52 protein-coding genes (2 of these 52 only partly in view) are annotated in these 57671 nt (G+C 61.9%); 44 read left to right on the top strand and 8 right to left on the bottom strand.

Features of this window, described 5'->3' with window-relative positions; translation table 11 throughout:
* Positions 1 to 222, bottom strand: partial view of a TetR/AcrR family transcriptional regulator gene (locus O3297_RS13790; RefSeq protein ID WP_070282084.1) — the 5' portion only. It extends 441 nt beyond the left edge of the window; the window shows 222 of its 663 coding nt (coding positions 1-222); the start codon lies at positions 220 to 222; its stop codon lies off the left edge, out of view.
* A gap of 459 nt (positions 223 to 681) precedes the next feature.
* Here O3297_RS13790 and O3297_RS13785 point away from each other — a divergent pair, with 459 nt between their 5' ends.
* Both O3297_RS13785 and O3297_RS13780 read left to right on the top strand, forming a co-directional pair.
* Positions 682 to 1803 carry a M14-type cytosolic carboxypeptidase gene (locus O3297_RS13785; protein ID WP_034789119.1) on the top strand — a complete coding sequence of 374 codons (1122 nt, stop codon included), beginning with the start codon at positions 682 to 684 and terminating at the stop codon, positions 1801 to 1803.
* A gap of 12 nt (positions 1804 to 1815) precedes the next feature.
* Positions 1816 to 2280, top strand: coding sequence for a CYTH domain-containing protein (locus O3297_RS13780; RefSeq protein ID WP_070282242.1), 465 nt, complete (start codon positions 1816 to 1818; stop codon positions 2278 to 2280).
* Positions 2281 to 2449: 169 nt separating this feature from the next.
* On the opposite strand, the gene O3297_RS13775 is transcribed toward O3297_RS13780, so the two are convergent.
* The 5 genes from O3297_RS13775 to O3297_RS13755 all read right to left on the bottom strand — a co-directional run bounded on the left by O3297_RS13775 (position 2450) and on the right by O3297_RS13755 (position 9399).
* Entirely contained in the window at positions 2450 to 3703 is a 1254-nt protein-coding gene (locus O3297_RS13775) for a DUF2863 family protein (protein ID WP_151096574.1), read from the bottom strand.
* Positions 3704 to 3916: 213 nt separating this feature from the next.
* Positions 3917 to 6637 carry an aconitate hydratase AcnA gene (gene acnA / locus O3297_RS13770; protein WP_070254090.1) on the bottom strand — a complete coding sequence of 907 codons (2721 nt, stop codon included), beginning with the start codon at positions 6635 to 6637 and terminating at the stop codon, positions 3917 to 3919.
* Between the two features lie 88 nt (positions 6638 to 6725).
* Positions 6726 to 7286, bottom strand: coding sequence for a hypothetical protein (locus tag O3297_RS13765; RefSeq protein ID WP_034789113.1), 561 nt, complete (start codon positions 7284 to 7286; stop codon positions 6726 to 6728).
* A gap of 13 nt (positions 7287 to 7299) precedes the next feature.
* The gene (locus O3297_RS13760) at positions 7300 to 8298 is read right to left on the bottom strand and encodes a CoA ester lyase (protein WP_034789112.1); all 999 of its coding nucleotides are present in this window, start codon (positions 8296 to 8298) and stop codon (positions 7300 to 7302) included.
* Between the two features lie 111 nt (positions 8299 to 8409).
* Positions 8410 to 9399 (bottom strand): malate dehydrogenase, encoded by a 990-nt coding sequence (locus O3297_RS13755; protein WP_034789110.1) that lies wholly within the window; start codon positions 9397 to 9399, stop codon positions 8410 to 8412.
* Positions 9400 to 9704: 305 nt separating this feature from the next.
* Between O3297_RS13755 and O3297_RS13750 the strand changes: the two genes are divergently transcribed.
* From O3297_RS13750 to O3297_RS13710, 9 genes are all read left to right on the top strand, one after another.
* Positions 9705 to 10592: a GntR family transcriptional regulator gene (locus tag O3297_RS13750; protein WP_081345455.1), complete on the top strand. Its 888-nt coding sequence runs from the start codon at positions 9705 to 9707 to the stop codon at positions 10590 to 10592.
* A gap of 306 nt (positions 10593 to 10898) precedes the next feature.
* The gene (gene sdhC / locus O3297_RS13745) at positions 10899 to 11321 is read left to right on the top strand and encodes a succinate dehydrogenase, cytochrome b556 subunit (protein WP_034789105.1); all 423 of its coding nucleotides are present in this window, start codon (positions 10899 to 10901) and stop codon (positions 11319 to 11321) included.
* The gene (sdhD, locus tag O3297_RS13740) at positions 11321 to 11686 is read left to right on the top strand and encodes a succinate dehydrogenase, hydrophobic membrane anchor protein (protein WP_034789102.1); all 366 of its coding nucleotides are present in this window, start codon (positions 11321 to 11323) and stop codon (positions 11684 to 11686) included. Before sdhC ends, sdhD begins: the two co-directional genes overlap by 1 nt.
* 2 nt (positions 11687 to 11688) lie before the next feature.
* A complete protein-coding gene (gene sdhA / locus O3297_RS13735; protein ID WP_034789101.1) occupies positions 11689 to 13470 on the top strand; it encodes a succinate dehydrogenase flavoprotein subunit in 1782 nt (593 codons plus the stop codon).
* A 10-nt stretch (positions 13471 to 13480) separates the two neighbouring features.
* Positions 13481 to 14191: a succinate dehydrogenase iron-sulfur subunit gene (locus O3297_RS13730; protein ID WP_034789099.1), complete on the top strand. Its 711-nt coding sequence runs from the start codon at positions 13481 to 13483 to the stop codon at positions 14189 to 14191.
* A 116-nt stretch (positions 14192 to 14307) separates the two neighbouring features.
* A complete protein-coding gene (locus tag O3297_RS13725) occupies positions 14308 to 14589 on the top strand; it encodes a succinate dehydrogenase assembly factor 2 (protein ID WP_034752073.1) in 282 nt (93 codons plus the stop codon).
* A gap of 122 nt (positions 14590 to 14711) precedes the next feature.
* Positions 14712 to 16013 (top strand): citrate synthase, encoded by a 1302-nt coding sequence (gene gltA / locus O3297_RS13720; protein WP_035820759.1) that lies wholly within the window; start codon positions 14712 to 14714, stop codon positions 16011 to 16013.
* A gap of 124 nt (positions 16014 to 16137) precedes the next feature.
* On the top strand, positions 16138 to 16479 hold the full coding sequence (locus O3297_RS13715; protein WP_211550906.1) for a helix-turn-helix domain-containing protein: 342 nt from the start codon (positions 16138 to 16140) through the stop codon (positions 16477 to 16479).
* A gap of 223 nt (positions 16480 to 16702) precedes the next feature.
* Entirely contained in the window at positions 16703 to 17245 is a 543-nt protein-coding gene (locus O3297_RS13710; protein ID WP_305048927.1) for an NAD(P)H-dependent oxidoreductase, read from the top strand.
* A 17-nt stretch (positions 17246 to 17262) separates the two neighbouring features.
* On the opposite strand, the gene O3297_RS13705 is transcribed toward O3297_RS13710, so the two are convergent.
* On the bottom strand, positions 17263 to 17718 hold the full coding sequence (locus O3297_RS13705; protein WP_052140697.1) for a hypothetical protein: 456 nt from the start codon (positions 17716 to 17718) through the stop codon (positions 17263 to 17265).
* Positions 17719 to 17834: 116 nt separating this feature from the next.
* On the opposite strand from O3297_RS13705, the gene O3297_RS13700 reads away from it, so the two are divergent.
* From O3297_RS13700 to O3297_RS13605, 20 genes are all read left to right on the top strand, one after another.
* A complete protein-coding gene (locus tag O3297_RS13700) occupies positions 17835 to 18809 on the top strand; it encodes a LysR family transcriptional regulator (protein ID WP_034789090.1) in 975 nt (324 codons plus the stop codon).
* 257 nt (positions 18810 to 19066) lie between these two features.
* The gene (locus tag O3297_RS13695; RefSeq protein WP_034789088.1) at positions 19067 to 21919 is read left to right on the top strand and encodes a 2-oxoglutarate dehydrogenase E1 component; all 2853 of its coding nucleotides are present in this window, start codon (positions 19067 to 19069) and stop codon (positions 21917 to 21919) included.
* Between the two features lie 117 nt (positions 21920 to 22036).
* Complete coding sequence (odhB, locus tag O3297_RS13690) at positions 22037 to 23293, top strand: 2-oxoglutarate dehydrogenase complex dihydrolipoyllysine-residue succinyltransferase (RefSeq protein WP_034789085.1); 1257 nt, start codon at positions 22037 to 22039, stop codon at positions 23291 to 23293.
* Positions 23294 to 23387: 94 nt separating this feature from the next.
* Positions 23388 to 23777, top strand: coding sequence for a PspC domain-containing protein (locus O3297_RS13685; RefSeq protein ID WP_305048926.1), 390 nt, complete (start codon positions 23388 to 23390; stop codon positions 23775 to 23777).
* Entirely contained in the window at positions 23767 to 25197 is a 1431-nt protein-coding gene (lpdA, locus tag O3297_RS13680) for a dihydrolipoyl dehydrogenase (RefSeq protein WP_070282088.1), read from the top strand. The genes O3297_RS13685 and lpdA overlap by 11 nt, the downstream gene beginning before the upstream one ends.
* Before the next feature lie 70 nt (positions 25198 to 25267).
* Positions 25268 to 26365: a cell division protein ZapE gene (gene zapE, locus O3297_RS13675; protein ID WP_034789077.1), complete on the top strand. Its 1098-nt coding sequence runs from the start codon at positions 25268 to 25270 to the stop codon at positions 26363 to 26365.
* Positions 26366 to 26384: 19 nt separating this feature from the next.
* The gene (locus O3297_RS13670) at positions 26385 to 27104 is read left to right on the top strand and encodes a hypothetical protein (RefSeq protein ID WP_305048925.1); all 720 of its coding nucleotides are present in this window, start codon (positions 26385 to 26387) and stop codon (positions 27102 to 27104) included.
* A gap of 139 nt (positions 27105 to 27243) precedes the next feature.
* Positions 27244 to 27444 carry a YdcH family protein gene (locus O3297_RS13665; RefSeq protein ID WP_034752051.1) on the top strand — a complete coding sequence of 67 codons (201 nt, stop codon included), beginning with the start codon at positions 27244 to 27246 and terminating at the stop codon, positions 27442 to 27444.
* A gap of 43 nt (positions 27445 to 27487) precedes the next feature.
* A complete protein-coding gene (locus O3297_RS13660) occupies positions 27488 to 29542 on the top strand; it encodes an ATP-dependent DNA helicase (RefSeq protein WP_370385407.1) in 2055 nt (684 codons plus the stop codon).
* A gap of 282 nt (positions 29543 to 29824) precedes the next feature.
* Positions 29825 to 30430: a toll/interleukin-1 receptor domain-containing protein gene (locus O3297_RS13655; protein ID WP_034752049.1), complete on the top strand. Its 606-nt coding sequence runs from the start codon at positions 29825 to 29827 to the stop codon at positions 30428 to 30430.
* 19 nt (positions 30431 to 30449) lie between these two features.
* Positions 30450 to 32930 carry a tetratricopeptide repeat protein gene (locus tag O3297_RS13650; RefSeq protein WP_305048924.1) on the top strand — a complete coding sequence of 827 codons (2481 nt, stop codon included), beginning with the start codon at positions 30450 to 30452 and terminating at the stop codon, positions 32928 to 32930.
* 94 nt (positions 32931 to 33024) lie between these two features.
* Complete coding sequence (gene surE / locus O3297_RS13645) at positions 33025 to 33762, top strand: 5'/3'-nucleotidase SurE (RefSeq protein ID WP_034789072.1); 738 nt, start codon at positions 33025 to 33027, stop codon at positions 33760 to 33762.
* Positions 33763 to 33771: 9 nt separating this feature from the next.
* Positions 33772 to 34662 carry a protein-L-isoaspartate(D-aspartate) O-methyltransferase gene (locus O3297_RS13640; protein WP_305048923.1) on the top strand — a complete coding sequence of 297 codons (891 nt, stop codon included), beginning with the start codon at positions 33772 to 33774 and terminating at the stop codon, positions 34660 to 34662.
* A gap of 42 nt (positions 34663 to 34704) precedes the next feature.
* Positions 34705 to 35622: a peptidoglycan DD-metalloendopeptidase family protein gene (locus tag O3297_RS13635; RefSeq protein ID WP_034789067.1), complete on the top strand. Its 918-nt coding sequence runs from the start codon at positions 34705 to 34707 to the stop codon at positions 35620 to 35622.
* An 8-nt stretch (positions 35623 to 35630) separates the two neighbouring features.
* On the top strand, positions 35631 to 36662 hold the full coding sequence (gene rpoS, locus O3297_RS13630; protein ID WP_034789065.1) for an RNA polymerase sigma factor RpoS: 1032 nt from the start codon (positions 35631 to 35633) through the stop codon (positions 36660 to 36662).
* Positions 36663 to 36901: 239 nt separating this feature from the next.
* Positions 36902 to 38245, top strand: coding sequence for a 23S rRNA (uracil(1939)-C(5))-methyltransferase RlmD (gene rlmD, locus O3297_RS13625; protein ID WP_070282092.1), 1344 nt, complete (start codon positions 36902 to 36904; stop codon positions 38243 to 38245).
* A gap of 396 nt (positions 38246 to 38641) precedes the next feature.
* Positions 38642 to 40597 carry a glycosyl hydrolase family 18 protein gene (locus O3297_RS13620; protein WP_305048922.1) on the top strand — a complete coding sequence of 652 codons (1956 nt, stop codon included), beginning with the start codon at positions 38642 to 38644 and terminating at the stop codon, positions 40595 to 40597.
* 79 nt (positions 40598 to 40676) lie between these two features.
* Positions 40677 to 41723 carry a cupin-like domain-containing protein gene (locus tag O3297_RS13615; protein WP_305048921.1) on the top strand — a complete coding sequence of 349 codons (1047 nt, stop codon included), beginning with the start codon at positions 40677 to 40679 and terminating at the stop codon, positions 41721 to 41723.
* Positions 41724 to 42009: 286 nt separating this feature from the next.
* Positions 42010 to 43155, top strand: a complete 1146-nt coding sequence (gene cfa, locus O3297_RS13610) for a cyclopropane fatty acyl phospholipid synthase (RefSeq protein WP_305049674.1) — start codon at positions 42010 to 42012, stop codon at positions 43153 to 43155.
* Between the two features lie 28 nt (positions 43156 to 43183).
* Positions 43184 to 44029 carry a LysR family transcriptional regulator gene (locus O3297_RS13605; protein WP_151096567.1) on the top strand — a complete coding sequence of 282 codons (846 nt, stop codon included), beginning with the start codon at positions 43184 to 43186 and terminating at the stop codon, positions 44027 to 44029.
* Between the two features lie 59 nt (positions 44030 to 44088).
* On the opposite strand, the gene O3297_RS13600 is transcribed toward O3297_RS13605, so the two are convergent.
* Positions 44089 to 44775 (bottom strand): Bax inhibitor-1/YccA family protein, encoded by a 687-nt coding sequence (locus tag O3297_RS13600; RefSeq protein WP_034752039.1) that lies wholly within the window; start codon positions 44773 to 44775, stop codon positions 44089 to 44091.
* Between the two features lie 221 nt (positions 44776 to 44996).
* Here O3297_RS13600 and ndk point away from each other — a divergent pair, with 221 nt between their 5' ends.
* From ndk to hflC, 13 genes are all read left to right on the top strand, one after another.
* Complete coding sequence (ndk, locus tag O3297_RS13595; protein ID WP_034752036.1) at positions 44997 to 45413, top strand: nucleoside-diphosphate kinase; 417 nt, start codon at positions 44997 to 44999, stop codon at positions 45411 to 45413.
* 125 nt (positions 45414 to 45538) lie between these two features.
* Complete coding sequence (rlmN, locus tag O3297_RS13590) at positions 45539 to 46714, top strand: 23S rRNA (adenine(2503)-C(2))-methyltransferase RlmN (RefSeq protein WP_034752035.1); 1176 nt, start codon at positions 45539 to 45541, stop codon at positions 46712 to 46714.
* Positions 46715 to 46725: 11 nt separating this feature from the next.
* Entirely contained in the window at positions 46726 to 47502 is a 777-nt protein-coding gene (gene pilW / locus O3297_RS13585) for a type IV pilus biogenesis/stability protein PilW (protein WP_225317384.1), read from the top strand.
* 82 nt (positions 47503 to 47584) lie between these two features.
* A complete protein-coding gene (locus tag O3297_RS13580) occupies positions 47585 to 48493 on the top strand; it encodes a helix-turn-helix domain-containing protein (protein WP_318526600.1) in 909 nt (302 codons plus the stop codon).
* A 38-nt stretch (positions 48494 to 48531) separates the two neighbouring features.
* The gene (gene ispG / locus O3297_RS13575) at positions 48532 to 49806 is read left to right on the top strand and encodes a flavodoxin-dependent (E)-4-hydroxy-3-methylbut-2-enyl-diphosphate synthase (protein WP_034789045.1); all 1275 of its coding nucleotides are present in this window, start codon (positions 48532 to 48534) and stop codon (positions 49804 to 49806) included.
* Between the two features lie 83 nt (positions 49807 to 49889).
* Entirely contained in the window at positions 49890 to 51251 is a 1362-nt protein-coding gene (gene hisS / locus O3297_RS13570; RefSeq protein ID WP_034789042.1) for a histidine--tRNA ligase, read from the top strand.
* Positions 51252 to 51305: 54 nt separating this feature from the next.
* On the top strand, positions 51306 to 51974 hold the full coding sequence (locus O3297_RS13565; protein ID WP_305048920.1) for a tetratricopeptide repeat protein: 669 nt from the start codon (positions 51306 to 51308) through the stop codon (positions 51972 to 51974).
* 85 nt (positions 51975 to 52059) lie between these two features.
* Positions 52060 to 53205: an outer membrane protein assembly factor BamB gene (gene bamB / locus O3297_RS13560; protein WP_070254062.1), complete on the top strand. Its 1146-nt coding sequence runs from the start codon at positions 52060 to 52062 to the stop codon at positions 53203 to 53205.
* A 4-nt stretch (positions 53206 to 53209) separates the two neighbouring features.
* Complete coding sequence (gene der / locus O3297_RS13555) at positions 53210 to 54556, top strand: ribosome biogenesis GTPase Der (protein WP_034752028.1); 1347 nt, start codon at positions 53210 to 53212, stop codon at positions 54554 to 54556.
* A 241-nt stretch (positions 54557 to 54797) separates the two neighbouring features.
* Positions 54798 to 55034: an RNA chaperone Hfq gene (hfq, locus tag O3297_RS13550; protein ID WP_008450615.1), complete on the top strand. Its 237-nt coding sequence runs from the start codon at positions 54798 to 54800 to the stop codon at positions 55032 to 55034.
* A gap of 114 nt (positions 55035 to 55148) precedes the next feature.
* Positions 55149 to 56372 (top strand): GTPase HflX, encoded by a 1224-nt coding sequence (gene hflX / locus O3297_RS13545; RefSeq protein ID WP_034752026.1) that lies wholly within the window; start codon positions 55149 to 55151, stop codon positions 56370 to 56372.
* 2 nt (positions 56373 to 56374) lie between these two features.
* Positions 56375 to 57667, top strand: coding sequence for an FtsH protease activity modulator HflK (hflK, locus tag O3297_RS13540; protein ID WP_070254060.1), 1293 nt, complete (start codon positions 56375 to 56377; stop codon positions 57665 to 57667).
* On the top strand, positions 57667 to 57671 hold the 5' end (the start) of the coding sequence (gene hflC / locus O3297_RS13535) for a protease modulator HflC (RefSeq protein WP_034789029.1). 883 nt of this gene lie beyond the right edge of the window; the window shows 5 of its 888 coding nt (coding positions 1-5); it begins with the start codon at positions 57667 to 57669; its stop codon lies beyond the right edge, outside the window. Before hflK ends, hflC begins: the two co-directional genes overlap by 1 nt.

Below are 57671 nucleotides of genomic sequence, written 5' to 3'. Positions count from 1 at the left end.
CAAGTCCTTGTCCATGGCCTGGGCGATCAGGGTGGCCTTGTCGCGGAACAGGGCGTACACGACGGTGGTGGAAAAGCCGGCCGCCTCGGCTACCTTGCGGATGGAGACGGCGCGCGCGCCTCCTTTCTTGATGAGATCTTTGACGACGTCGATGATGTGCTCGCGCCGCGCCTGAGCCTCGCGTAACTTTCTTTCCTGGATATTAGTTAACTTCTTGTCCACGACTCTTTCCTGGCGACTCTATGAAAGCAAGAATTATAGGGGGGCGATTGAGCGCCAATGTGTCAGCGGCTGTTACAAATCAGTTTTTTGTCCGGTAGATGCAACAGCTGACCGATTTTTCGCGCTTTTGCCCGGCACTTTTCCATCGATGCCCCGGATTGGTGCATAAATCGCCTGGCCAGGCTTTGCGAATGGGGCCAAAGGGCGGAAAATAGCGGGATAGCTTACACTGCGTTTTTAAGTAATCCCCGGGAAATTATTGTGAATTTATAGCGAACAGAAGCGGATGCGATGCAAGGCGCTCGCCGCGACGCAGTGCGAGCACTGCTAGGTGGGCAACACAGCAGCGCGCCGATTGTGGAGACTAGAAATCAGAAGAATTTATTGGGGGTTACTTAGCGCGCCGGCGCCAGCCCACGAGGCAACGCCGGAACACTTACATTCGGACGGGATCATTACATGACCATTAAAATCAGCCAGAACTTCGACTCGGGCGCCATCGACGTGGTGAGCGCCACCAGTGCCGGCGCCATCGACCTGAACTTGCGCAAGGATAGCCACGCCGACATCCACCAGTGGTTCCACTTCCGCCTGCAGGGCGCGCGTGGCCAGGCATGCACGATGCGTTTCCTGAACGCGGGCCAGGCCACCTATCCGGCCGGCTACGAAGACTACCAGGCCGTGGCCAGCTACGACAGCGAAAACTGGTTCCGCGTGCCGACCTCGTTCGACGGTCAGGTCATGACGATCTCGCACACGCCGGAACTCGACAGCGTGTATTACGCCTATTTCGAGCCGTATTCGTGGGAACGCCATCTGCGCCTGCTGGGCGAAGTGGCCGAGCATCCGCTGGCGCGCGTGTCCGACCTGGGCAGCACGGTTGACGGCCGCGACATGAACATGGTGACCATCGGCAACCCGCAGGCGGAAAAGAAGATCTGGGTCATCGCGCGCCAGCATCCGGGCGAATCGATGGCCGAATGGTTCGTCGAAGGCTTGATCGACTCGCTGCTGGACGATGCCAACCCGATCGCGCGCAAACTGCTGCAGCGCGCCGTGTTCCACATCGTGCCGAACATGAATCCGGACGGCTCCATCCGCGGCAATCTGCGCACGAATGCGGCAGGCGCCAACCTGAACCGCGAATGGATGACGCCTTCGCTGGAATCGAGCCCGGAAGTGCTGTGCGTGAAAAACAAGATCCATGAAACGGGCGTCGACATGTTCTTCGACATCCATGGCGATGAAGCGCTGCCGTACAACTTTGTGGCCGGCAATGAAATGCTGGAAAACTTCACGCCGGCGCAAGCGGCGCACCAGAAGGCCTTCATCGAGCGCTACAAGCAGGCCAGCCCCGATTTCCAGGACAAGTTCGGCTATGCGGCCAGCAAGTACAAATCGGACATGCTGACCCTGGCGTCGAAATACATCGGCCACCACTTCGGCTGCCTGGCGCTGACGCTGGAAATGCCGTTCAAGGAAAACGCCGACTTGCCGGATCCGGCCGTCGGCTGGAACGGCGCGCGCAGCGCGGCCCTGGGCGCGGCCATGCTGCAGCCTATCCTGCTGTCGCTGGATTGAACGGCGTTGTTCATGGGTATCGAGATCGAGCGTAAATTTTTGCTTGCCGGCGACGCCTGGCGCGGCCTGGGCCAGGCGGTCCTGCTGCGCCAGGGCTATCTGTCGTCCGCGCGCGAGCGCGTGGTGCGCGTGCGCATCGAAGGCGAGCAGGCGATGCTGACCATCAAGGGCGCGAACGTGGGCGCGACGCGCGGCGAGTGGGAGTATCCGATTCCGCTGGCCGATGCCGCCGAACTGCTCGACGGCCTGTGCGAACAGCCGCTGATCGAAAAGGTCCGCCACCGCATCGAACATGCGGGCATGGTGTGGGAAGTCGACGAGTTCCTGGGCGCGAATGCGGGCCTGGTGGTGGCCGAGATCGAACTGGCCTCGGAAGACCAGCCGTTCGAGAAGCCCGACTGGATCGGCGCGGAAGTGTCCGGCGACGCTCGCTACTACAACGCGAATCTGATCCGCCACCCGTTTTCGCAGTGGTGATGGTGGATTACTGGACGTTGTAATGAAAAAGGCGGAACCTCGGTTCCGCCTTTTTTGCATCAGGGGTGTTGTCGGATTACGCCGTACCGGCTAATCCGACCTACGGCCTATGCCAGCAGCGTAGGTCGGATTAGCGCGCAGCGCGTAATCCGACAACACCGTTACAGCATCAATGGAAGTGTTCCGTGCCTTGCGGCGTATCTTCCGGCATTTCCGCATGCGCCAGTTCGCCCACGGGATCGGCAAACAGGGGCGCGCCGCAATCGTCGCAGTATTCACCGACAAAGCGTTCCGCGTGGCGCTTGATCTGCGTCACGCCTGCGGCGTTCAGGTGCTCGATGATTTCATCGACGGGCGTCTTTTGCTTGTCCAGCGCGGCGATGCCGACCTGGATCAGGCCTTCGATCGGCGTGCCATCCTCGTCTTCCTGGCCATATAAAGGCCAGACGATGCCGTAGATCACGTCCGGCGCCTGGCGCAGGGTGAAGGCGATGCGGTACTCGTCCACCTGGCCATCGGCCGCTTCCTCGCCGAAACCGGCGATGACGGCGCGCAGTTCCGACGGCTCGATGGCCAGCGTGTGCGTCAGGTAGTGCACGGCGGCGCGCACGGAGACGGGGCGTATCAGCTTGTCCGCTTCGCGGCAGGCCACGTAATACGCTTCCGGCAGCAGCAATTCCAGGCCGCAGCCGGGCAGCAGGCGGGCAATCGTCGGCGTGGCCTGCGTGCGCCATTGTTCCAGGGCGGCGCTGCGCTCGGCGATGAAGTCGAGCTGGCTGGCCGGCGTCTGCCAGCGGAACAGCGGTGCGCCAGCAGGGGCCACCACGGCCACCAGCAGATAGCGCGTGTCGGCCAGGAAGGGCGCCGTTTCCGCCTCTTTGGCCGACGGCTTGACGGCCGTGCCCTTCAGGGCGGCCAGTGCCAGCTTCTGCGTCTTGGCATAGGTCTCGACGTGGCTGCGCGGCAGCTGGTCGATCGAATACAGGGTGGGCGCCATGGCCATCTTCGTACCGTCGGCCAGCAGGTGGGCGGCGAAATGCGCCGACAGCACGCCGTGCGCGTCGCCGGCCATGGGGCCGGAGGCGATGGAAAAGCGCGTCCACGCGAGGATGGGTACGGCGACCAGCAGGGCGTCGTAGCGCACGTCTTCATGCGTAATGACGGTCGATTCGCTGACGGCTTCAACGCAGTCCATCAGCACGTCGTAGGCGTTCAAGTCTTCCTTGAACAGGCTGCCCAGGGTGTTGTCGATGGTGTCCTGGTGGCCGGTTTTGAGTAATTTCTGGAGCTGCGTATCCAGGCTGTGTTCCCAGGACCGCTCTTCGAGACGGCTGGCTGCCTGTACGATCGCCTGGGCAAAGGTGACCAGGCGCTGGCTGTCGGCAGTCAGTTTATGGGATGAATCTTTGGAAGGACGACGCATGGCGGGATAAGAGTCTCGGAAAGTGAAAAAAATGGATCAGTCAAACAATGATAAACCCTTATAACCGTATTGTAGAGGATTCAGCCGCACGCAATACGTAAGCTATCCTCAGATCATGCCAATAGTCGGAATTTCAAGTCGGAACGGGGCGCAGGGACGAAAAAAAGCGCCGGTCGGAACCGGCGCTTTTATCTTGCCTCACAGCTGGGCTGATTACTCGGCCAGCAGTTGACGCAACACGAATGGCAGGATACCGCCATGCTTGTAGTAATCGACTTCGATCGGCGTATCGATGCGCAGCAGCACTTTTACGTCGACGCTGGTGCCGTCGGCGCGGTGGATCACCAGGGTGGCCAGTTGCTGTGGCTTGATTTCGCCTTCGAGGCCTTTCAGGTCGAAGGTTTCATTGCCGGTGATGCCCAGGGTTTGCACGCTGTCGTCGCCGATGAATTGCAGCGGCAACACGCCCATGCCCACCAGGTTCGAGCGGTGAATACGCTCGAACGAACGGGTGATCACGGCTTTCACGCCCAGCAGTTGCGTACCTTTTGCCGCCCAGTCGCGCGACGAGCCCGTCCCATACTCTTCGCCGCCGAAGACCATGGTTGGCGTGCCTTCAGCAACATATTTCATCGCTGCGTCATAGATCGACATCTGTTCGCCGGAAGGCTGGTGAATCGTGATGCCGCCTTCGACCGCCGAACCGTCCGCCTTGGCAGGGATCATGCGGTTTTTGATACGCACGTTGGCGAACGTGCCGCGCATCATGATTTCATGGTTGCCGCGACGCGAGCCGTAGGAGTTGAAGTCCGCTTTCAGGACGCCGTTTTCCTTCAGCCACTTGCCTGCAGGACCGTTTTCCTGGATCGAGCCGGCTGGCGAGATGTGGTCGGTGGTGATGGAATCGCCGAACACGCCCAGTGCGCGCGCGCCTTCGATGCCGGTGGCCACTGCCGCTGGCGTCATCGAGAAGTTGTCGAAGAACGGTGGTTCCGCGATGTAGGTCGATTTCGGCCAGTTGTAGACTTGACCGGACACGGTCGTGACTTTTTCCCACAGCTTGCCTGGTGCGCCCTTGACGTCGGCGTAGTTGTCCTTGAACACCTTGGCATTCATGGCGAACTTCATCATGGCCGAGACTTCAGCCGAGGTCGGCCAGATGTCGCCCAGGTAGATATCCTTGCCGCCCTTGCCCTTGCCGACAGGTTCCGTCATCAGGTCGCGCGTCATGTTGCCGGCGATGGCGTAAGCGACGACCAGCGGTGGCGAAGCCAGGAAGTTCGAGCGGATGTTCGGGTGAATACGCGCTTCGAAGTTGCGGTTGCCCGACAGTACGGCCGACGCGACGATGTCGTGCGTGGCAATGGCTGCGTTCAGCTCAGGCGTCAGGTCGCCCGCATTGCCGATACAGGTGGTGCAGCCGTAGGCGGTCACGCCGAAGCCCAGTTTTTCCAGGTATGGCAGCAGGCCGGCAGCCGTCAGGTACTCGGTCACGACGCGCGAGCCGGGGGCCAGCGAGGTCTTGATGTGCGGAGCGACTTTCAGGCCGGCTTCCACGGCTTTCTTGGCCAGCAGGCCGGCAGCCAGCATCACGCTCGGGTTCGAGGTGTTGGTGCACGAGGTGATCGCGGCGATCAGCACGTCGCCGTTCGACACTTTCACGCCGTTCGTCGTTTCGTACACGGCAGCCAGGTCGGCCGGGTTCTTGTTGAAGCCGTTTTCCGTGGTTGGCTTGGCGAACAGTTCGGCGAAGTTCGCTTTCACGTTGCCGATTTCGATACGGTCTTGCGGGCGCTTCGGGCCGGCCAGCGACGGAGCGACCGTGGCCAGGTTCAGTTCCACCACGCGGGTGTAGTCGATCTCGCCGGCTTTTGGCACGCCGAACAGGTTTTGCGCCTTGAAGTAGCCTTCGAACGCGGCGATTTCAGCCTTGCTGCGGCCGGTGCCCTTGAAGTAATCGATGGTGGCTTCGTCGACCGGGAAGAAGCCCATGGTGGCGCCGTATTCCGGTGCCATGTTGGCGATTGTCGCGCGGTCGGTCAGGGTCAGCGACTCGGTGCCTTCGCCGAAGAATTCGACGAACTTGCCGACGACTTTTTCTTTGCGCAGCAATTCGGTGATGGTCAGTACCAGGTCGGTGGCGGTGCAGCCTTCGCGCAGCGCGCCCGACAGGTTCACGCCGATGACGTCAGGCGTCAGGAAGTAGACCGGTTGGCCCAGCATGCCGGCTTCCGCCTCGATGCCGCCCACGCCCCAGCCGACCACGCCGATGCCGTTGATCATGGTGGTGTGCGAGTCGGTGCCGACCAGGGTGTCAGGGTAGTACACGTCGCCGGCTTTCTTGCCTGCGTGGTGCACGCCGCGCGCCAGGTATTCCAGGTTGACCTGGTGGACGATGCCGAAGCCTGGTGGCACGACGCCGAAGGTGTCGAATGCCTGCATGCCCCATTTCATGAACTGGTAACGCTCGTTGTTACGCGAGAATTCCAGTTTCATGTTCAGGTCCAGCGCTTTCTTTTCGCGGTAGTGATCGATGGTCACCGAGTGGTCGACCACCAGGTCGACTGGTACCAGCGGTTCGATCTTCTTGGCGTTGATGCCCATCTTGGCGGCCACGTTGCGCATGGCTGCCAGGTCGGCCAGCAGCGGTACGCCGGTGAAGTCTTGCAGCACGACGCGCGCCACTACGAACGGAATCTCGTCGGTGCGCTCGGCGGTCGGGCCCCAGCTCGCCAATTGCTTGACGTGTTCTTCGGTGACTTTTTTGCCGTCGCAGTTGCGCAATACCGATTCGAGTACGATGCGAATCGACACTGGCAGGCGGGAGACATTGATGCCCAGGCTTTTTTCCAGTGCAGGCAGGGAGTACAGCTTGCCCTTCTTGCTATCCGAAATATTAAAGTCCTTGAGCGTGTTCAGAGTGTTGCGGGACATGACCTCTCCTTGTTGGGTATCGTCTATTTATTGATTATTCAAATTACAAAACATGACTGAGCCCCCGAAGAGGCCCTTGCTACGCACATCAGCCGCCGGTGGCCGGCAGCACGCCCAGCGATGGCGCGGCTTCCACCACTGCCGCCGGCTTGGCTTGCTCCGCATCCTTGCATTCATTGGCCAGCTGGCGGCCCTGCTTGGAATCGAGCAGCATGCCTTTGGCCGGGATGCCGATCCAGACGAGACCATATAAACGGTTCTCGAAGCGGTTGGCGCCGGTGGTGGTGCCAACGCGGCTCAGGCGGTGCAGGCGCTTCTTCCAGCGCAGGGCGATGTGTTTGTCGTCAGTAGCATTGGTGTAGATGGTAATTTTATTACCAAGTTCACAATTGAAATCGGTGGAGGCCGAACCTGCGGTGTCCGGCTCGTCGGACTCTTCCTTGTCGACCATGGACATGGCCAGCGGATGCGCTTCCTTGGCGGCAGCCTTTGCCTTGGTGGCCTTGGCTTTCGGCTTGGCCTTGGCTTTGACCGCCTTGGCGTTTGCCGCTTCCTTGGTATCCGTGGCGGCGAAGCTGGCTGGCGCCAGCGTGAGGGTCATGGCGCCCAGCGCGACGCTGCAGGCAATTGCTAATTTGGAGAGGGACATCGTGTAATTCCTGTCAGTTTTCAGTGGTGCTGGAAGAGGGGGCGTTGAGTAATGCAGCGGCCGCCTCGGGCAGGCCGAGGCCTGCCAGTTTGGCGCGTTGCAAAACGGTCCAATAATATCGGTAGCTGGCGCGGTCGTGCAAGCGGCCATTTTGCGCAATCGGTCCCCAGTTGGCGCGCAGCGCTTCATTCAGGATGTTGCTGGCCTCGTTGACTTCGGACAGGCGCGGCGTGAAGGCCTTGATGATGGGCTTGATCTGGTCCGGGTGGATGCTCCACATGCGCGTGTAGCCGAACTCGGCTGTTGCGCGCTGGGCATCGTTGGCCACCACGGCCGAATCGCGCACGTCCGTCGTCACGTTGTGCGACGGTACCTTGCCGTGCGCATGGCAGGCGGCCGCCACTTCCAGCTTGGCGCGCACCACCAGCGGGTGCGTGAACTGGCCCGGCGTGCGCATGGCGGCGGCGGGAATGGCGCCGTAATGGGCCGAAACGAAATCCATGATGCCGAAGGACAGGCATTCGACCTGGGGCAGGGCGGCGATCGCATAGGCGTCGCGCAGCGCGCCATGCGTCTCGATCAGGATGTGCACGGGCAGGTTGTCGCGGCCGGCGCGGCGCGCGTGCAGGTTGATCAGGTCGATGGCCAGCATGGCATCCTGCACGCCGCCCACCTTGGGCACGGCGATGTAGGCCAGACGCGAGGCGGCGGTGCAGATGATTTCCACGTCGCGCGCGAAAAACGGGCTGTCGACGTCGTGCACGCGCACGCCGATGCGGTTGAACTGGTTCTCGTCGCTGGCCAGCAGGCCCGCGATCATCAGAGCGTGGGATTCTTCATTGCCGGCGCTGGCGCCGTCTTCGCAGTCGAACGTGATGTCGAACAGGGGGCCAAGCTCTTGTTGCAAAGCAATCGATTTACGCATCAGCTTTTCAGAGCCGGCGTAGTGGTCGCAAGCGGCGAGCAACAGCGGCTGGCGTTTGCCTTGGAATAAAACCTCGGAAGGGTGCATGCTTAAGGCATTTCTGCAGGTAAAAACTACTTGATAAAACAGCCGCGCCGCGAATCTCGCAGGGCGGCCTTCTTTGGCGGGCGGCGCATTGCCGCGCCGCCAAAACTGGACTTAGGCCAGCAGGTGTTTCACGCCTTCGCGTTCTTCCGTCAGTTCTTTCAGGGTCAGGTTGATGCGCTCTTGCGAGAATGCATCGATTTCCAGGCCTTGAACGATGGTGTACTCACCGTTGTCGGTGGTGACCGGGAAGCCGAATACGGTGCCTTCAGGGATGCCATACGAGCCATCCGAAGGAACGCCCATGGTGGTCCACTTGCCGGCGGTGCCCAGCATCCAGTCATGGATGTGGTCGATGGCGGCGTTCGCTGCCGACGCTGCCGACGACAGGCCGCGCGCTTCGATGATGGCGGCGCCGCGCTTGCCGACGGTTGGCAGGAAGGTGTTGGCGTTCCATTCCTGGTCGTTGATCAGGTCTTTCACAGCCTTGCCGTTCACGGTGGCGAAGCGGTAGTCGGCGTACATCGTTGGCGAGTGGTTGCCCCAGACGGTCAGCTTCTCGATGTCTTTCACGGCGGTGCCGGTCTTGGCAGCAACTTGCGACAGCGCGCGGTTGTGGTCCAGGCGGAGCATGGCGGTGAAGTTTTTCGCTGGCAGCGATGGCGCCGATTTCATGGCGATGTAGGCGTTGGTATTGGCAGGGTTGCCGACCACCAGCACTTTGACATTGCGCGAAGCGACGGCGTCGAGCGCCTTGCCTTGTACCGTGAAGATCTGGGCGTTCGCTTCCAGCAGGTCCTTGCGTTCCATGCCTGGGCCGCGCGGACGCGCGCCAACCAATACGGCCACGTCGACATCCTTGAATGCGGTCAGCGGATCGGAGTGGGCGGTCATTTCCGTCAGCAGCGGGAATGCGCAGTCGTCGATTTCCATCATCACGCCCTTGAGCGCCTTCTGGGCTTTTTCGTCCGGGATTTCAAGCAGTTGCAAGATGACAGGCTGGTCTTTGCCGAGCATGTCGCCATTGGCGATGCGGAACAACAGGGCGTAGCCGATCTGGCCGGCGGCGCCGGTCACTGCAACACGCATTGGGGTTTTAGCCATGATGAATCTCCAAAAATGGGAAAGAAAACGGGCTTGAAGCTGGGCTTACGCTTATCCGGAAAAACTATAATGATACCAAAACCGGCCCGCGCCACCGAATTGCTGGTGTACGCTGCCGTCACGCTTGTGCTGCACGAGGCCAGAGTGGCTGGCCGACAACATAAAACGCTGGCTCACAAGTTTTATCGAGGGCAGTTTAGGCCCCTGATCTGCATCTGTCAATCATATCTTATGTCTTATATAAGACAGATAACTACGAGTCTTTTACTGGACGCGGGCAGTGATTTGTGTTGAAATGTCGGACTATGAATTCCGCCTCGTCCAATCTGACCAACAATGCCACTGCTGCAAGCGGGGCGGTCAGTCCGACCGCGGGCACCCCGGCCACGCCCGTTGCTGCAGCGGCCGGCACTGCCGCCACCCCTGTTGCCAGCGTGAATACCACTGCTGCCGTGGCCGCGCCTGCCGCGACTGCATCGCCCACCTTCAGCCCCCTGTACCAGCAGATCAAGGCGCTCATCACGCAAAGCCTGCAATCGGGCGAATGGAAGCCGGGCGAACTGATTCCCAGCGAAGTCGAGCTGGCAGGGCGCTTCAAGGTCAGCCAGGGCACGGTGCGCAAGGCCATCGATGAACTGGCCGCCGAAAACCTCGTCATGCGGCGCCAGGGCAAGGGCACCTTCGTTTCCACCCATCATGAGGCGCGCGCGCATTTCCGCTTCCTGCGCCTGGTGCCGGACGAAGGAGTACCGCATTATCCTGAAAGCAAGTTTATCGAAGTCAAGCGCGTGCGCGCGCCAGCCGACGTGGCGCGCCTGATGGATCTGAAGTCCGGCGACGCCGTCATCTTCATCAAGCGCGTGCAGTATTTCGACGGCGTGCCGACCATCGTCGAAGAGCTGTGGCTGCCCGGCCTGATCTTCAAGGGTCTGACGGCCGAACGCCTGGTGGAATACAAGGGTCCCATGTACGGCCTGTTTGAGACGGAATTTGGCACGCGCATGATACGCGCGTCCGAACAGATCCGCGCCGTGTGCGCCGACGCGGGCGCCGCGCAATTGTTAAATATCGACCTCGGCACGCCCCTGCTCAGTTCCGAGCGCGTGTCGTTTACCTACGGCGACAAGCCGGTGGAACTGCGCCGGGGCCTGTACCTGACCAGTCGCCATCATTATCAGAATGAACTCAGCTGAAGCGGCGGGGCGCCCGCGGGCGTCCGAACAAGCAGCAAGGCTGAAGTGCATCGCTTGCAAGATGCCTGCCGCAAGGCGGGCAGCGGAGACAACGGAAAGCGCAGCGACAGCATGGCCCGCCCCGGCGGGCCGTGTTTTGCCGGCGATTCTGTAATTAAATTACGTGAACTACGGAAAGTAGCGCGGTATTTTGTAGTAAAAAACCATTTTGGTTATATGTAACAATAGATATTGGTATCGGTTGCGAAAATCGGCGAAAATCGCGGCTTCAATATTTAGTTGAAATTCAAAGGGGAGGTTTTTGTTATGTCTGAAGCCGTAAGAGAAGTACCAAAAAAAGAACGGCCGCAATTCCGTAACATCCATGTTACCGAATTGTCGAACTACCGCATGGCGATCGGCGCCATCGTCTCGATCCTGCATCGTATCAGCGGCATCATCATTTTCGCCCTGCTGCCGTGCATCCTGTACATGCTGGAACTGAGCCTGCGTTCCGAAATGTCCTACGCCTACTTCCAGGGCATCGCCTCGCACTGGTTCGTCAAGCTGATCACGCTGGGTCTGGTCTGGGCCTTCCTGCATCACTTCTGCGCTGGCATCCGCCACTTGCTCATGGACGTGCACGTCGCCGCCGAGAAAGAGCCAGCGCGCAATACCGCCAAGTTCGTTCTGGTGATCAGCCTGGTACTGACCGCTCTGGTCGCTTTGAAACTGTTTGGAGTATTTTAATGGCAAACAATAACATCGGACCGAAACGCCTCGTCGTCGGCGCCCATTACGGCTTGCGCGACTGGCTGGCGCAACGCGTCACCGCCCTCGTCATGGTGGCCTACGTCGCCATCCTGCTGATCGCCTTCCTGACCGGTAGCAACTTCAGCTATGAAGGCTGGGCAGGATTGTTTGCACAGCAATGGTTCAAATTATTCAGCCTGGTGACGTTTGTCGCCCTGTTCTACCACGCATGGGTCGGCGTACGCAATATCTGGATGGACTACGTGAAAAGCGTTGGCCTCCGCATGACCCTGCAAATTGCCACCATGCTGTGGTTGATCGCTTGTGCCGGCTGGACGGTACAGATACTCTGGAGTGTGTAATCGTGGCAGCATATAAATCTGCAATCCCTACCCGCCGCTTTGATGCGGTAATCGTTGGCGCCGGCGGTTCCGGCATGCGCGCGTCGTTGCAGCTGGCTGAAGCCGGTCTGAACGTCGCTGTCCTGTCGAAAGTTTTCCCGACCCGCTCGCACACCGTTGCGGCGCAGGGCGGTATCGGCGCGTCGCTCGGCAACATGGCCGAAGACAACTGGTTCTGGCATATGTTCGACACCGTCAAGGGTGGCGACTATCTGGGCGACCAGGATGCCATCGAATTCATGTGCCGCGAAGCACCGAAGGTCGTGTACGAGCTGGAACACTTCGGCATGCCATTCGACCGCAACCCTGACGGTACCATCTATCAGCGTCCTTTCGGCGGCCACACGGCCCACTTCGGCGAAAAGCCGGTGCAGCGCGCTTGCGCGGCAGCCGACCGTACCGGTCACGCCCTGTTGCACACCCTGTACCAGCGCAACGTGCGCGCCCGTACGCACTTCTTCGTCGAATGGATGGCACTCGACCTGATCCGTGACGCCGACGGCGACGTGATCGGTGTTGTTGCGCTGGAAATGGAAACCGGCGAATGCATGATCCTGGAAGCAAAAACGACGGTCATGGCAACGGGCGGCGCAGGCCGTATCTTTGCCGCGTCGACCAATGCCTTCATCAACACCGGCGACGGCATGGGCATGGCGGCACGCGCCGGCCTGCCGCTGCAGGACATGGAATTCTGGCAGTTCCACCCGACCGGCGTGGCCGGCGCGGGCGTATTGATCACCGAAGGCGTGCGCGGCGAAGGCGGCATCCTGATCAATAGCGAAGGCGAACGCTTCATGGAGCGCTATGCGCCGACGCTGAAGGATCTGGCGCCGCGCGACTTCGTTTCGCGTTCGATGGACCAGGAAATCAAGGAAGGCCGCGGCTGCGGTCCGAACAAGGACCACGTGATGCTGGACCTGCGCCATATCGGCGCCGACACCATCGCCAAGCGCCTGCCGTCGATTCTGGAAATCGGCCACAAGTTCGCCAACGTCGACGCCACCAAGGAACCGATTCCTGTCGTGCCGACGATTCACTACCAGATGGGCGGCATTCCGACGAACATCCACGGCCAGGTCGTCACCCCGACCGGTCCGGACAATTCGGCCAAGGTTGTCAACGGCCTGTACGCGATCGGCGAATGCGCCTGCGTCTCCGTGCACGGCGCCAACCGCCTGGGCACGAACTCGCTGCTCGACCTGGTGGTCTTCGGCCGCGCGGCCGGTAACCACATCGTCAACAGCGGCCTGAAAGCCAAGGAAAACAAGCCTTTGCCAGCCGACGCTGCCGATTTCGCCATGGGCCGCCTGGCGCGCCTGGAAAACTCGACCGGCACGGAAACCGTGCAGGGCGTGGCGAACGAGATTCGCGCCACCATGCAGAAGTACTGTGGCGTGTTCCGTACCGACGCGATGCTGGACCAGGGCGTGATCGAAATCATGAAGCTTGACGAGCGCCGCAAGCACGTCTCGTTCAAGGACAAATCGATGGTGTTCAACACGGCCCGCGTGGAAGCGCTGGAGCTGGACAACCTGATCGAAACGGCGAAAGCGACCATCGTCTCGGCAGCGGCCCGCAAGGAATCGCGCGGCGCCCACGCCCAGGATGATCACCCGACCCGCGACGACGACAACTGGATGAAGCACACGCTGTGGTACTCGGAAGGCAACCGCCTGGAATACAAGCCAGTCGTGACCAAACCCCTGACGGTCGATACCTTCAAGCCAAAACCACGTACTTTCTAAAGGTCAGAACATGGCACGCACTCTCAAATTCAAAATCTACCGCTACGATCCTGACCAGGATGCCAAGCCTTACATGCAAGACCTGACGGTCGAACTGAAAGACACCGACAAGATGCTGCTCGACGCACTGCAGCGCATCAAGTCGGACGTCGATGACTCGCTGGCCCTGCGCCGCTCGTGCCGCGAAGGCGTGTGCGGTTCGGACGCGATGAACATCAACGGCAAGAACGGCCTGGCATGCACCACCAACCTGAACGAACTGTCGGAGCCTATCGTGCTGCGTCCGTTGCCAGGTTTGCCAGTCATCCGCGACCTGATCGTCGACATGACGCAATTTTTCAAGCAGTACGATTCGATTAAGCCTTTCCTGATCAACGACTCGATCCCGCCTGAAAAAGAACGCCTGCAGTCGCCGGAACAGCGCGAAGAACTCGATGGCCTGTACGAGTGCATCCTGTGCGCATGCTGCTCCACGTCGTGCCCGTCGTTCTGGTGGAATCCGGACAAGTTCGTCGGCCCGGCCGGCCTGCTGCAAGCCTACCGCTTCATCGCCGATTCGCGCGACGAAGCCACCGGTGCGCGTCTGGACAACCTGGAAGACCCGTACCGCCTGTTCCGCTGCCATTCGATCATGAACTGCGTCGACGTCTGCCCGAAAGGGTTGAACCCGAACAAGGCGATTGGCAAGATCAAGGAATTGATGGTCCGCCGCGCGATCTGATCCCCTGATCGCGTCCGCCGGGCGCCGTTTGCGGGAAGAGGGTATCCTCTCTTGCCTGCAGGCGGCGCCTGCAAAGCAGCACCGTGCCGCAAGGCACACGTAAAGTGGTAAACCAAATGACAGAATCAATTTTGTCCTCGCATCAGGCCGACCCGGCCAACCGCGCCCGCCTGCGCTGGCGTTCACGCCGTGGCCTGCTGGAAAACGACATTATCCTGACCCGTTTTCTCGATGCGTATGAAACCGAATTGACCGATGAAGAAGTTGACGCGCTGACGCGTTTGCTGGATTTATCGGACAATGCGTTAATGGATCTGGTACTGGCCCGTAAAGAGCCGGAAGGCGAAGTCGATCTGCCGCATGTGCGCGCACTGCTGCAACGACTGCGCATTGCCTAGACGCCTGGGCGATATATTGCAAACGGTGCGAGTGGCGCGCTGTAGCACTGCCGAATTGCGGTGCGAATTGCAGCCAGAATTTTTGATTTTAATTTCGACTCACTCCCGAGAAGGAAGAGCCCATGAATATCTCTGACACAAAAGCTACCCTGTCGTTCTCCGATGGCAGCCCATCGCTTGAATTTCCAATCTACAAAGGCACGGTTGGCCCGGACGTCATCGACATCCGCAAACTGTACGCCGGTAGCGGCAAGTTCACCTACGACCCAGGCTTTATGTCGACGGCCGCCTGCAACTCGTCGATCACCTACATCGACGGCGACAAGGGCGAGCTGCTGTACCGCGGTTACCCGATCGAACAGTTGGCCGTCAACGCCGACTTCATGGAATCGTGCTACCTGCTGCTGAACGGCGAATTGCCGAACGCGGCGCAAAAAGCCAAGTTCGTCGACACCGTCACCAAGCACACGATGGTGCACGAACAGATGCAATTCTTCTTCCGTGGCTTCCGCCGCGACGCGCATCCGATGTCGGTCCTGGTGGGCACCGTCGGCGCGCTGGCATCGTTCTACCATGACTCGCTGGACATCAACGACCCGCGTCACCGCGAAGTGTCGGCCATCCGCCTGATCGCCAAGATGCCAACCCTGGTCGCCATGACCTACAAGTACTCGGTCGGCCAGCCGTTCGTGTACCCACGCAACGACCTGTCGTACAGCGCCAACTTCATGCACATGATGTTCGCCAACCCGTGCGAAGAGTACAAGGTCAACGACGTGCTGGTGCGCGCCCTGGACCGCATCCTGATCCTGCACGCGGACCACGAGCAAAACGCATCGACATCGACCGTCCGTCTGGCCGGTTCGTCGGGCGCCAATCCGTTCGCCTGTATCGCTGCCGGTATCGCCTGCCTGTGGGGCCCTGCCCACGGCGGCGCCAACGAAGCGGCACTGAACATGCTGAAGGAAATCGGCACCGTCGAGAACATCCCTGCCTTCATCGAGCAAGTCAAGGACAAGAACTCCGGCGTCAAGCTGATGGGCTTTGGCCACCGCGTGTACAAGAACTTCGATCCACGCGCCAAGCTGATGCGTGAAACCTGCTACGAAGTGCTGCAAGAACTGGGTCTGCAAGACGATCCGCTGTTCAAGCTGGCGATGGAACTGGAAAAGATTGCACTGAACGACGAATACTTCGTGTCGCGCAAACTGTACCCGAACGTCGACTTCTACTCGGGCATCGTGCAATCGGCGCTGGGCATCCCTGTGTCGCTGTTCACCGGTATCTTCGCTATGGCCCGTACGATCGGCTGGATCGCCCAGTGGAACGAAATGATCGCCGACCCAGAGCAAAAAATCGGCCGTCCGCGCCAGCTGTTCGTCGGTTCGACCACGCGCGAAGTACTGCCACTGGACAAGCGTTAATCCAGAGCGGTATCAAGCAAACAAAAAACGGGCTTCGGCCCGTTTTTTTATGTGCGTGTTCGATGCAAGCCAGGGCCGCCGGGCTGTTATGCTCGGTTCCTGGTTCAACAGGAAGTGCAACGCGATGAATGAAGAAATATGCGCCCCCAGCGGCGTGGCTCTCGGCGATACGGCATTTGGTTATACCTTGTCGCTGATCGGCGGCAAATACAAGATGCTGATCCTGTATGCGCTGGCGGAAAACACCGTGCTGCGGCATAACGAACTCAAGCGCCATCTCGGCGGCATCGCCTTCAAGACCCTCAGCGTCGTGTTGAAGGAGCTGGAAGCCGATGGGCTGATCGTCCGCAAGGAATATCCGCAAGTGCCGCCCAAGGTGGAGTATTCGCTTTCCAGCAAGGGCGCCTCGCTGATCCCCGTGCTGCATACCTTGTGCGAGTGGGGCGAACGGCACCAGCCAGCCTGAGGCGGATGCGCATGGCCAAACGTCTTTCCACGGCCTTGCGGCTTACTTTTCTTACTGTATGAGTGGTAAATGTGCGTACTTGTGAAAAGTACTCGGCATGGTTATGCTGTTTTTGCCCCTGCAGGCGCGCGGCCACATGCCGCGTGCCACGGGGCAGGGTACCGGCTTGCCTGCTTTTCTGTGCAGGCGGGCCGGTGCGTCCATCCATTTTCAGGAAAGCAGCATGATGAAAACCCTCGTTATCGTCTTCCATCCCTCCATCGACACGTCGGTCGCCAACAAGCGCTGGTTGCAGGAGCTGGCGCAGTATCCCGACCGTTACACCATCCACGACGTACAGCAGGCTTATCCGGATGGAAACATCGATGTGGCGCGCGAGCAGGCGCTGGTGGAGGCGCACGCCAATGTCGTCCTGCAATTCCCCATGTACTGGTTCAACTGCCCGCCCTTGCTGAAGCGGTGGCTCGACGAGGTGCTGGCATATGGCTGGGCTTACGGCACGGGCGGCGATGCCTTCCGGGGGAGAAAGGTGGCGCTGGCCGTCACGGCAGGCATCCGCGAGGAGGATTTCACGCCGGAAGGCAGGTGGAACGTCACCCTGGCGCAGCTGCTGGCGCCGTTCGATGTCACCCTGGCGTACATCGGCGCCGACAACCGCCGCTTCTTTGCCTTCTATGGCGCGGAAGACGGGCCGAAGGAAGCGGGCTATGCCGATCGGCTGGCGCGCAGCGCGCAAGAATACGAGCGCTTCCTGGGTGCGTTGTAGGGCAGGCCTGCATCGTGTCAGTTGAAGGCCGCTTCCAGCTGGCGCAGGGCGACGTGCCGGCCTTCCAGTTGCAGGCTGTCGCCCTCATAGGGCTGGGGCATGACGATGCGGTGCGGCGCATTGTGCTTGAGGATGCCGCCCCAGTGGGCGACCCTGGCGCCGGCCTGGCGGCGGATCGCCTCGACCGTGGCGCCGCTGGCGAGGATGCGGGCTTGCGGAAAGGCTTGCTGCAGCACGCCCAGGCCGAAATAGGCTTGCGGTTCGGCCGCGCTGATATAGATGGTGGTCAGGCGCTTGCCGCTGGCGGCGATGGTGTGCGCTAACTGCGCCGCATCGCCGCGCAGGAACTGGGTATTGACGAGGATGGCGTCCGCCATGCCGCTCAGCAGCAGCGAAGTGGACGGTGCGCGGCCCAGCACATCCAGGCGGAAGGTCTCCAGCGTGCGGGAGGGGCGGGCGGCGCGTGCAAACATATTATTCTTTCTGCATTGGATGCTCTTGTCGCATATTATCCTTTCGACCAGGCGCGAGAAATAGGGTAGATTGCAATACTTAGTTGCATGGATCGGACGAATCAAGGGAGCACCGCATGGACCGCATCACCGCCGCACAAGTATTCGTCGCCATCGCCGAGCGTGGCAGCATGGTGGCCGCCAGCGAAGCGCTCGACATGTCGCGCGCCATGGTGACGCGCTACCTGGCCGAAATGGAACAGTGGGCGGGCGCGCGGCTGTTGCATCGCACCACGCGCCGGCTGAGCTTGACGGATGCGGGCGATGCCACCCTGGCGCGCTGCCGGCAGATGCTGGAAGTGGCTGGCGCCATGGCCGTCACTTCGCCCGAGGGCCTCGATACGCCGCACGGCTTGTTGCGCATCACCTGTTCGCAATCCCTTGCGCAGACGGCGCTGGCTGGCGCAGTAACCGCTTACCTGCGGCGCTACCCGCGCGCCGCCGTCGACCTGCAGATGGAGAACCGCGCCGTCAACCTGGTGGAGCAGCGCATCGACCTGGCGATCCGCATCACCAACGCGCTCGAGCCGAACCTGATCGCGCGCCAGCTGGCCAGCTGCGCCTCGGTGGTGTGCGCCGCACCATCGTACCTGGCGGCGCACGGCACGCCGCGCCGGGCGCAAGACCTGGCCCTGCACAACTGCCTGACGTACACGTATTTCGGCAAGAGCCTGTGGCAGTTTACGCATGACGGGGAAGCGCTCACTGTCCCCGTCAGCGGCCGCCTGTCGGCGAATGAATCGCTGGTCCTGCTGGTGGCCACGGTGGCGGGGGCGGGCATCGCCATGCAGCCGCGCTTTTCGGCCACGCCGCTGATCGCCAGCGGGCAGCTGGTGGAGCTCTTGCCCGCGTACCAGCCGCAGGACATGGGCATCTACGGCGTCTACACCTCGCGCCAGCACATGTCGCCCCTGCTGCGCACCATGCTCGACTTCCTGGTGGAGTGGTTTGCCGGCGATCCCGATTGGCTGGCGGCCATCGCGGCGGCGCCGTTGCCGGGCAGACCAGTTGGACGCAAGCGGCACGCCGGCAGGGCCGCCGATGTGTTGTAAGCATAACAGTGACAGGCTTGCAAGCCCGGGAAAATCAACAACACAGCTTACATTTGCTTGCCAAATAAAATTCAACTAGGCGTTGTTGCGTTACAATACCGCGTGCTATTCTAAATGACGGTATGCAGAATGCTGGTGCAATAAAAAAGCCCTTCCCCACAACTTGATGTGCAATCCGCTAACCGGTCAGGCCGTGTCGCGGAAGGTTAGATTAACCCGCTAATTCCTCGCGAAGCGCGAAGAAAGGTGAGCAATATATGCAGCAATTAACGACCAACTCCTACCTGTTCGGTGGGAATGCTCCGTACGTGGAAGACCTGTACGAGGCGTATCTGAACAATCCAGGCTCGGTACCCGATAACTGGCGTTCCTACTTCGACGCAATGCAGCACGTGCCTGCCGTCGATGGCACCAACAAGCCTGACGTGGCGCATGCCTCCGTCGTCGCCTCGTTCGCCGAGCGCGCAAAAGCAGGTCCGATCCGCACAGTGACCGCTTCCTTCGATGCTGAAATGGGCCGCAAGCGCGTCGCCGCCACGCAGCTGATCGCCGCTTACCGCTACCTCGGTTCGCACTGGGCCAACCTGGATCCGCTGCAACGCCAGGAACGTCCGATGATCCCGGAACTGGAGCCGAGCTTCTACGGCTTCACCGACGCGGACATGGACACCGTGTTCAACATCAGCAATACCTACTTTGGCCCCGAGACCGCCACCCTGCGCGATCTGCTGAACTATCTGCGCGATACCTACACGCGTTCGATCGGCGCCGAATTCATGTACATCTCCGACCCGGCCGAAAAGCGCTGGCTGCAAGAGAAACTGGAAGCGATCCGCTCCACCCCGAATTTCACCCCAGAGAAAAAAATCCACATCCTCGACCGCCTGACCGCGGCTGAAGGCCTGGAACGCTATCTGCACACCCGTTACGTGGGCCAGAAGCGCTTCTCCCTGGAAGGCGGCGAAACCTTCATCGCCTCGATGGATGAAACCATCCAGCGCGCCGGCGAAAAAGGCGTGCAGGAAATCGTTATCGGCATGGCCCACCGCGGCCGCCTGAACGTGCTGGTGAACACCCTGGGCAAGGCGCCGCAGGAACTGTTCGAAGAATTCGAAGGCAAGCATGGCGACGACCTGCCTGCCGGCGACGTGAAGTACCATCAAGGCTTCTCGTCGGACATCTCCACCGCGGGCGGCCCGGTCCACCTGTCGCTGGCGTTCAACCCGTCGCACCTGGAAATCGTCAACCCTGTGGTCGAAGGTTCCGTCAAGGCCCGCATGGATCGCCGCGGCGACGCGCAGGGCGCGCAAGTGCTGCCTATCCTGGTGCACGGCGATGCCGCTTTCGCCGGCCAGGGCGTGGTCATGGAAACGCTGAATCTGGCGCAAACCCGTGGCTACCATACGGGCGGCACGGTGCATATCGTGATCAACAACCAGATCGGTTTCACCACCTCGGATCCGCGCGATGCCCGCTCGACCCTGTACTGCTCGGACGTCGTCAAGATGATCGAAGCACCGGTCCTGCACATCAACGCCGATGATCCGGAAGCCGTGGTGCTGGCGACGCAGATCGCGCTCGACTACCGCATGGAATTCAAGAAGGACATCGTCCTCGACATCATCTGCTACCGCAAGCTTGGCCACAATGAGCAAGATACGCCGGCACTGACGCAGCCACTGATGTACAAGAAGATCGGCCAGCATCCAGGCACCCGCAAGCTGTACGCGGACAAGCTGGTAGCGCAAGGCGTGATCCCTGCCGATGGCGGCGACAAGATGGTGGCCGCATTCCGCGACGCCATGGACGCCGGCAAGCATACCGTCGATCCGGTCATCTCGAACTTCAAGAACAAGTACGCCGTCGACTGGCTGCCGTTCCTGAACAAGAAATGGACCGATTCGGCCGATACCGCCGTGCCGATGACGGAACTGAAACGCCTGGCCACCCGCATCACCACCGTGCCGGAAGACTTCAAGGTCCACTCGCTGGTGGAAAAAGTACTGGGCGACCGTGGCACCATGGGCCGTGGCGAAATGAACCTGGACTGGGGCATGGGCGAACACCTGGCCTACGCATCGCTGGTATCGTCCGGCTACGCCATCCGCCTGACAGGCCAGGATGCCGGCCGCGGCACCTTCGTGCACCGCCACGCCGTCTTGCATGACCAGAACCGCGAGCGTTGGGATGCAGGTACCTACATTCCGCTGCAAAACGTGTCGGACAATCAGGCGCCGTTCACCGTCATCGACTCGGTGCTGTCCGAAGAAGCCGTACTGGCCTTCGAATACGGCTACTCGACCGCTGAACCGAACACCCTGACGATCTGGGAAGCCCAGTTCGGCGACTTCGCCAACGGCGCGCAAGTGGTGATCGACCAATTCATCAGCTCCGGCGAAGTGAAGTGGGGCCGCGCTTCGGGCCTGGTCATGATGCTGCCGCACGGTTACGAAGGCCAGGGTCCTGAGCACTCGTCCGCGCGTCCGGAACGCTTCCTGCAGCTGTGCGCAGATAACAACATGCAAGTGGTGCAGCCGACGACGGCTTCGCAGATCTTCCATTTGCTGCGCCGCCAGATGGTGCGCCAGTTCCGCAAGCCGCTGGTCATCCTGACGCCGAAGTCGCTGTTGCGCAACAAGGATGCCGGTTCGCCGCTGACCGACCTGGCCAAGGGTGGTTTCCAGACCGTCATCGGCGAAGTCGACGACAAAATCGACGCCAAGAAAGTCAAGCGCGTGGTCGCCTGCTCGGGCAAGGTCTACTACGACCTGGTCAACGCACGCAAGACCCGTGGCCAGACCGACACGGCCATCGTGCGCCTGGAACAGCTGTATCCGTTCCCGCACAAGTCGTTCGCTGCTGAACTGAAGAAGTTCCCGAACCTGGTCGAAGTCGTCTGGGCGCAGGACGAGCCGCAAAACCAGGGCGCCTGGTTCCAGATCCAGCACAACATCTTCGAAGGCCTGGAATCGGGTCAGCGTCTGGCCTACGCCGGCCGTCCTGCTTCGGCGTCGCCTGCTGTCGGTTACTATGACAAGCACTACGCCCAGCAAAAAGATCTGCTGGAAACGGCATTCTCGAAGCTGAAGGGTTTTATCCTGACCAAGTAAGTGGCAGGATAGCGGGTGCCATGCGCATGCATGGCGCCTGTTCGCATACATCGTGACGGAGCGCCGCCCTTGCTACGCAGGGGCGGCGCCGCAATAACAAAATAAACGGAGTTTTACATGGCACAAATCGAAGTCAAAGTTCCCCAGTTGTCGGAATCGGTTGCAGAAGCGACCCTGCTGGCATGGCACAAGAAAGTCGGCGAACCAGTTGCGCGCGACGAAAACATGATCGATATCGAAACCGATAAAGTGGTGCTGGAACTGCCGGCGCCTGCCGCTGGCGTGATCGTGCAGATCATCAAGGATAACGGCGCCACCGTCGTCGCCGGCGAAGTCATCGCCATCATCGACACCGACGGCTCGGCCAAGGTCAGCCCGATGGAAGTGTCGGCCGTTGCCGCGCCAGCCCTGGCTGCTGCCGCGCAAGACACCGCTAACGCTACGGCGCCAGCCGCTGCGACCAAAGGCGATGTCGCCATGCCTGCCGCTGCCAAGATCCTGTCCGAAAAAGGTCTGTCCGCTGGCGACGTCGCCGGTTCCGGCAAAGACGGCCGCGTGACCAAGGGCGACGCCCTGGCCGCTTCCGCCAAGCCAGCTGTCGCGCCACTGGCGCCAGCCGCTGCCAAGCCAGCGCTGCAACAAGTTGCCACGCCGTCGGCCGCCAGCCTGGGCGACCGCCCTGAAGAGCGCGTGCCGATGAGCCGCCTGCGCGCACGTATCGCCGAGCGCCTGCTGCAATCGCAATCGACGAACGCCATCCTGACCACGTTCAATGAAGTGAACATGCAGCCGGTCATCGACCTGCGCAACAAGTACAAGGACAAGTTCGAGAAAGAGCACGGCGTCAAGCTGGGCTTCATGTCCTTCTTCGTCAAGGCCGCCGTCGCCGCCCTGAAAAAGTACCCGATCATCAATGCCTCCGTTGACGGCAACGACATCGTCTACCACGGCTACTTCGACATCGGTATCGCTGTCGGTTCGCCACGCGGCCTGGTCGTGCCTATCATCCGCAACGCGGACCAGCTGTCGATCGCCGACATCGAGAAAAAAATCGGTGAATTCGGCGCGAAAGCCAAGGAAGGCAAGCTGACCCTGGACGACCTGACGGGCGGCACGTTCTCGATCTCGAACGGCGGTACCTTCGGCTCCATGCTGTCGACCCCGATCATCAACCCGCCACAATCGGCCATCCTGGGCGTGCATGCGACCAAGGACCGCGCTGTCGTGGAAAACGGCCAGATCGTGGTACGTCCGATGAACTACCTGGCCATGTCCTACGACCACCGCATCATCGACGGCCGCGAAGCCGTCCTGGGCCTGGTGGCGATGAAAGAAGCGCTGGAAGATCCTGCACGCCTGCTGCTGGACCTGTAAGCACCGTAGTCCCCCGGCGTCGCCGCCGGGGCAATGTAGCTGATACCCCTTGCCAGAAGACGCAGCTGGCTGATCTCAATGAAAGAGGATTCCCATGAACGTCTCTGAAGAAATCAAGCGTCTGCACGAGTTGCACCTGGCGGGCGCCCTGAGCGACGCGGAATTCGCGCAAGCGAAAGCCAAGCTCCTGAGCAATATCAACCTGGACAAGCCGGGCAGCACGTCCGCTGCCGGCGCCGATGCGGCGGCCGGCCCGGCGAACGACCTGGTGCAGGAATTCAACCGCCTGCGCCGTTCGCGCAACGACCGCTGGCTTGGCGGCGTCTGCGGCGGCCTGGGCCGCGCTTCCGGCATGGAAGCGTGGATCTGGCGCCTCGTCTTCGTCCTGTTTACATTGACCTTCGGCTTCGGCGTGGTGATTTACCTTCTATTGTGGATTTTCGTACCAGACGAAGAGATTGGAATAACAAAACATGAGTACTAAACAATTTGACGTAGTTGTCATCGGTGCGGGCCCTGGCGGCTACATCGCCGCCATCCGCGCAGCGCAGCTGGGCTTTTCCGTCGCCTGCGTCGACGAGTGGTCGAACGCCAAGGGCGGTGCCGCTCCTGGCGGTACCTGCACCAACGTCGGCTGCATCCCGTCGAAAGCGCTGCTGCAATCGTCCGAGCATTTCGAACACGCGGGCCACAGCTTCGCCGAGCACGGCATCGATGTCGCCGGCCTGAAGCTGAACCTGGGCCAGATGCTCAAGCGCAAGGACACCGTCGTCAAGCAAAACAACGACGGCATCCTGTACCTGTTCAAGAAGAACAAGATCGCCTTCTTCCACGGCCGCGCCGCTTTTGCTGCCGCCGCCGCTGGCGCGTACGAGATCAGCGTGACGGGCGAAGCCAACGAAACCCTGACGGCCAAGCACGTGGTCATCGCCACGGGTTCGAACGCGCGCGAACTGCCGGGCGCACCATTCGACGAGAAACTGATCCTGTCGAACACGGGCGCACTGGCCATCGACGCCGTACCAGCCAAGCTGGGCGTCATCGGCGCTGGCGTGATCGGCCTGGAAATGGGCAGCGTATGGCGCCGCCTGGGTTCCGACGTCACCGTGCTGGAAGGCCTGCCGGTCTTCCTGGGCGCCGTGGACGAGCAGATCGCCAAGGAAGCGTCGAAGCTGTTCACCAAGCAAGGCTTGAAGATCAACCTCGGTTGCAAGATCGGTGCGATCACGCCGGGCAAGAAAGACGTCACCGTGGAATTCGTGGACGCCAAGGGCGAAGCGCAAAAAGCCGTGTTCGACAAACTGATCATCTCGATCGGCCGCACGCCGAACACGAATGGCCTGGGTGCCGACAAGGTCGGCCTGCAGCTGGACGAGCGCGGCTTCATCGCCGTCGACGGCGACTGCAAGACCAACCTGCCGAACGTATGGGCGGTGGGCGACGTCGTGCGCGGTCCGATGCTGGCGCACAAGGCGGAAGAAGAAGGCGTTGCCGTGGCCGAGCGTATCGCCGGCCAGCATGGCCACACCAACTTCAACACGATTCCCTGGGTGATCTACACCTCGCCGGAAATCGCGTGGGTCGGCAAGACCGAGCAAACCCTGAAGGCCGAAGGCATTGCCTACAAGGCCGGCACCTTCCCGTTCATGGCCAACGGCCGTGCGCGCGCGCTGGGCGACACCTCTGGCATGGTGAAATTCCTGGCCGATGCGACCACCGATGAAATCCTCGGCGTGCACATCGTCGGCCCGATGGCGTCCGAACTGATTTCCGAAGCCGTCGTGGCGATGGAATTCAAGGCCTCGGCCGAAGACATCGCGCGCATCTGCCACGCTCACCCATCCCTGTCGGAAGCGACCAAGGAAGCGGCACTGGCGGTTGACAAGCGCACGTTGAACTTTTAATTGTAGTTAGTCCTACAGGGGCGCTCGCGGATTTTTTCCGCCGGCGCCCTTGTGCGTTAAAGCGAATCCCATGAACGTAGAAGAGTTTTACCAGCACGCGTTGCAGAAGCGTGATTTCAAGGCCGATGCCGCCCAGCGGCGCGCGGTCGACCGCCTGCAGCTGTGCTATGACGAGTGGGTGGCCTACAAGGGCCAGCGCTCGAGCACCTTCAAGCGCCTGCTGAACCGTCCTGCCGTGCCGAAAGGCGTGTACATGTGGGGTGGGGTGGGGCGCGGTAAATCGTTCCTGATGGACAGTTTTTACTCGGTCGTGCCCCTGGTGCGCAAGACGCGCCTGCACTTCCACGAATTCATGCGCGGCGTGCACCAGCAGCTCGATGAATTGAAAGGCGTGGCCGACCCGCTCGACGAGGTGGCCAAGCGCATCGCCAAGAAATACCGTTTGATCTGTTTCGATGAATTCCACGTCTCCGACATCGCCGACGCGATGATCCTGTACAACCTGCTGTCGGCCCTGTTCGCCAATGGCGTGTCCTTCATCATGACCTCGAATTACGACCCGGACCTGCTGTATCCGGACGGCTTGCACCGCGACCGCATGCTGCCGACCATCGCGCTGCTCAAGGACAAGCTCGACGTGATGAACGTGGACGCCGGCGTCGATTACCGCGGCCGCGCGCTGGAGCAGGTGGAAAGCTACTACACGCCGCTCGGCGCGGACACCGACAAGGCCCTGCGCGACGCTTACACGCGCATCGCCGAGACAGCCGACGAAGATGCGCGCATCCGCATCGAGAGCCGCGAAATCCATTGCCTGCGCCGCGCCGGCGGCATCATCTGGTTCGATTTCGCCACCCTGTGCGGCGGTCCCCGCTCGCAAAATGATTACCTGGAAATCGCCAGCCGCTTCCATACGGTGATATTGTCCGGCATACCGGCCATGTCGGCGGCGCAGTCGTCCGAAGCACGCCGCTTTACGTGGCTGATCGATGTGTTTTATGACCAGAAGGTCAAGCTGATCATGTCAGCCGAAGTGCCGCCTGATGAGCTGTACACGAACGGCATGCTGGCCAATGAGTTTCACCGCACCGTTTCGCGTATCATCGAGATGCAATCGCGCGAATACATGGAAAAAGAACAGCGCGGCGCGGCCGACGCGATCGTTTGAGGCAGGGATAAGGAACATGATGGCAAATACACTATACAAGCTGGGCGCGGCGCTGGGCCTTGCCCTGGCGTTGTCCGCCTGCGCGCATCAGGGTAGCGCAGCATTGGATGAGGTCGGCGCGCCGCAGGTGCCCGCCACCTTGTCGGTGGAAGAAGCGGACGCCAAGCTGAAGCAGTCGGCCAGCGAGCGCGAGGCGGCGGAAAATGAGTTTGCCGCGCGCGAACTCGAGTGCTACAACAAGTTTTTCGTGAATAACTGCCTGGACCAGGCCAAGGAAAAGCGCCGCCTGATCCTCGTGCGCCTGCGTGCCGTCGACGCGGAAGCGAATTACTTCAAGCGGGCCGAATCCGTGCGCCTACGCGATATCGACCTGGCCCGGACGCAAGAAAGTGCGCGCCTGGATGCCGAGCAGCGCGCCGCGGCCCTGCCCAAGCCGGTGAAAGTGGTCGCGCCCGAGCCGGCGCCACCGAAGGCGCAAGGCAAGAGCGTGGCCGAGCGCGAAGCCGAGCACGCGGCGAAGATGGCGAAACAGGCCGCCGCCGATGCCGCCGAAGCGCCGCGCCGCGCGGCCCGTGAAGCGCAGTATGCGAAAAAACAGGCGGATGCCGTGGCGCGTCAGAAACGCGTGGCGCAACGCCTGGCCGAGCGCCAGGCCGAAGCGCAGGCCAAGGCTGCCAAGGCGGCTGCCGCCGCTGCCGGCACGCCGGCCGTGGCTGTGCCTGTGCCGCCTGCCAAATAAGACCTGCCGCGCAGGGGGCATGCCGGAAATGGCGTGCCCTAACGCGCGCGGCAGGTTAAACTACGCACTATGGCTGCCTGTGTACGCTGCGCGCGCCGGTTTCCCATTACTGTTACCAACACTGCCTGGAACGCAACACATGAGCGATGCACAGCAAATAGAGCGGCGCCTGATTGAACTCAACGTGGAACACCGCGACCTCGATGCCGTCATCGAGTTGCTGATACTCGATGGCCACCATGACGAGCTGCAGCTGCGCCGCCTGAAAAAGCGCAAATTGCAATTGAAGGATCACATCACCTTGCTGAAAATGCAGTTGGTGCCCGACGTTCCCGCCTGAGGGGCGCCAGTAGCGTCCAGTCCAGCCTTCACCTAAGTATATTTTGACCGATCACAATTTATTGCCCGCAAGTCCAGATGGCCAGCCTGCCGATCTGCCAGCCAGTCTGCCAGCCGAACCCCAGGCGGCGCCTGGCAAGCATGATGCCGACATCGAGCGCCTGTTTGGCGCCGGCGGCCCGCTCGGTCCGGCGGTGGGCAGCTACAAGCCGCGCCGTTCGCAAACGGAGATGGCGAAAGCCATCGCCAGCGCCATCGACAGCCAGACGACCCTGATCGCCGAGGCAGGCACGGGCACCGGCAAGACCTTCGCCTACCTGGTGCCGGCCCTGATGTGGGGCGGCAAGACCATTGTATCCACCGGTACCAAGAACTTGCAGGATCAATTGTTCCTGCGCGATATACCCACCGTGCGCGCCGCGCTGCAGGCGCCCGTTTCCGTCGCCTTGCTGAAAGGCCGCTCGAACTACGTCTGCCATTACCACCTGGAACGCACCCTGCAAAACGGCCGCATGACGTCGCGCGACGACGTGGGCCATCTGCGCGAAATCTCGCGCTTCATCAAGATGACCAGCTCGGGCGACAAGGCGGAACTGACCAAGGTGCCGGAAAACGCCATGATCTGGAATCTGGTGACGTCCACGCGCGACACCTGCATGGGCGCCGAGTGCCAGTATTACCAGGATTGTTTCGTCATGAAGGCCCGCAAGGAAGCCCAGCAGGCCGACGTGGTGGTGGTCAACCACCACCTGTTCTTTGCCGACGTGGCCCTGAAGGACACGGGCGTGGCGGAATTGCTGCCATCGGCCAACACCATCATCTTCGATGAGGCGCACCAGCTGCCCGATACGGCAACCTTGTTCTTCGGTAATACGGTATCGACTTCGCAAATCCTGGAACTGTGCCGCGACGTGCTGGCCGAAGGGTTGGCGCATGCGCGCGGCATCGACTGGGCCAAGACGGTCACGGTGGTGGAAAAGGCGGCGCGCGACCTGCGTTTGACCTTCCCGCAGGATATCGTGCGCCTGTCCCTGCCGCAGATCGCCCCGTCGAGCGATTTCTTCCCCGCGCTCGACACCCTCAAGGATGAGCTCGACGGCATGGTGGCCGTGCTGGAAACCCAGGCGGAACGGGCGGAAACCCTGGAACAGTGCAGGGTGCGCGGCGTCGAACTGGCGCAGCAGCTGAGCGGCTGGAAGTTTGATCCGAAGGCCAAGGTAGCGGCCGGCGAAGAAGCCGTGTTCTGGGTGGAAGCGTTTTCCAGTTCCTTGCAGTTGCATAAAACGCCATTGTCGATCGCGCCGATCTTCAACAACCAGCGCGAAGGCACGCCGCGCAGCTGGATTTTCACGTCCGCCACCCTGGCCGTGAAAAACGATTTCAAGCATTTTTCCGAACAGATGGGTTTGACGGGCGAACCGTCGCACACGTGGCCGAGTCCGTTCGACTATGGCCAGCAAGGCTTGCTGTTCGTGCCGCAAAACCTGCCGCAACCGAACTCGCTGGGCTACACGGATGCCGTCATCGATTGCGCGCTGCCCATCATCGAGGCGGCGGGCGGGCGCACCTTCTTCCTGTGCACCACCTTGCGCGCCGTCAAGCGGGCCGCCGAGCGCCTGGCCGATGAATTCAAGCAGCGCGGTCTGAATTTCCCCCTGTTCGTACAGGGAGAAAAGGGCCGCACGGAATTGCTGGACCAGTTCCGCGCGGCCGGCAATGGCGTGCTGATCGGTAGCCAGAGCTTCTGGGAAGGCGTCGACGTGCGCGGCGATGCCTTATCCCTGGTGATCATCGACAAGCTGCCGTTCGCGCCGCCCGACGATCCCGTGCTGGCCGCGCGCATCGAAGTGATGGAAAAGCAGGGCAAGAATGGATTCATGCACCACTCGCTGCCGGAGGCCATCATCAACCTGAAGCAGGGCGCGGGCCGCCTGATCCGCGACGAGGGCGACCGTGGCGTGCTGATGATCTGCGATCCGCGCCTCATTTCCAAGCCGTACGGCAAGCGCATCTGGCAAAGCCTGCCGCCGTTCAAGCGCACGCGCGACACCGCCGAAGTGGTGGAGTTCTTCCGCAGCCTGCCTGCCAAGGGCGCTTAAGCCCTCGCTTAAGCCCGGCTTGCCGGCGCCGTCCGCGCGCCGGCGTATTTCCCTTTGTTATCAAGCGAGTAGCGTTTTATGCGCGGCGCCGCCTTGCGCGCCTGGCATGCCAGAAATCGGCGCGATCACGCCAGTTTCTGGCTTTTTTCTGCATGTCCAGGACGCCAGACACATCTTTGTGCCAGCGCAAACATGCTTGTTGCCGAGCGGTCTACAGTGAGCTCATGCCTTGCAGGATCAAGGCGCGGCGATGGCAGGCCGCACGGGGAACAGGGGGATGCCATGGAGATCCGCTACGGCTGTTTCTTGAGCTACGCGCACGGCCAGTATGCGTTCATGAACAAGTTCAAGAATGACCTCATCGAGGCGCTGGCGTGCTATCTGGAGCCGCACCTGGACCGCGAGGAAGTCCTGTTCATCGACAGCGAGCAGCTGGGTGGCGGCGACGATATCGACCTGCGCGTGGCGCGCGCCATGTGCCAGAGCGTCTGCATGATCGTGCTGTACACGCCAAAATATGAAGCGCACGGCTATACGCGGCGCGAATTTGCCGCCATGCAGCTGATCGAACAGGAGCGGCGGGCCTGGTATGAACTGCCCAGCCACTTGATCATCCCCATCATCATGACGCGCCATCCGGACGGCTTGCCGCCGCAAATCACGGAGTCGGGCCTGTACGTCGATTTTTCCGGCTACACCCTGGCCAGCGGCGACCTGAAATCGAATCCGCAATACCTGCCCGATATCGAACGCATCGTGCAGCGCATCGCCACGCATTACCACTTGCTCAAGCGGTCAACACCGCCCGGCCACGATTGCAGCCGTTTCGTGTTGCCCGATATTCCACCGGAATGGCGCGCCATTCCGCCTCCCCACTTTCCGCGTTAATCACGTAAAAGGTCCTGTCATGGAATGCCAACGCCTCTCCCTGCCGCCTTTGAGCGCCCCTGGCGAAGTCGTCACCTTCTATTCCTACAAGGGCGGTACCGGCCGCACCATGGCCCTGTCGAACATCGCCGTCCTGCTGGCGCGCCGTGAAAACGCCAGCGTGCCCGTGCTGATGCTGGACTGGGACATGGAAGCGCCGGGCCTGCACCATTATTTCGAGCAGCACGAGGAGCGGCCGGGCGTGCTCGAGTTCTTCGAAGCATGCCGCCAGCAGCTCGAGCGCATCAGCCTGGAAACGGCGGGCGGACGCGCCGGCGGGCAGGCCAGGGGGCGCGAAGATGGAGGGCGCGAGGACGCGGCGCTGGCCCAGCGCGTGCTCGACGCCATCGACTGGCAGCAGTACGTGGTGCGCGTCGACCAGGGCAGCCCGCTGTACCTGATGCGCGCGGGGCGCTTCGACGCCAGCTACAGCGAGCGCCTGGCGCAGATGCGCTGGGATCAGCTGTTCGACACGTGCCCGGCCCTGTTCCGCTGCTTTGCCAATACCCTGGCCCAGCATTTCCGCTATGTGCTGGTCGATTCGCGCACGGGGCGCACGGACAGCGCCGGCATCTGCACCACCTTGCTGCCGAAAAAGCTCGTGGTGGTCTTCACGCCGAACCGGCAAAGCCTGGAAGGCGTCGATGCGCTCGTCACGCGGGCCATCGAGTACCGCCGCAGCCATGAAGACGAACAGCGTCCGCTGCTCGTGTACCCCTTGCCCTCGCGCATAGAAATGGGCGATGGCGCGCAGCGCGCCGAGTGGCGCCGCGGCGACGCGCACAAGGGCATCGCCGGCTTCCAGCCCATGTTCGAGCGCCTGCTGCGCGCTTCCTACGGCTTGCCGCAGATCGCCCTCGACAGCTATTTCGACGAAGTCCAGCTGCAGCAGACGAAAACCTTTGCCTACGGCGAGCAGCTTGCCGTGCGCATCGACCAGGGCGGCGACCGCTTTTCCCTCACGCGCACCTTCGAAGCGTTTTTGCACTGGCTGACGGGCGGCTACTTCCCCTGGCAATCGAGCCGTGAAATCGCCTTGCTGGGCGCCATCAGCGAAGCGCGCCAGGCCTTGCTGGCCGAACCGGGCCGCGCCGTGGCCCTGCCGCTGGCGCGCGACCTGGCCCGTCTGGGCGAGCTGTACCGCAAGGATGGACGCAGCGGGCAGGCGCTCGACGCCTTCCGCCAGAGCGTCGAGATCCGCGTGCGCCTGCTGGGCGAGGAGCATCCCGACAGCCTGGCGTGCAAGAGCGGCATGGCGCGCCTGCTGCGCCAGCTGGGCAAGCTCGATGAAGCCCGCTTCCTGGAAGAGGACGTGCTCGATGTGCGCGAGCGCGTGCTGGGCAGCGAGCATCCCGACACCTTGGCTGCCCGCGCCTGCCTGGCGAAGACCCTGTTGCTGCAGGGGGAGCTGGCGGCGGCGCTGCTGCTGCAGGATGCCGTGCTGGCAAGCCATGCGCGCCAGCTGGGCGGCGAGCATCCGCTGACCCTGGAAGCGATGGATGGCCGCGCCGCCACCTTGCTGCGCATGGGCCGGCTGGCGCAGGCGCAGCAAGTGCTGTCCACGGTGGTGGCGGCGCGCGAGCGCCTGTTTGGCGCCGAGCATGGCGATACCTTGCGCAGCAAGCTGGCCCTGGCGCAGGCCTTGGGGCGCGAAGGCGACCTGGAAGGGGCGCGGCGCCTGTTCGCTGCCGTGCTGCAGGCGCAGGAGCGGCGCCTGGGCAGCGACCATGCGGCCACCCTGGCCACGCGCGATTTGCTGGCCGATATCGTGGCCGGGCAGGGTGACTGGGCCGGCGCGCGCCAGCTGCATGAAGACCAGGTGGCGGCGCGCGAGCGCACGCGCGGGCTCGACCATCCGGAAACCCTGATGAGCCAGCGCAAGCTGGCCGAGGCGCTGCTGCGGCGCGGTGAACTCGATGCGGCGCGCAGCGTGCAGGAGCAGGTACTGGAAGTGCATGCGCGCCTGCTGGGCGAAGACCACCTCGATACCTTGCACAGCAAGACACAATTGGCCGGCACCCTGCAGCAGCAGGGTGACAGCGCGGCCGCGCGCCTGCTGGAAGACGCCGTGCTCAGCGGCAGCGACCGGCTCTTGAACGCGCCCGTCACGGGGCATGCGGACAGCGTGCTGGACGGTGCGCGGCATTTGCAGGAAACCATCCTGGCCGGCCGCGCCAACGGGCACGAAGGGGCCGAGCCGGATACCCTGGCCAGCATGATCTCGATGTTGCAAGGCATGATAGAACGCGAACAGTATGCGCAGGCGGGCGAACTGGCCGAACATCTGAAGTCCTGCCTGCTGCGCCCGGGCGTACCTGGCAAGCTGCGCAGGCGCGGCATGGCGCAGCTGAAAAGAATGTACAAATTGCAAGGCGACCTGAATGCCTTGCTGGCCTTGCAGGAAGATGAAGTGCAGGCGCTGGAAGGGGCGTTGTCGGAAGCGCGCATCGAGCAGCGCTGATGCGGCGCGCCATGTCCGCGCGGCAGCACAAATAATGCTGTCTATCGGCGTGCGGCATGCGCAGTGTTGGCATCGCTTCGGGTAAAATCCCGTTATGAGAATTCTTATCAGTAACGACGACGGTTACCTGGCGCCAGGCCTGGCGGCCCTGGCCGACGCGCTCGCACCCATTGCCGACATCGTCGTGGTGGCGCCCGACAGCAACCGTTCGGGCGCATCCAATTCGCTGTCCCTGGACCGGCCCCTGTCCGTGCACAAGGCCGCCAACGGCTTTTACTTCGTCAACGGTACGCCCACCGATTGCGTGCACGTGGCGCTGACGGGCATGCTCATCGAGCGCCCCGACCTGGTGGTGTCCGGCATCAACAACGGCCCCAACATGGGCGACGACACCCTGTATTCGGGTACCGTGGCGGCCGCCACGGAAGGCTATCTGTTCGGCATTCCCGCTATCGCCTTTTCCCAGTCGCAGTTCGGCTGGGCCAACCTGGACGCGGCCGCCCGCGTGGCCAGGGAAATCGTCGAGCGCCAGTTTGACGCCCTGCAGAAACCGTATCTGCTGAATGTGAATATCCCGGCCATCCCTTACGAGCAAATGCAAGGCGTGGTGGCCACGCGCCTGGGCAAGCGCCATTCGGCCGAGCCCGTGATACGCGCGCTCGACCCCCGTGGCCGTGAAATCTTCTGGATCGGTCCTGCCGGCGCGGCCAAGGAAGGCGGTCCGGGCACGGACTTCCATGCCGTTGAGCATGGACAAGTATCGATCACGCCGCTGCAGATCGACCTGACCCATACCACCCAACTCGATGCACTGGCAAAAGGCCTGGCATGAGCGCTCACTATGACCGATAAGCCGCGTACCTTCCCCCTTACCCTCGATTCGCTGGCCGGCAAGCCCGCCAGGCAGGGCGGGGGACAGTCGCTGGCCCAGTCCAGGATCGCCACGCCGCAGACGGCCACGCAGAATGCGGCGCAAAACGCGGCGCGGGGCGTGGCGCAGCCGTACGGCATGCACGCGGCCATCGCGCCGTCGCGCGCCCAGGTCATCGCCAATGAGCGGGCGCAGCCTGCGGTGGTATCGCCGCCGCGACAAAACCCGCTCGTCTCGGAGGCCGTGCGCCGGGCCATGGTAGCCCGCGTGGCGAAGCAGGGCGTCAAGGACCAGGTGGTGCTCGACGCCCTGCAAGCCGTGCCGCGCCACATGTTCATGGACGAGGCGCTGGCGTCGCAGGCGTATATCGACGCCTCCTTGCCCATCGGCCACCACCAGACCATTTCGCAGCCGTACATCGTGGCGCGCATGATCGAAGTGATGCGCCAGGGCGGCAGCCTGCAGCGCGTGCTGGAAATCGGCACGGGCTGCGGCTACCAGGCGGCAGTGCTGTCGCTGGTGGCGAAAGAGGTGTATTCGATCGAGCGCATCCGGCCCCTGCACGAGCTGGCGAAGGCCAATCTGCGCCCGCTGCGCGTGTCAAATCTGCGCTTGCAGTACGGAGATGGTATGCTTGGCCTGCCGCAGGCGGCGCCCTTCGACGGGATCATCCTTGCCGCAGCCGGCCTGGAAGTCCCGCAAGCCCTGCTGGAACAGCTGGCGCCCGGCGGGCGTCTGGTTGCGCCGGTGGGGGCTAAATTGCAACACTTACAACTCATTACCCGGGTGGGGAAAATGGAATGGACTAGCCAAACCCTGGAAGATTGCCATTTCGTACCTTTGCGCCCGGGCACCATATGATCCCCGGATCAGCTAGCAAGCAGGACATACAATTACATGCGAATGATTAAGAAAAGTAACATACTTCTATGTAGCATCACCTTGGCCGCGCTGTTGAGCGGTTGCGGCACCACGGGCGTCCAGGCGCCCGTCGTGGAGCGCCAGCCATCGAGCAGCAGCGCCGCAGCCAGCGATCCGCGCGACCGCGACCCGGCTTATTACACGGTCAAGCGTGGCGACACTCTGTTGCGTATCGCCCTCGAGCACGGGCAGAATTACCGCGACCTGGTGGCCTGGAATGACTTGAGCAACCCGAACGACATCAAGGTCGACCAGGTGCTGCGCGTGTTGCCGCCAAATGGAGACACGGGCGGCGCGCAAACGTCGGCCATCGTCATGCCGCCGGTGACGGAAGTCAAGCCGGCCGCGCCTGTCGTGCCGAAGAAAACGGGTCCGCGCGGCGAGAAGCGCGCGTATTCCGACGCCACCCTGGCCGAATTGCGCGCCGATGGCGGCAGCAGCGACGTCAAGCCTGCGCCGGCCCCGGCGGCAGCCGTCGCCACCGCACCGGCCGCCGCCGCGGCAGCCCCTGCGGCATCGGCGCCCGGCGACGAGAAAATCAGCTGGATGTGGCCTTCCGAAGGCAAGGTCATCGGCACTTTCGACGAAGGCAAGAACAAGGGCGTGGATATCGCCGGCAAGGCGGGCCAGCAGGTGGTGGCCGCCGGCGCGGGAAAAGTCATGTATGCCGGGAGCGGAATCCGTGGTTATGGTAATCTTGTCATCGTGAAGCACAGTAATAGTTTATTGTCGGCGTATGCGCATAACCGCAGCATCCTGGTGAAGGAAGGGCAGAACGTCAACAAAGGCCAGGCCATCGCCGAAATGGGCGATTCCGATGCCGACCGCGTGAAGCTGCACTTTGAAATCCGCCAGCAGGGCAAGCCTGTCGACCCTTCGAAATTCCTGCCTAACCGTTAGGTAAAGCAATGACACACGCGCCGCACGATCAGCTGGACGATGACCCGGAACCCCCGGAAGACGGGGCAGACGAAGTCGTGACGGACGATGCCGGCGAACTCGACGGCATTGACGCCGTCGACGCGGGCGAGGGCGGCGAGGTGGCCAGCGTCAGCGTGCTGGTCGAAAGTGTCGATGAACTGAAAAAAGTGCTGGCGGCCGAGCTGTCGACCGATACCACGCAGCACTATCTGAACCAGATCGGCACGCGGCCCCTGCTGACGGCGGCGCAAGAGGTGCATTACGCCACCCTCGCCAAGCAGGGCAATTTCGAAGCCCGGCAAACCATGATCGAGCACAACCTGCGCCTGGTCGTGTCGATCGCCAAGCATTACATCAACCGCGGCGTGGTGTTGCTCGACATGATCGAGGAGGGCAACATCGGCCTGATGCGGGCCATCGACAAGTTCGAGCCCGAGCGCGGTTTCCGTTTTTCCACCTACGCCACCTGGTGGATACGCCAGAGCATCGAGCGCGCCATCATGAACCAGGCGCGCACGGTGCGCCTGCCCGTGCACATGGTGCGCGAACTGAATCAAATTCTGCGCGGCAAGTACCACCTGGAAGCCCAGCACCACGATGGCAAGGATGCCACCGCGGAAGACATCGCCCACCTGGTGGGCCGACCCGTGGAAGAGGTGCAGGATATCCTGGCCCTGTCCGAGCACGCTACTTCGCTTGACGCGCCGCTCGACAACGACCCGCAATCGTCGCTGATGGACATGTTGCCCGGCGCCAGCGAAGACGGTCCTGACGCGCGCGCGGAGCACCATGAAATGACGGTGCTGGTGCGCGACTGGCTGACCAAGCTGCCCGACAAGCAGCGCGTGGTCATCATGCGCCGTTTCGGCCTCGACAACGACGATCCGGCCACCCTGGAAACCCTGGCCGAGGAAATGGGCGTGACGCGCGAGCGCGTGCGCCAGATCCAGCAAGAGGCCTTGATCAAGCTCAAACGCGCCATGGCCGCGCGCGGCGTCGTGCGCGACTCCTTACTGTAGCAAGTCTGAGAAAACGCCCATGGCGGCGTTGCATGGCCTCGCCGTACTGTCGTACTGTCTTCGGCCACGCGCCTTGCCCTGCGCATTTTCTCAGGCTTGCTGCCCGGTGCGGGCTTGAGCGGCTTTTGCCTGTCGCGATCTGCTATCATACGCCCCGCTCGCGGCGCCTGACCTTTCCCCCATTCTTTCAAGTTCCAGCGCGGCCCTGCGTCCTGGCCCACTCTTACCTATTGATCGCTATGCAAGAAAATATCATCGAAATCAAATCGCTCGACATGGACGCCCGTGGCGTTGGCCATATTGAGAACGAAGACGGCTCGCCGGGCAAGGTCGTGTTTGTCGAAGGCGCCTTGCCGGGCGAGCGCGTCAGCTTTGTGACGTTCAAGAAAAAGAAGAACTGGGAAATGGCCCGCATGACGGCGCTGCACCGCGAATCGTCGATGCGCGTGACGCCCAAGTGCAAGCATTTCGACAATTGCGGCGGTTGCTCGATGCAGCATCTGGAGCCGTCGGCGCAGGTGGCGATCAAGCAGCGCGTGCTGGAAGACAACTTGTGGCATATCGGCAAGGTGCGTCCGCAGAGCATCATGCGCCCCATGTATGGCCCGACCTGGGGCTACCGCTACCGCGCGCGCCTGTCCGTGCGCCACGTCAAGAAGAAGGACGCCGTGCTGGTGGGCTTCCATGAAAAGAAATCGGCGTTCGTTGCCGACATGGATAGCTGCGAGATCTTGCCGCCACACATCTCGGCCATGCTGCTGCCGCTGCGTGGATTGATTGCTTCGCTGTCGATCTTCGACCAGATGCCGCAGATCGAACTGGCCGTGGGCGAAGACGTCACCGCCATGGTCTTGCGCATCATGGCGCCGTTGACGGCGGACGATGAAACGAAACTGAAGGCCTTTGCCGACGAGTACGGCGTGCAATGGTGGCTGCAAGTCAAGGGCCCGGAAACGGCCGTGCCGTTCTATCCGCTGGACAAGCAATTGCATTACCTGCTGCCGGAATTCGGCGTCAAGATGCCGTTCAAGCCCGTCGATTTCACGCAGGTGAACCACCACATCAACCGCGTGCTGGTGTCGAAAGCCCTGCGTTTGCTGGAAGTGCAGCCGACAGACCGCGTGGCCGACCTGTTCTGCGGCCTGGGTAATTTCACCTTGCCGCTGGCCACGCAGGGCAGCGAAGTGGTGGGCATCGAAGGCAGCACCACCCTTACGGAGCGGGCGCTGGAAAACGCGCTGGCCAATGGCCTGGCGGAAAAAACCTCGTTCTCGACGCGCAACCTGTTCGAAGTGACGACGGACGACCTGATCGCGCTGGGCAAGTTCGACCGCATCCTCGTCGATCCGCCGCGCGATGGCGCCATGGCCCTGTGCCAGGCGCTGGTCGGCCTGTCGCAAGTGCGTCCGGACCTGCTGCCGAAACGCATCGTCTACGTCTCCTGCAGCCCGTCGACCCTGGCGCGCGACGCCGGCATCCTGGCGCTGGAAGCCGGCTATGTGCTGAGCAAGGCGGGCGTGGTGAACATGTTCCCGCACACTTCCCACGTGGAGTCGATGGCGGTATTTGATTTGCCTCAATAGGTAGTGCAGCGCGGCGGGTGGCCAGGCAGGCACCCGCCGCTGCCGCGTTCAGCGGCGCCGCGAGCTCCCCCAATACCACTTACAGCGTGTTATAAAACTGGTCTGTATTTTCCCGATCCAGCGTCTTTTTACATCCTTCCTCTGCCGTTTTTTCATTGTCCAGTAGGACAACACGCCATTTGCCTCCGCCGCTGCGCTTCTTGCGCAAAGTGGTATTGCCCACTTTGAGGCCACTTCAAAACCACTTGACCGCCTATTTTTTCAGCAGCATGCTGTTCTTGCAACTGCAAAAAACAAAATCACAGGGTAGCTCTTCATTGAAGCAAAGTGGTATTTCCGCAAACCTGAACAGGAGACAACGTGGAAAATTTAATACTCAAAAAAACGATCAGGAACATGATGGTATGTCTGGCCAGCGGTGGCGTGCTGGCGGCATGCGGCGGTGGCGGCGGTGACGCCGGCGCGCCGGCGGGGTCGCAATTGCTGGCGGCCAGTACCGTGGTCGCTTGCGTGCCGTGGCAAGAGGGCGGCACGTATAACGCGGGCACGGTGGTCACCTATCTGGGCGCCAATTACACGGCCCTGGTGACGCAGACGGATCACGTGGGCTCGGGTTGGAATCCCGTTTCCACGCCGAGCCTGTGGAGCGCCGGCGGCACCTGCGACGGCGGCACCACGCCGACGCCGACTCCCACCCCAACGCCGACTCCCACGCCAACCCCGACACCGGCGCCTACGCCGAACCCGACGCCCACTCCGACGCCAACGCCAACCGGCGGCACCTGCGCGCTGGCGTGGGTGGCCGGCACGGCCTACAGCGCGGGCGCCACCGTCAGCTATGCGGGCACGAATTACCGCGCCAACTACTGGACGCAGGGCGACAATCCGTCGACCAGCAGCGGCGCCGCCGGCACGGGCAAGCCGTGGACCAGCCTGGAGATCTGCAGTACCACGCCGACCCCGACACCTACTCCAACCCCGACGCCAACCCCGACTCCGACGCCGACGCCTACTCCGACTCCGACTCCGACTCCAACTCCAACTCCAACTCCAACACCTACTCCGACACCAACGCCAACCCCAACGGGCCGTGAAGTCGGCTCCTATTTTGCGCAGTGGGGCGTGTATGGCCGCGACTATGAAGTGGCGAATGTGCACACGAGCGGCGTGGCCGACAAGCTGACCTTCATCAACTATGCCTTCGGCAACATCTATCCGAAAAACGGCGGCTATGAATGCGCCATGATCACCAAGACGGAGCCGGGTGCGACGAATCCGAATTCGCCGGACGCGGGCACGGGCGGCGATGCCGAGGCCGACTACATCCGCACGCCGAAGCGCACCGTCGATGGCCAGGCGATTCCTTGGGATGCACCGTTGTCGGGCAACTTCCTGCAGCTGAGAAAACTCAAGGCGGCGCACCCGAACCTGAAATTGTTCATCTCGCTGGGCGGCTGGAGCTGGTCGAAGAACTTCTCCGTCGGTTCGGCCACGGATGCGCTGCGCAAGCAGATGGTACGTTCCTGCATCGATATCTACATCAAGGGCAACCTGCCGGTGCAGGGCGGTCGCGGTGGCGTGGGCGCGGCGGCCAACATCTTTGACGGCATCGACATCGACTGGGAATATCCGGTCGGCGGTGGCCAGCCGTACAACACGGTCAGCCCCAACGACAAGCGCAACTTCACCTTGCTGATGGCGGAATTCCGCAGCCAGCTCGATGCGCTCGGTGCAGCCAACGGCAAGCGCTACCTGTTGACGGCCGCTGTCGGTGCCGGCAAGGACAAGATCGACAACACGGAGCCGGCCCTGTACTCGCAGTACATGGATTGGATCAACCTGATGACCTACGACTTCCACGGCGGCTGGGAAAACAGCACCAACTTCAACGCCCAGCTGTTTGCCGACCCTGCCGATCCGTCGACGGGCATGGCACGTGAATATGTGGGTGACAAGGCGGTGCAGTACATGATTGCCGCCGGCGTGCCGCGCGACAAGCTGCTGCTGGGCATACCGTTCTATGGCCGCGGCTGGACGGGCGTGGCGCCGGGGCCGAATGGCGATGGCCTGTACCAGGCGGCCACGGGCACGGCGCCGGGCACGTACGAGTCGGGCATCGAGGACTATAAAATCCTCGTGGCCAAGGCTGGCACGCGCTACTACCATCCCGTGACCAAGCAGCTGTACCTGTACACGGGTGCAGGTGGCCAGTGGTGGAGCTATGATGACCCGACCGTCATCGGCACCAAGGTGAAATATGTGAAGGACCAGGGCTTGCGTGGCGCGTTCTCGTGGGAACTCGATGGCGACGCGAATGGCGTGCTGGCAACCGAGGTGTGGAAGGTGCGGTAATACTGCGCTAGAGTAGGAGGCGGCCGGGCGGCATACGCTGCCCGGCCGCTTGTTCACATAAAAAAACAGGAGACGGGCGATGGCGGCGGTATCGACATTCGGAGTCAAGCAGAAAGAACAGCAGCCGGAACAGGAGCTGAGCCGCGAATGGCGCAGCTGGATCGCGGAAAACCTCATGCTGGGCAGCCACCCGTCGGCGCTGATGCCGGTGCTGCAAAAGGCAGGCATTACGGAGGCCCTGGCGCGCCGCGAAGTGGAGCTGGCGCTGCAGAGTCCCTACCTGGCCGGCGCCGTGCGCCTGTCGAACCGGCTGGCCAAGCGCGACTGGGTGATCGACATCCAGCGCAAGCTGAACCAGTTGCGTCCACCCGAGATTCCCCGCCGCGAGAAACTGACGGCGCACGAGTTCCTGACGGAGTTCTATTCCACCAACCAGCCGGTGATCATCACGGGCATGATGGACGACTGGCCCGCCATGGCCAAGTGGAGCCCGGCCTATTTCCGCGAGCATTACGCGCAGCGTGAGGTGGAAGTGCAGTTCGGCCGCGAGGCGGATGCGCAGTACGAAATGAACAGCGTGGCCCACAAGCGCAAGATGGCGTTTGGCGAGTACGCCAGCCTGGTCGAGGGCAGCGGCGCGACCAATGATTTCTACATGACGGCGAATAACAATTCGCAGAACCGGCAGGCGCTGCGCGAGCTGTGGGACGATATCGGCCAGCTGCCCGAATACCTGGAACAGAGTGGCGGCCCCACGGGGTTTTTATGGTTCGGCCCGGCCGGCACGGTGACGCCATTCCACCACGACCTGACGAACAACTTCATGGCGCAGGTACAAGGGCGCAAGCGGCTGCGCATCATGGCCGCCTGCGAGGTGGCGCGGGTGTACAACCAGCGCCACTGTTTTACGCCCGTCGACGGGCGCGATATCGACCTGCAGCGCTATCCGCTGATGGCGGACGTGCAAGTGCGCGAATGCGTGCTGGCGCCGGGCGAGATCCTGTTCCTGCCCGTCGGCTGCTGGCATTTCGTCGAAGCGCTCGACATATCGATGACGGTGGCGTTTACCAATTTCAAATGGGATAACGATTTTTACAGCAAGTATCCACCGAATCACGACTTTTGATCGTGGGCTAAGCTGCCGCGAACAGCCGCCGTACAGGCGGCTTTTTTCATGCTTCAGAGCGTTTCGTGCAAAAAATATTTCCATGAAAAAATTGATTCAAATCATTTCACAGCAAATATTTTGATATGAATGGCCATGATGTTTCATTATCCAGATGGCGATGGCGGGCGGATAATTTTATGGCTGGCGCGGCGCCGGGCTGCGGAGTGGACTCGCCGGCGCGCCAGCACCGACAACCATCTGGAGGCGGCAGGGCATGAACACGCAGCACACGACACAAGCATCTATGCAGTTGCAGCACACACCGAAAATCACGCTGGACACGCGGCTGACGCGCGAAGCGGCCGAGCTGCTGGCGAAGGCCGACATCCATTTGAATGGCCGCGCCGCCTGGGACATGCAGCTGCGCAAGCCGGGCGTACCGGAGCGCGCCTTCGCCAGCGGTAACCTGGGCCTCGGCGAAGCGTACATGGATGGCGACTGGGACGCGAACCAGCTTGACGAATTCTTTTGCCATTTGCTGCGCGCCAGGGTGGCCGACGACGTGCGCCCCATGCGCCTGGCCTTCCATGCGCTGACTGCGCGCCTGTTCAACCTGCAGACGGAGCGCCGCGCCTGGATGGTGGGCAAGGAGCACTACGACCTGGGCAATGCCTTCTATGCTGCCATGCTCGATCCGCGCATGACATATACCTGCGGCTACTGGAAGGATGCCGGCAACCTGGCCGAGGCGCAGGAAGCCAAGCTCGATCTGATCTGCCGCAAGCTGCGCCTGGAACCGGGCATGCGCGTGCTCGATATCGGCTGCGGCTGGGGCAGCTTCATGCGCTATGCGGCGGAGAAATACCAGGTGCGGTGCGTGGGCGTGACGATCTCGAAGGAGCAGGCAGCGTATGCGCGCGGCATGCCGGGCGGCGAGCACCTGGACTTCCGCCTGCAGGACTACCGCGACACCGATGAAAAATTCGACCGCATCGTCAGCATCGGCATGTTCGAGCACGTGGGGCACAAGAACCACCGCACCTTCATGGAAGTGGCGCACCGCTGCCTGGAAGACGACGGACTGTTCCTGCTGCACACGATCGGCAAGAACAAGCGCCATTCCACGTGCGATCCGTGGATCGACAAATACATCTTCCCGAATGGCGACTTGCCGTCGCTTGGCCAGATCGGCGACGCCATCGATGATCTGTTCGTGGCCGAGGACTTGCATAACTTCGGCGCCGACTACGACAAGACCCTGATGGCCTGGCATGCGAATTTCGAGCAGGCGTGGCCGCGCTTTGCCGCCCAGCTGGGCGAGCGTTTCCACCGCATGTGGTCCTACTATCTGCTGTCCTGCGCCGGCGCCTTTCGCGCGCGCGACCTGCAGCTGTGGCAATGGGTGCTGGCCAAGCAGGGCGTGCTCGGTGGCTACGAGCGTGTCAGTTGAGATGTGCGGCAACTGATATGATGGATTGATGGATATCAATCAAGCGCGTACCTTCCTGGAAGTGGCGTCCTGCGGCAGTTTCATCATGGCCGCTGAACGCATGCACGTGACGCAGACGGCCGTCAGCGCCCGCATCCGCTCGCTGGAGCAGCAACTGGGGCGCCAGCTGTTCGTGCGCAACAAGGCGGGCGCGCGCCTGACGTCGGCCGGCGAGCGCTTCATGCGCCATGCGGCCACCATGGTGCAGGTGTGGGAGCGGGCGCGCCACCAGGTAGCCTTGCCGCCGGGGCGCGACGACGCCGTCAGCATCGGCTGCGAGCTGAGCCTGTGGCAGCCGCTGCTCGGCGACTGGCTGATACGCATGAGCCGCGACTGTCCCCAGATCGCCTTGCGCGCGGAAGTCGACAGCCCCGCGCGCCTGCTCGACGCCGTGCATGACGGCTCGCTGGACCTGGCCGTGCTGTACAACCCGCCGCAGCGCCCGGGCCTGGCCAGCGAATTGCTTGCCGAGGAAAAGCTGGTGATGGTGACCACGCGCGCTGATGGACAGATGCATGCCGACACGTATGTGTATGTGGACTGGGGCCCCAGCTTCGCGGCCAATCATCAGGCGGCCTACCCGGAGCTGAGCAGCCCGCCCGTCTCGATTTCGCTGGGGCCGCTGGCCCTCGTGTATCTGCTCGACGTGGGCGGCGCCAGTTACTTCCGTATCGGCAGCGCGCAACCCTATCTCGATGCGGGGCTCTTGCACCGCGTGCGCGACGCGCCCGAATTCTCGCATTCGGCCTACGCCGTCTACGCGGCCCAGCGCGACAACCCGACCCTGGACCGCGCCCGCGCCTGCCTGTTGGAGGTGGCGGAAAGGGGCAAATAGAGCCGACAGACGTAAAAAAGCCGACCCGAGGGTCGGCTTTTATTTTCGTGCGTTAGCGCTTAGTCGCGGCTGCCGCCTGCAAATCCTAACAACGACAACAGGCTGGTGAAGATGTTGTACACGTCCAGGTAGATGCGCAGGGTGGCCGAGATGTAGTTGGTCTCGCCGCCGTTAATGATTTGCTGCACGTCATACAGGATGTAGGCCGAGAAGATGGCGATGGCGACCATGGAGATCACGATCGACAGTGCCGACAGGCCCAGGAAAATGTTCGCTACCGATGCCAGGATCAGCACGATCACGCCGGCGAACAGCCATTTGCCCATGGCCGAGAAGTCGCGCTTCGAGACCGTGGCGATCGTCGCCATCACGGCCAGGATGGTGGCCGTGCCGCCGAATGCCGTCATGATCAGCATGCCGCCATTCGAGTAGCCGAGCGTGCGCGTCAGGATAGGCGTGAGCATCAGGCCCATGAAGAAGGTAAAGCCGAGCAGGACGGCGACGCCGAGGCCCGAGTTCTTGGTCTTTTCAATCGCGTACATGAAGCCGAAAGCGACGGCCATGAAGATGATGAAACCCATGCCGCCGGTCAGCATTGGCAAATGCATCTGCACGCCGATGAAGGCGCCCAGCACGGTCGGGATCATGGACAGCGCCAGCAGCCAGTAAGTGTTGCGCAAGACCTGATGGCGGACTTGCTGCATGCCCCCCGACAGGTCAAAGGTGCGTTGCATGTTCTGATTCATAGTGCCTCCGTGTTGTCAATTCAAATTACTGCTTTACCCAAGGATAGCATGAGGGCCGGAATTTGCCAAAAAAGCAGCTTAAGATTTCATTAAACGGGGGCAGGGTGGCAAGATGCCCCCTGCCTGTCTGGGTGATATGGGGTGGAGTATGGTAAAATCAAAGGTTGATTGAGTTATCAATTTACCGTTTTAAACCTTACTTTTTATTGGAGTTTTCACACATGGCAATCGAACGCACCCTGTCGATCATCAAACCAGACGCAGTTGCAAAAAACGTAATCGGTCAAATCTACTCCCGTTTTGAAAACGCTGGCCTGAAAATCGTTGCAGCACGCATGACCCAACTGTCGCGCGAACAAGCCGAAGGCTTCTACGCAGCGCACAAAGAACGCGGCTTCTTCAAGGATCTGGTCGACTTCATGGTTTCCGGTCCAGTCATGATCCAAGCCCTGGAAGGCGAAAACGCCGTTCTGGCCCACCGTGACCTGATGGGCGCGACCGATCCGAAGAAAGCAGAAAAAGGCACGATCCGCGCCGATTTCGCCGATTCGATCGACGCTAACGCCGTACACGGTTCCGACGCTGTCGAAGCTGCTAAAGTGGAAATCGCTTACTTCTTCCCAGAACTGAAGGCTTAATTGCCTTAGATAACGTTATTTCCTGGCGTTATCTGTGAAATAACTTATCACCCCCTGTTCCCGCTGCGCTGTGGAGTTTTCGCTCCGGATGCGCGCGGGGACGGATTTTTAGAATAGACAAGATCATGAATACGACGACCCTCACCAACTTGCTGGACCTCGATCCCGCGCAACTCATCGCCTACTGCGCCGAGTTGGGAGAGAAACCGTTTCGTGCGAAACAATTGCAACGTTGGATACACCAGTTCGGCGCTTCCGATTTCGACGCCATGACGGACCTGGCCAAGTCGCTGCGCGACAAGCTGGCCACGCGCGCCGAAGTGCGCGCCCCGGCCATCATCAGCGACCACACGTCGACGGATGGCACGCGCAAGTGGCTGGTCGACGTAGGCAATGGCAATGCCGTGGAAACCGTGTTCATTCCGGAAGAAAACCGCGGCACCCTGTGCATCTCGACCCAGGCCGGCTGCGCCGTGAACTGCCGTTTCTGCTCGACGGGCAAGCAAGGCTTCAACCGCAACCTGTCCGTGGGCGAAATTATCGGCCAGCTGTGGATGGCGGAATTCGAATTGCGCCGTACCAAGGGCATCGAACCGGGCCCGAAAGGCGAGCGCCAGATCACCAACGTGGTGATGATGGGCATGGGCGAGCCCCTGCTGAACTTTGAGCCGACCGTCACTGCCCTGAAATTGATGCTTGACGACAACGCCTACGGCCTGTCGCGCCGCCGCGTGACCCTGTCAACGTCGGGCGTGGTGCCGATGATGGACAAGCTGTCGCAGGAAGTGCCGGTGGCCCTGGCCGTCTCGCTGCACGCCTCGAACGACGCCTTGCGCGACGGGCTGATTCCACTGAACAAGAAATACCCGCTGAAGGAATTGATGGCGGCCTGCAAGCGCTACCTGGAATTTGCCCCGCGCGACTTCATCACCTTCGAGTACTGCATGCTGGACGGCGTCAACGACAGCGACGAGCATGCGCGCGAACTGCTGGCGCTGGTGCAAGACCGCGAGTTCGGCGTGAACTGCAAGTTCAACCTGATCCCGTTCAATCCTTTCCCCGAGTCGGGCCTGTTCCGCTCGAAAAATCCGCGCATCAAGGCATTTGCCCAGGTGCTCATGGATGGCGGCATCATCACCACCGTGCGCAAGACGCGCGGCGACGATATCGATGCGGCCTGCGGCCAGCTGGCCGGTGAAGTCAAGGACCGCACCCGGGTGCAGGAGCGCATGGAAAAGATGACTGAGTATCAACAAAAATTTGGCGCCAATTTCGGCAAGATCGTGGAGATCCGCTCCTGATGCGGGGAAGCATGGCTTATCCTGGCGTACGTGCCGTGGCTGTTGTCAGCCTGGGCGTGCTGCTGGCCGGCTGTGCTTCCACCGCAGACAAGGAGCAGGCTGCATCTGTCGAGCAGCGCGCCGCCTTGCGCTTGCAGTTGGCCAGCGCCTATTATATGCAAGACCAGTTTGTGGTGGCGTTGGCGGAAGCGGAGCAGGCGGTGCAGCTGGTACCGGGCAACGCCCAGGTGCGCGGCATGCGCGCCCTGATTTTTGCTGCTATGCGCCAACCCGTGGCTGCTGAAAAAGATTTTCTTTACGCATTGCGCCTTGCGCCCCACAATCCCGAGTTGAGCAATAATTATGGCCTGTTTCTGTGCCAGACCGGGCGCGCGGCGCAGTCGTTGGCGTATTTTGATGCCGCATTGCAAGATGTCGCCTATGGCACGCCTGAACTGGCGCTGCATAATGCGGCGGCGTGCAGCCTGGTCATGAAAGATTACCCGCGCGCCGCCGGCTACTGGCTCAAGGCGGAGCGCATCGCACCTGGCGCGGCAATTACCTATGCCGGCCTGGTGCGCGTGTATTACCAACAGCAAGACTACCGGCAAGCGGCTCATTACCTTGAGCGGCTCGGTAAAGTAGCGACAATGGAGGGCCAGACGGCCGATGTGCTGTGGCTCGGGATCAAGGTGCAGCATAAGCTCGGGGATGCGGGTGCGGAAGCTGGCCTGGGGGCGCTGTTGCGCAACCACCATTCCGGCTCCCCCGAATATGCTGCTTATCAAAATGGGGCGTTTGATGAGTGAGACAGGGATACCAATGAATTCAGAGTGGGCAGAAACGCCTCAGCAGCAGCCCCAGGGCAATCTTGCGTTGGCAGGCGCACAGTTGAAAGCGCAGCGCGAAGCGCTGGGCTGGCCGGTGGAGCAGGTGGCCGACCAGCTCAAGCTGGCGCCGCGCCAGGTGATCGCGCTGGAAGAGGGCGACATGGCGGCTTTGCCGAATCTGGCCGTGGTGCGCGGTTTCGTGCGCGCCTACGCCAAGGTGGTGCGTCTCGACGCGGCGCCGCTGGTGGCCATGATCGAAGTCCATCCGGCGCCGGCGCAGCAGGACCCGGCCGCGCCCGTGCGGCGTGAAATTTCCGCCACGTTTTCCGAATCGCGCTTCCCGTCGATGACGCAGCGCTCGTCGAACCAGACTCCCCTCTGGATCGCCGGCGCCGTGGCTGTCGTCGTGGCGGCTGCCTTTGGCGCGTATAAACTCGGTTATGTGCCCGCCAGCCTGCTGTCCTCGCAGGCCGGGAAAGAAACGGCGCATGCGGAAGTGGGCCCCGTGGAAACGACCCTGATCAAGCCGGGCCAGGACTTGACGCCCGTGCAGTCGCCGTCCGTGCCCCTGATTTCCGTGCCGCCGCCGCCAGGCAACGATACGCAGACGGGCGCACCGGCCGCCGTCGCTTCGGCGCCGGCCGCTGCCGTAGTGCCGCCAGCCGCCGTGCCCGCGCCCGCTCCAGCGGCGACGGCTGCCGCCACGCCGCCCGCGGCTGCAGCTGCCGTGGGCGCGAATGCGCTGGTGCTGAAGGTCGAGCAGGATTCCTGGGTGGAAATTCGCCGTCCCGGCAGCACGCCGCTGATTTCGCGCATGGTCAAGGCGGGCAGCACGGAAACGTTCGATATTACGGGACCGGCCACCCTGGTGGTAGGCAAGCCGGGTGTCGTGCAGGCAACCTTGCGCGGCGCCAAGCTGGATCTGCCGACCGTTGCCGGCGGCACGATTTCCCGTGTCAGCATCAAATAATTGCAGTAACCGTTCAAGCAAACTCAGAAGATAATATTATGGCTACCTCGAAAACAGCGATCGGCTCCGGTCCATCCGGCCGTCGCGACAGCCGCAAGGTGCTGATCGCGCACGGCCAGCGCCAGATCTGGGTGGGCGGCGACGCCCCCGTGGTGGTGCAGTCGATGACGAACACGGATACGGCCGACGCCATCGGCACGGCGATCCAGATCAAGGAACTGGCGCGTGCCGGTTCGGAGCTGGTGCGCCTGACGGTGGACCGTCCGGAAGCGGCCGCGGCCGTGCCCTACATCCGCGAGCAGCTCGACAAGATGGACATCGACGTGCCGCTGGTGGGCGACTTTCACTATAACGGCCATACCCTGCTCAACGATTACCCCGATTGCGCGCGCGCGCTGTCGAAGTACCGCATCAACCCGGGCAACGTGGGCAAGGGCGCCAAGCGCGATACGCAATTCGCGCAAATGATCGAGGCGGCTTGCCGCTACGACAAGCCGGTGCGCATCGGCGTGAACTGGGGCAGCCTGGACCAGGCCTTGCTGGCGCGTATCATGGATGAAAACGCGGGCCGCGCCGAACCGTGGCCGGCGCAAGCCGTCATGTATGAAGCGCTGGTGACGTCGGCGATTGAAAACGCCGTGCGCGCCGAAGAACTGGGTCTGGCGCGCGACAAGATCATTCTGTCGTGCAAGGTTTCGGGCGTGCAAGACCTGATCGCCGTGTACCGCGAATTGGCGCAGCGCTGCGACTATCCGCTGCACCTGGGCTTGACGGAAGCGGGCATGGGCAGCAAGGGCATCGTGGCGTCCACCGCGGCCCTGGCCGTGCTGCTGCAGGAAGGCATCGGCGACACCATCCGCATTTCGCTCACGCCCGAACCGGGCGGCGACCGCACGCGCGAAGTCATCGTCGGCCAGGAAATCCTGCAAACCATGGGCTTGCGCAAGTTCGCGCCCATGGTCATCGCTTGCCCAGGCTGCGGCCGCACGACGTCGACCACCTTCCAGGAGCTGGCTGACAACATCCAGACGTATCTGCGCGAGCAGATGCCGGAATGGAAGAAATCGTATCCGGGCGTGGAAGCGATGAACGTGGCCGTGATGGGCTGCATCGTCAACGGCCCCGGCGAATCGAAGCATGCGAACATCGGCATCAGCCTGCCCGGCACGGGCGAGTCGCCTGCCGCGCCCGTGTTTGTCGACGGCGAAAAAGTCGTCACCCTGCGCGGCGAACGCATCGTCGAGGAATTCCAGGACATCGTCTTGAATTATGTTAAAAGCCATTATGGCAAGACCGCGCCGGTTGCCGCGTAATCGGTCGGGTAGGTCGGATTAGCGGGGCCGCCGAGGCGCGAAGCGCGTCATCCGACAATCAAGTTAAAGCAAAGAAGAACACTATGTCCGAAAATAAAAAAGCAGAAAAAATTACAGGCGTGAAGGGCATGAACGATGTCCTGCCAGCCGATGCCCCGCTGTGGGAATTGTTTGAAAACACGGCGCAATCCGTGCTGCAAAGCTATGGCTTCCAGCAAATCCGCACGCCGATCGTGGAAGAAACGAAATTGTTCGCGCGCGCCATCGGCGCCGTGACCGATATCGTGGAAAAGGAAATGTATTCGTTCACCGATTCGATGAACGGCGACAACCTGACCCTGCGTCCTGAAGGCACGGCCGGCGTGGTGCGCGCCGTGGTCGAGCACAACCTCGTCTACGAAGGCCCGAAACGCCTGTGGTACAAGGGCCAGATGTTCCGCCACGAGCGTCCGCAAAAGGGCCGCTATCGCCAGTTCCACCAGTTCGGCGTGGAAGCCATCGGCTTCACGGGCCCGGATATCGACGCCGAGATCATCATGCTGTCGCGCCGCCTGTGGGATGACCTTGGCCTGGAAGGCATCCGCCTGGAACTGAACTCGATCGGCGACGCGGCCGAGCGCCTGCGCCACCGCGCCGACCTGATCGCCTACCTGGAAAGCCACAGCGAGCTGCTCGACGAAGAAGCCAAGCGCCGCCTGCACAGCAATCCGCTGCGCATCCTCGACACCAAGAACCCTGCGATGCAGGACCTGGTCAATGGCGCGCCGAAGCTGCTGGACTACCTGGGCGAGGAATCGCTGGCCCACTTCCACGGCGTGCAGAAGATATTGAACCACAACAATATCCCGTTCACCATCAATCCACGCCTGGTGCGCGGCCTCGATTACTACAACCGCACGGTGTTCGAGTGGGTCAGCGACAAGCTGGGCGCGCAAGGCACGGTCTGCGCCGGTGGCCGCTATGACGGCATGGTGGAAATGTTCGGCGGCAAATCGACGCCCGCCGTCGGTTTCGGCATGGGCGTCGAACGCCTGGTATTGCTGATGAAAGACGCGGCCGAGCCCGAGCAGCCGGCCCAGTGCGACGTCTACCTGGTGCACCAGGGCGAGCAGGCAGGCTTGCAAGCTTTCGTGCTGGCCGAGCGGATTCGCGATGCGGGCCTGGACGTTGTGCTACATTGCGCAGCGAGCAACGGCGGCGGCAGCTTCAAGACGCAAATGAAAAAGGCCGACGCCAGCGGCGCGGCGTTTGCCGTGATCATGGGCGACGATGAAATCGCCAATAACGTCGCTACGGTGAAAGCCATGCGCGAAGCCGATGCCGGCGCGCAGCAGAACACGGTGCCGTTCGACGATGTCGTCGACTACGTGGTGGACCAGATCATCGGCGACCACGATTGCGGCCATGACCACGGCCCTGGCGGCCACGTGCATCACCACCATTGATTTGCAGCAAGACCGTACTACCCTCGATCAACTACTCATTAAAACTGACGACCCATGGCATACGATCACGAAGAACAAGAACAACTGGCAACCCTCAAGGCCTGGTGGCAGCGCAATGGCAATCTGACCTCCTGGGTCCTGATCGTGGCGCTGGCAGGCTACAGCGGCTGGGCTGGCTGGCAGTACTACCAGCGCACGCAGGCTGCGCAAGCGGGCCAGCTGTACGACGAACTGCAAAACGCCATCGCCGCCAAGGACGCCGCCAAGGTGATGCGCGCGGCTGGCGACATGCAATCGCGTTTCAGCGGCACGGCGTATGCGCAGATGAGCGCCCTGGCCGCGGCCAAGGTGGCGTTCGATGCGAATGACCTGAAAACGGCCAAGACCCAGCTGCAATGGGTTGCCGAGCACGGCACGGAAGAGTACAAGGCCATCGCCAAGCTGCGCCTGGCCGGCGTCCTGCTGGATGAAAAAGCCTACGATGAAGCGCTGAAAGTGCTGGCGACGGCTTCCGTGGCGCAATTTGCCGGTGCCGTGGCCGACCGCAAGGGCGACGTCCTGGTGGCGCAAAACAAGCTGGCCGAGGCACGCACGGCTTACCTGGCCGCTCTGGCCGCGACGGACAAGAACAATCCAGGCCGTCAATTGATCCAGGTCAAGCTGGAAGCGATTGGCGGTACGGTACCGGAAGACAAGGCCAAGGCTGACAAGGCTGCCGCCTGACAGGAACACTGACGGCGTGGCCGGGCGGCGTTGTGCGCCGCCTGCCTTGCCCTTACAAGTACAAGAAAAAGGTTGGATAACACTTATGCGTGTCACTGAAAAGCTGGTAGCTGCAAGTCTGTTGGCCCTGATGGCCGGTTGCTCGTCCTGGAACCCGTTCGCCTCGAAAGATCCGAAAGTCGAACCGGCCAAGCTGGTCGAGTTAAAATCGAGCATCGCCGTGCGCGACGCCTGGAAGTATTCGATCGGCAAGGCCGGCGTGTACGCCTTCACGCCTGCGCTGGCCGGCAACAGCCTGTACGTGGTCAGCGCCGATGGCGCGCTGGCGCGCCTGGACGCGGCCAGCGGCCGTGAGACGTGGCGCGTCAAGGCCGGCAGCGACATCACGTCCAGCGCCGGCAGCGATGGCACGCTGGTGGCCGTGGGCGCCGCCAAGGGCGCCGTGCTGGCGTTCGATGCCGACGGCAAGCAGCTGTGGAAGGCTCAGGCGTCCAGCGAAGTATTGACGGCGCCCGTCGTAGGGCAGGGCGTGGTGGTGGTGCGCAGCGTGGACAACCGCATCGTCGGTTTCGACGCCAAGACGGGTGAACGCAAGTGGACGGTGCAGCGCGCCACGCCGGCCTTGACCTTGCGCAATGCGCCGGGCATGGTGCTGGGCGGCGCGAACATCTACGTGGCCCAGCCAGGCGGCAAGCTGCTGGCTCTGACGGCGGCCACCGGTGTGGTACGCTGGGAGATCGTCGTCAGCGAACCGCGCGGCGCCACCGAACTGGAACGCGTTTCCGATATCGCCGGCGCACCGGTGGTATTCGAAGGCGAAGTATGCGCCGTCACGTACCAGGGCAAGGCGGGCTGCTTCGATGCCGCCACGGGCGTGCCGCGCTGGACCAAGCCGATCTCGTCCGATGTGGGCGTGGCCGTCGATCAGCGTTTCGTGTTTGTTGCCGACGCCCAGGGCGCCGTCGTGGCGTTCAGCCGCGAAGGCGGCCAGAGCGCCTGGAAGAATGAGGCGCTGGCGCGCCGCCGCCTGTCGACGCCGGCCTCCTACGGCCGCAGCGTTGCCGTCGGTGACTATCAAGGTTACATCCACTTCCTGTCACGGGAAGATGGCGCATTAATAGGTCGTGTCAGCACCGACGGTAGCCCGATTGTTTCGGCTCCCGTTGTTGCCGGTTCGAATTTGATTTTTCAAACCCAATCAGGGACAGTGACCGCTCTCGCGGTCGAGTAATACAATGAAGCCGGTAATTGCACTAGTAGGTCGACCCAATGTTGGGAAATCGACTTTATTCAATCGTCTGACCCGCTCGCGCGATGCGCTGGTGGCGGATTTGCCTGGGTTGACGCGCGATCGTCACTATGGCGAAGGCCGTGTCGGCGAACGTCCCTTCCTGGTCATCGATACGGGTGGTTTCGAACCCGTCGCCAAGGAAGGCATCATGCACCAGATGGCACTGCAGACCAAGCAGGCCGTGGCCGAGGCCGACGTGGTGGTGTTCATCGTGGACGGCCGTCAGGGCCTGACCCCGCATGACAAGACCATCGTAGACTTCCTGCGCAAGAGCGGCCGCCCGGTCTTGCTGGTGGTCAACAAAAGCGAAGGCATGCGCTACACGGCCGTCGTGTCCGAATTCTATGAATTGGGCATGGGCGATCCGTATGCGATCTCGTCGGCGCACGGCGACGGCGTCAACGACCTCGTCGAAGTGATGCTGGACCTGGCGTTCGCGCAGCGTCCGGATGAGCCTGAAGAGCTGGAAAAGACCGACCGCGGCATCAAGATCGCCCTCGTCGGCCGTCCGAACGTGGGCAAGTCGACCTTGATCAACACGCTGCTGGGCGAAGAGCGCGTGATCGCCTTCGACATGCCGGGCACGACGCGCGATTCGATCGAAATCCCGTTCGAGCGCGATGGCCAGCAATACACCTTGATCGACACGGCCGGTATCCGCCGCCGCGGCAAGGTGTTTGAAGCGATCGAGAAATTCTCGGTGGTGAAAACGCTGCAGTCGATTTCCGAAGCCAACGTGGTCGTGCTGATGCTCGACGCGCAGCAGGATATCTCGGAACAGGACGCGCATATCGCCGGCTTTATCCTGGAATCGGGCCGCGCGCTGGTGGTGGCCGTGAATAAATGGGATGGCTTGCAATCGCACGAGCGCGATGAAATCAAGATCGATATCGACCGCAAGCTCGATTTCCTGTCGTTCGCGCAGATGCATTTCATTTCGGCGCTGAAGGGCACCAATATCGGTCCGCTGATGAAGTCGCTCAACGCGGCGTATGCGGCCGCCATGTGCGACCTGTCGACACCGAAGCTGACGCGTGCCCTGATCGAGGCCGTGGAGAAGCAGGAGCCGCGCCGCAAGGGGTCGATTCGTCCGAAATTGCGCTACGCTCACCAGGGCGGCATGAACCCGCCTGTGATCGTTATTCACGGCAATGCGCTCGACGCCGTTGGCGATCCTTACAAACGCTATCTGGAAAAACATTTCCGCGATACGTTTGCGTTGGTCGGCACGCCGCTGCGGATCGAACTGCGCACGGGTAAAAACCCGTTTGCACGCACGCCAAGCAAGTAATGATTTAAATGCTGAATTAAGTGCATATTAAGGCGCCGCAGAGATAATGCGGCGCCGACAGCCAATTCAATGGCTTTTGCACGAGAATAATAAAGTGTTAATGCGCCATGCGCGACAGCGATCGCGAAAACAGGTTACAGTAGCTATGACGCATCTTTCTTTCTTTGAAAGGTGTGAGAGCACTTGAAATCAAGCGAGTCGCCTCCAATTCTTACACAACAACATAAACAACGGAGCTGTTATGAGCAACAAAGGGCAACTGTTACAAGACCCATTCCTCAATGCATTACGCAAAGAGCATGTTCCTGTCTCGATTTACCTGGTTAATGGCATTAAATTGCAGGGCCATATCGAATCGTTCGATCAATATGTCGTATTGCTGCGCAATACGGTGACACAGATGGTGTACAAGCATGCCATCTCGACAGTGGTGCCGGCCCGTGCCGTCAATCTCAATATTGAATCTGAAGCGGAGTAAAGCGTTGAGCTTGACGGCCCAGCGCCTTTCACCCTCTATCGCCCCCGTCCGCGCCAGCGGCGCTGATGCGTTTGCATCGGCGTCGGCGTCCGCCGCAACTCATCAGATGCCATCATGCGCGCGGCACTAGTCGGGGTTGACTTCGGTCACAGCGACTTCGCCGCCAGCATGGAGGAACTCATGCTGTTGTCGCGTTCGGCTGGCGCGGACCCGATTTCCACCATCACGGCCAAGCGATCCAGTCCCGATTCCGCGTATTTCGTCGGCAGCGGCAAGGCCGATGAAATTGGCGACGTCGTCGTCAACGATGGCCTGGAAATCGTCATTTTCAACCATGCCCTCTCACCCGCCCAGCAGCGCAATCTGGAAAAGCGCCTGAATGTGCGCGTGCTCGACCGTACCAGCCTGATCCTCGACATCTTCGCGCAACGCGCCAAGAGCCACGAGGGCAAGCTGCAGGTCGAGCTGGCCCAGCTGCAGCATCTGGCCACGCGCCTGATCCGCGGCTGGACTCACCTTGAGCGGCAAAAGGGCGGTATCGGCTTGCGCGGTCCAGGCGAGACGCAGCTCGAGACCGACCGCCGGCTGATCGGCGACCGCGTCAAGGCCTTGCGCGCCCGTCTGGAAAAGCTGCACAAGCAGCGCGAAACGCAGCGCCGCGCGCGCGGCCGCAATCACACATTCTCGGTGTCCCTGGTCGGCTATACCAATGCCGGCAAGTCGACCCTGTTCAATGCCGTGACCAAGGCCGGCGTGTACGTCGCCGACCAGTTGTTCGCCACCCTCGACACCACCTCGCGCCGGGTTTACCTGGGCCAGGAAGTGGGTAACGTGGTGATCTCCGACACGGTCGGCTTCGTGCGCGAATTGCCGCACCAGCTGGTGGCGGCATTCCGCGCCACGCTCGAAGAAACCATCCATGCCGATTTGCTGCTGCATGTCGTCGACGCCGCGTCGCCGGTGCGCATGGAGCAGATCGAGCAGGTCAACCTGGTCTTGAAAGAGATCGGCGCCGATCATATTCCGCAAATCCTCGTGTGGAACAAGATCGATGCGGCCGGGCTGGAGCCTTCGGTGGAGCGCGACGAATATGCTACGATCAGTCGCGTGTTCGTCAGTGCGCAGAAGGGCAGCGGGCTCGACCTGCTGCGCGATGCGATAGTCGAGATGGCCAGGAAGGCGCCCGGTTCGGCCCACCTGTACCAGAACGATGAAGCACCGCAGGAAGATCAGTTTGACGGTCAGTACGACCAGCACGATGGCGCCGCCCCGGACCAGGACGAAGAGCCTGGCGAGGACGATAGGATTTCCACCCACTCCCAAGTCGGAACACGATAGTTATGCTTGTCTCCCTACTCAAAAAAACAGGCTTGAAGTTGTCCCTGAACGATCCCCGCTGGGGCAATCGCAAGGACGACGGCAAGAAAGCCCAAGAAGGCAAAAAGCCCGGCGAAGGTCCGCCGGACCTCGATCAGTTGTGGCGTGATTTCAATCAGCGCCTGAACGCCTTTTTCGGACAGAAGAACCGTCCCGACAACGGCGGCAATAACAACGGTGGCGGCGGTGGTCCGCGTCCCGACATGAAGGGCGCCGGCATCACCGCCGGCGTGGTCGGCGTGATCGCCGTCTTCATCTGGCTCGCCAGCGGCGCCTTCATCGTGCAAGAGGGCCAGAACGGCGTCGTGCTCACGTTCGGCAAGTACAGCCACACCACGCCGGCCGGTTTCAACTGGCGCTGGCCGTATCCCTTCCAGACCGACGAAACCGTCAACGTGTCGCAGGTGCGCACGGTGGAAGTGGGTTACCGCCAGTCGCTGCGCAACAAGCAGGCCAGCGAGTCGCTGATGCTGACGGACGATGAAAACATCATCGATATCCAGTTCGCGGTGCAATACACCCTGAAAGATCCCGTGGCGTGGCTGTTCAACACGCGCGACCAGGAAGACACCCTGCGCCAGGTCGCCGAAACGGCGATCCGCGAAGTCGTCGGCCGCAGCAAGATGGACTTCGTGCTGTACGAGGGCCGCGAAAAGGTGGCTTACGATACGCAGCAGCTGATGCAGCAGATTCTCGACCGCTACAAGGTCGGCGCCGTCATCACCAACGTGACGATGCAGGCCGTGCAGCCGCCGGAGCAGGTGCAAGCCGCCTTCGACGATGCCGTCAAGGCAGGCCAGGACCGCGAGCGCCAGAAGAATGAAGGCCAGGCTTACGCCAACGACGTCATTCCAAAAGCCCGCGGCGCCGCATTCCGCCTGATGGAGGAAGCGGCCGCGTACAGCGCGATGGTGACCGAGAACGCCGCCGGTAATGCTTCGCGCTTCAAGCAGGTGCTGGTCGAGTACCAGAAGGCGCCGGTTGTCACGCGCGACCGCATGTACCTCGAAACGATGCAGCAAGTGTTCAGCAGTGCCAGCAAGGTCATGGTTGACGCGAAGACGGGCAGCAATCTGCTGTACCTGCCGCTCGACAAGCTGATCGCCCAGACGGCTGCCACCGATGCCGCCGCTGCCGCCGCCCGTGCTGCCGCGACACCCGCAGCCAACACCGTTTTGCCACAGGAAGCCATGCCGACAGTAGAAGTCAATACGCGCCGCGACAGCCGCTCTTCGCGTGAACGGGAGAGCCGCTAATGAA

Source organism: Janthinobacterium sp. SUN128 (assembly GCF_030587275.1).
Taxonomy (GTDB): domain Bacteria; phylum Pseudomonadota; class Gammaproteobacteria; order Burkholderiales; family Burkholderiaceae_D; genus Janthinobacterium; species Janthinobacterium lividum.
Note: the sequence above shows the minus strand (reverse complement) of the source record. Positions and strands in the feature narration are given on the sequence as shown.

Coding starts and splice junctions, on each gene's coding strand:
- O3297_RS13785 (WP_034789119.1), top strand. CDS start 682: ATGACCATTAAAATCAGCCAGAACTTCGACTCGGGCGCCATCGACGTG.
- O3297_RS13780 (WP_070282242.1), top strand. CDS start 1,816: ATGGGTATCGAGATCGAGCGTAAATTTTTGCTTGCCGGCGACGCCTGG.
- O3297_RS13775 (WP_151096574.1), bottom strand. CDS start 3,703: ATGCGTCGTCCTTCCAAAGATTCATCCCATAAACTGACTGCCGACAGC.
- acnA (WP_070254090.1), bottom strand. CDS start 6,637: ATGTCCCGCAACACTCTGAACACGCTCAAGGACTTTAATATTTCGGAT.
- O3297_RS13765 (WP_034789113.1), bottom strand. CDS start 7,286: ATGTCCCTCTCCAAATTAGCAATTGCCTGCAGCGTCGCGCTGGGCGCC.
- O3297_RS13760 (WP_034789112.1), bottom strand. CDS start 8,298: ATGCACCCTTCCGAGGTTTTATTCCAAGGCAAACGCCAGCCGCTGTTG.
- O3297_RS13755 (WP_034789110.1), bottom strand. CDS start 9,399: ATGGCTAAAACCCCAATGCGTGTTGCAGTGACCGGCGCCGCCGGCCAG.
- O3297_RS13750 (WP_081345455.1), top strand. CDS start 9,705: ATGAATTCCGCCTCGTCCAATCTGACCAACAATGCCACTGCTGCAAGC.
- sdhC (WP_034789105.1), top strand. CDS start 10,899: ATGTCTGAAGCCGTAAGAGAAGTACCAAAAAAAGAACGGCCGCAATTC.
- sdhD (WP_034789102.1), top strand. CDS start 11,321: ATGGCAAACAATAACATCGGACCGAAACGCCTCGTCGTCGGCGCCCAT.
- O3297_RS13730 (WP_034789099.1), top strand. CDS start 13,481: ATGGCACGCACTCTCAAATTCAAAATCTACCGCTACGATCCTGACCAG.
- O3297_RS13725 (WP_034752073.1), top strand. CDS start 14,308: ATGACAGAATCAATTTTGTCCTCGCATCAGGCCGACCCGGCCAACCGC.
- gltA (WP_035820759.1), top strand. CDS start 14,712: ATGAATATCTCTGACACAAAAGCTACCCTGTCGTTCTCCGATGGCAGC.
- O3297_RS13715 (WP_211550906.1), top strand. CDS start 16,138: ATGAATGAAGAAATATGCGCCCCCAGCGGCGTGGCTCTCGGCGATACG.
- O3297_RS13710 (WP_305048927.1), top strand. CDS start 16,703: ATGATGAAAACCCTCGTTATCGTCTTCCATCCCTCCATCGACACGTCG.
- O3297_RS13705 (WP_052140697.1), bottom strand. CDS start 17,718: ATGTTTGCACGCGCCGCCCGCCCCTCCCGCACGCTGGAGACCTTCCGC.
- O3297_RS13700 (WP_034789090.1), top strand. CDS start 17,835: ATGGACCGCATCACCGCCGCACAAGTATTCGTCGCCATCGCCGAGCGT.
- O3297_RS13695 (WP_034789088.1), top strand. CDS start 19,067: ATGCAGCAATTAACGACCAACTCCTACCTGTTCGGTGGGAATGCTCCG.
- odhB (WP_034789085.1), top strand. CDS start 22,037: ATGGCACAAATCGAAGTCAAAGTTCCCCAGTTGTCGGAATCGGTTGCA.
- O3297_RS13685 (WP_305048926.1), top strand. CDS start 23,388: ATGAACGTCTCTGAAGAAATCAAGCGTCTGCACGAGTTGCACCTGGCG.
- lpdA (WP_070282088.1), top strand. CDS start 23,767: ATGAGTACTAAACAATTTGACGTAGTTGTCATCGGTGCGGGCCCTGGC.
- zapE (WP_034789077.1), top strand. CDS start 25,268: ATGAACGTAGAAGAGTTTTACCAGCACGCGTTGCAGAAGCGTGATTTC.
- O3297_RS13670 (WP_305048925.1), top strand. CDS start 26,385: ATGGCAAATACACTATACAAGCTGGGCGCGGCGCTGGGCCTTGCCCTG.
- O3297_RS13665 (WP_034752051.1), top strand. CDS start 27,244: ATGAGCGATGCACAGCAAATAGAGCGGCGCCTGATTGAACTCAACGTG.
- O3297_RS13655 (WP_034752049.1), top strand. CDS start 29,825: ATGGAGATCCGCTACGGCTGTTTCTTGAGCTACGCGCACGGCCAGTAT.
- O3297_RS13650 (WP_305048924.1), top strand. CDS start 30,450: ATGGAATGCCAACGCCTCTCCCTGCCGCCTTTGAGCGCCCCTGGCGAA.
- surE (WP_034789072.1), top strand. CDS start 33,025: ATGAGAATTCTTATCAGTAACGACGACGGTTACCTGGCGCCAGGCCTG.
- O3297_RS13640 (WP_305048923.1), top strand. CDS start 33,772: ATGACCGATAAGCCGCGTACCTTCCCCCTTACCCTCGATTCGCTGGCC.
- O3297_RS13635 (WP_034789067.1), top strand. CDS start 34,705: ATGATTAAGAAAAGTAACATACTTCTATGTAGCATCACCTTGGCCGCG.
- rpoS (WP_034789065.1), top strand. CDS start 35,631: ATGACACACGCGCCGCACGATCAGCTGGACGATGACCCGGAACCCCCG.
- rlmD (WP_070282092.1), top strand. CDS start 36,902: ATGCAAGAAAATATCATCGAAATCAAATCGCTCGACATGGACGCCCGT.
- O3297_RS13620 (WP_305048922.1), top strand. CDS start 38,642: ATGATGGTATGTCTGGCCAGCGGTGGCGTGCTGGCGGCATGCGGCGGT.
- O3297_RS13615 (WP_305048921.1), top strand. CDS start 40,677: ATGGCGGCGGTATCGACATTCGGAGTCAAGCAGAAAGAACAGCAGCCG.
- cfa (WP_305049674.1), top strand. CDS start 42,010: ATGCAGTTGCAGCACACACCGAAAATCACGCTGGACACGCGGCTGACG.
- O3297_RS13605 (WP_151096567.1), top strand. CDS start 43,184: ATGGATATCAATCAAGCGCGTACCTTCCTGGAAGTGGCGTCCTGCGGC.
- O3297_RS13600 (WP_034752039.1), bottom strand. CDS start 44,775: ATGAATCAGAACATGCAACGCACCTTTGACCTGTCGGGGGGCATGCAG.
- ndk (WP_034752036.1), top strand. CDS start 44,997: ATGGCAATCGAACGCACCCTGTCGATCATCAAACCAGACGCAGTTGCA.
- rlmN (WP_034752035.1), top strand. CDS start 45,539: ATGAATACGACGACCCTCACCAACTTGCTGGACCTCGATCCCGCGCAA.
- pilW (WP_225317384.1), top strand. CDS start 46,726: ATGGCTTATCCTGGCGTACGTGCCGTGGCTGTTGTCAGCCTGGGCGTG.
- ispG (WP_034789045.1), top strand. CDS start 48,532: ATGGCTACCTCGAAAACAGCGATCGGCTCCGGTCCATCCGGCCGTCGC.
- hisS (WP_034789042.1), top strand. CDS start 49,890: ATGTCCGAAAATAAAAAAGCAGAAAAAATTACAGGCGTGAAGGGCATG.
- O3297_RS13565 (WP_305048920.1), top strand. CDS start 51,306: ATGGCATACGATCACGAAGAACAAGAACAACTGGCAACCCTCAAGGCC.
- bamB (WP_070254062.1), top strand. CDS start 52,060: ATGCGTGTCACTGAAAAGCTGGTAGCTGCAAGTCTGTTGGCCCTGATG.
- der (WP_034752028.1), top strand. CDS start 53,210: ATGAAGCCGGTAATTGCACTAGTAGGTCGACCCAATGTTGGGAAATCG.
- hfq (WP_008450615.1), top strand. CDS start 54,798: ATGAGCAACAAAGGGCAACTGTTACAAGACCCATTCCTCAATGCATTA.
- hflX (WP_034752026.1), top strand. CDS start 55,149: ATGCGCGCGGCACTAGTCGGGGTTGACTTCGGTCACAGCGACTTCGCC.
- hflK (WP_070254060.1), top strand. CDS start 56,375: ATGCTTGTCTCCCTACTCAAAAAAACAGGCTTGAAGTTGTCCCTGAAC.